This is a genomic window from Bradyrhizobium sp. 18BD (assembly GCF_054185225.1).
In genome coordinates, this window is sequence record NZ_JAVAYL010000031.1 from 1 (window position 1) to 57,295 (window position 57,295).

At 65.7% G+C, this 57,295-nt stretch carries 47 protein-coding genes (1 of these 47 cut by a window edge); 23 read left to right on the forward strand and 24 right to left on the reverse strand.

Annotated elements, in window-relative coordinates:
• Nucleotides 1–347 precede the first annotated feature (347 nt).
• A complete protein-coding gene (locus RAD16_RS37465; RefSeq protein ID WP_458162891.1) occupies nt 348–1,631 on the forward strand; it encodes a cystathionine gamma-synthase family protein in 1,284 nt (427 codons plus the stop codon).
• A 9-nt stretch (nt 1,632–1,640) separates the two neighbouring features.
• Here RAD16_RS37465 and RAD16_RS37470 read toward each other — a convergent pair whose 3' ends face one another.
• A complete protein-coding gene (locus RAD16_RS37470; RefSeq protein WP_458162892.1) occupies nt 1,641–1,952 on the reverse strand; it encodes a VF_A0006 family four-cysteine protein in 312 nt (103 codons plus the stop codon).
• A 340-nt stretch (nt 1,953–2,292) separates the two neighbouring features.
• Nucleotides 2,293–2,709: a CHRD domain-containing protein gene (locus RAD16_RS37475; RefSeq protein WP_458162893.1), complete on the reverse strand. Its 417-nt coding sequence runs from the start codon at nt 2,707–2,709 to the stop codon at nt 2,293–2,295.
• A gap of 154 nt (nt 2,710–2,863) precedes the next feature.
• Here RAD16_RS37475 and RAD16_RS37480 point away from each other — a divergent pair, with 154 nt between their 5' ends.
• Entirely contained in the window at nt 2,864–3,793 is a 930-nt protein-coding gene (locus RAD16_RS37480; RefSeq protein ID WP_458162894.1) for a c-type cytochrome, read from the forward strand.
• A 118-nt stretch (nt 3,794–3,911) separates the two neighbouring features.
• Here the strand turns inward: RAD16_RS37480 and RAD16_RS37485 are convergent, their stop codons facing one another.
• Together RAD16_RS37485 and RAD16_RS37490 are read right to left on the reverse strand one after the other, a co-directional pair.
• Nucleotides 3,912–4,157, reverse strand: a complete 246-nt coding sequence (locus RAD16_RS37485; protein ID WP_061878884.1) for an Lrp/AsnC ligand binding domain-containing protein — start codon at nt 4,155–4,157, stop codon at nt 3,912–3,914.
• Nucleotides 4,158–4,269: 112 nt separating this feature from the next.
• The gene (locus RAD16_RS37490; protein WP_458162895.1) at nt 4,270–6,249 is read right to left on the reverse strand and encodes an ATP-binding protein; all 1,980 of its coding nucleotides are present in this window, start codon (nt 6,247–6,249) and stop codon (nt 4,270–4,272) included.
• A 264-nt stretch (nt 6,250–6,513) separates the two neighbouring features.
• On the opposite strand from RAD16_RS37490, the gene thiD reads away from it, so the two are divergent.
• The 4 genes from thiD to RAD16_RS37510 all read left to right on the forward strand — a co-directional run bounded on the left by thiD (nt 6,514) and on the right by RAD16_RS37510 (nt 10,450).
• Entirely contained in the window at nt 6,514–7,314 is an 801-nt protein-coding gene (thiD, locus tag RAD16_RS37495; RefSeq protein WP_458162896.1) for a bifunctional hydroxymethylpyrimidine kinase/phosphomethylpyrimidine kinase, read from the forward strand.
• 217 nt (nt 7,315–7,531) lie between these two features.
• Nucleotides 7,532–8,344 (forward strand): UDP-2,3-diacylglucosamine diphosphatase, encoded by an 813-nt coding sequence (locus tag RAD16_RS37500; protein WP_326896874.1) that lies wholly within the window; start codon nt 7,532–7,534, stop codon nt 8,342–8,344.
• The gene (locus RAD16_RS37505) at nt 8,344–9,402 is read left to right on the forward strand and encodes a glycosyltransferase family 4 protein (RefSeq protein ID WP_458162897.1); all 1,059 of its coding nucleotides are present in this window, start codon (nt 8,344–8,346) and stop codon (nt 9,400–9,402) included. The genes RAD16_RS37500 and RAD16_RS37505 overlap by 1 nt, the downstream gene beginning before the upstream one ends.
• Before the next feature lie 64 nt (nt 9,403–9,466).
• Nucleotides 9,467–10,450 (forward strand): threonine/serine dehydratase, encoded by a 984-nt coding sequence (locus RAD16_RS37510; protein WP_458162898.1) that lies wholly within the window; start codon nt 9,467–9,469, stop codon nt 10,448–10,450.
• Nucleotides 10,451–10,705: 255 nt separating this feature from the next.
• Here the strand turns inward: RAD16_RS37510 and RAD16_RS37515 are convergent, their stop codons facing one another.
• Complete coding sequence (locus RAD16_RS37515) at nt 10,706–12,562, reverse strand: caspase family protein (RefSeq protein WP_458162899.1); 1,857 nt, start codon at nt 12,560–12,562, stop codon at nt 10,706–10,708.
• A gap of 185 nt (nt 12,563–12,747) precedes the next feature.
• Here RAD16_RS37515 and RAD16_RS37520 point away from each other — a divergent pair, with 185 nt between their 5' ends.
• Nucleotides 12,748–13,188, forward strand: coding sequence for an RbsD/FucU family protein (locus tag RAD16_RS37520; protein WP_458162900.1), 441 nt, complete (start codon nt 12,748–12,750; stop codon nt 13,186–13,188).
• 97 nt (nt 13,189–13,285) lie between these two features.
• Here the strand turns inward: RAD16_RS37520 and RAD16_RS37525 are convergent, their stop codons facing one another.
• On the reverse strand, nt 13,286–14,974 hold the full coding sequence (locus RAD16_RS37525; RefSeq protein WP_458162901.1) for a Na/Pi cotransporter family protein: 1,689 nt from the start codon (nt 14,972–14,974) through the stop codon (nt 13,286–13,288).
• Between the two features lie 124 nt (nt 14,975–15,098).
• Complete coding sequence (locus RAD16_RS37530; protein WP_458162902.1) at nt 15,099–15,482, reverse strand: glyoxalase; 384 nt, start codon at nt 15,480–15,482, stop codon at nt 15,099–15,101.
• A 150-nt stretch (nt 15,483–15,632) separates the two neighbouring features.
• Here RAD16_RS37530 and RAD16_RS37535 point away from each other — a divergent pair, with 150 nt between their 5' ends.
• Together RAD16_RS37535 and RAD16_RS37540 are read left to right on the forward strand one after the other, a co-directional pair.
• The gene (locus RAD16_RS37535) at nt 15,633–15,992 is read left to right on the forward strand and encodes a hypothetical protein (RefSeq protein ID WP_458162903.1); all 360 of its coding nucleotides are present in this window, start codon (nt 15,633–15,635) and stop codon (nt 15,990–15,992) included.
• Nucleotides 15,993–16,125: 133 nt separating this feature from the next.
• Entirely contained in the window at nt 16,126–16,893 is a 768-nt protein-coding gene (locus RAD16_RS37540) for an SDR family NAD(P)-dependent oxidoreductase (protein ID WP_458162904.1), read from the forward strand.
• Nucleotides 16,894–17,173: 280 nt separating this feature from the next.
• On the opposite strand, the gene RAD16_RS37545 is transcribed toward RAD16_RS37540, so the two are convergent.
• On the reverse strand, nt 17,174–18,577 hold the full coding sequence (locus tag RAD16_RS37545) for a hypothetical protein (RefSeq protein WP_458162905.1): 1,404 nt from the start codon (nt 18,575–18,577) through the stop codon (nt 17,174–17,176).
• A 75-nt stretch (nt 18,578–18,652) separates the two neighbouring features.
• Between RAD16_RS37545 and RAD16_RS37550 the strand changes: the two genes are divergently transcribed.
• On the forward strand, nt 18,653–19,849 hold the full coding sequence (locus RAD16_RS37550; RefSeq protein WP_458162906.1) for an MFS transporter: 1,197 nt from the start codon (nt 18,653–18,655) through the stop codon (nt 19,847–19,849).
• Here RAD16_RS37550 and dgcA read toward each other — a convergent pair.
• The gene (gene dgcA / locus RAD16_RS37555) at nt 19,819–20,814 is read right to left on the reverse strand and encodes an N-acetyl-D-Glu racemase DgcA (RefSeq protein WP_458162907.1); all 996 of its coding nucleotides are present in this window, start codon (nt 20,812–20,814) and stop codon (nt 19,819–19,821) included. The two genes, RAD16_RS37550 and dgcA, sit on opposite strands and share 31 nt — an antisense overlap.
• A 134-nt stretch (nt 20,815–20,948) precedes the next feature.
• Between dgcA and RAD16_RS37560 the strand changes: the two genes are divergently transcribed.
• The 3 genes from RAD16_RS37560 to RAD16_RS37570 are packed head-to-tail and all read left to right on the forward strand — an operon-like array spanning nt 20,949 to nt 23,759.
• Nucleotides 20,949–22,082, forward strand: coding sequence for an MlaE family ABC transporter permease (locus tag RAD16_RS37560; protein ID WP_458162908.1), 1,134 nt, complete (start codon nt 20,949–20,951; stop codon nt 22,080–22,082).
• 2 nt (nt 22,083–22,084) lie between these two features.
• Nucleotides 22,085–22,867: an ABC transporter ATP-binding protein gene (locus tag RAD16_RS37565; RefSeq protein WP_458162909.1), complete on the forward strand. Its 783-nt coding sequence runs from the start codon at nt 22,085–22,087 to the stop codon at nt 22,865–22,867.
• 16 nt (nt 22,868–22,883) lie between these two features.
• Nucleotides 22,884–23,759, forward strand: a complete 876-nt coding sequence (locus RAD16_RS37570) for an MlaD family protein (protein ID WP_458162910.1) — start codon at nt 22,884–22,886, stop codon at nt 23,757–23,759.
• A 327-nt stretch (nt 23,760–24,086) separates the two neighbouring features.
• On the opposite strand, the gene RAD16_RS37575 is transcribed toward RAD16_RS37570, so the two are convergent.
• Nucleotides 24,087–29,867, reverse strand: a complete 5,781-nt coding sequence (locus RAD16_RS37575; RefSeq protein ID WP_458162911.1) for an apolipoprotein A-IV repeat region-like domain-containing protein — start codon at nt 29,865–29,867, stop codon at nt 24,087–24,089.
• A 429-nt stretch (nt 29,868–30,296) separates the two neighbouring features.
• Between RAD16_RS37575 and RAD16_RS37580 the strand changes: the two genes are divergently transcribed.
• Together RAD16_RS37580 and RAD16_RS37585 are read left to right on the forward strand one after the other, a co-directional pair.
• On the forward strand, nt 30,297–30,641 hold the full coding sequence (locus RAD16_RS37580; RefSeq protein ID WP_458162912.1) for an Hpt domain-containing protein: 345 nt from the start codon (nt 30,297–30,299) through the stop codon (nt 30,639–30,641).
• A gap of 174 nt (nt 30,642–30,815) precedes the next feature.
• Nucleotides 30,816–31,136: a 2Fe-2S iron-sulfur cluster-binding protein gene (locus tag RAD16_RS37585; RefSeq protein ID WP_008143731.1), complete on the forward strand. Its 321-nt coding sequence runs from the start codon at nt 30,816–30,818 to the stop codon at nt 31,134–31,136.
• A gap of 48 nt (nt 31,137–31,184) precedes the next feature.
• On the opposite strand, the gene RAD16_RS37590 is transcribed toward RAD16_RS37585, so the two are convergent.
• Complete coding sequence (locus RAD16_RS37590; RefSeq protein WP_458162913.1) at nt 31,185–31,655, reverse strand: acyl-CoA thioesterase; 471 nt, start codon at nt 31,653–31,655, stop codon at nt 31,185–31,187.
• A 182-nt stretch (nt 31,656–31,837) separates the two neighbouring features.
• Between RAD16_RS37590 and RAD16_RS37595 the strand changes: the two genes are divergently transcribed.
• On the forward strand, nt 31,838–32,866 hold the full coding sequence (locus tag RAD16_RS37595) for an NAD(P)/FAD-dependent oxidoreductase (RefSeq protein WP_458162914.1): 1,029 nt from the start codon (nt 31,838–31,840) through the stop codon (nt 32,864–32,866).
• Between the two features lie 125 nt (nt 32,867–32,991).
• The gene (locus RAD16_RS37600) at nt 32,992–33,597 is read left to right on the forward strand and encodes a DUF2147 domain-containing protein (protein ID WP_458162915.1); all 606 of its coding nucleotides are present in this window, start codon (nt 32,992–32,994) and stop codon (nt 33,595–33,597) included.
• Nucleotides 33,598–33,942: 345 nt separating this feature from the next.
• Here the strand turns inward: RAD16_RS37600 and RAD16_RS37605 are convergent, their stop codons facing one another.
• Nucleotides 33,943–35,079: a hypothetical protein gene (locus tag RAD16_RS37605; protein WP_458162916.1), complete on the reverse strand. Its 1,137-nt coding sequence runs from the start codon at nt 35,077–35,079 to the stop codon at nt 33,943–33,945.
• 344 nt (nt 35,080–35,423) lie between these two features.
• Between RAD16_RS37605 and RAD16_RS37610 the strand changes: the two genes are divergently transcribed.
• On the forward strand, nt 35,424–35,780 hold the full coding sequence (locus RAD16_RS37610) for a hypothetical protein (RefSeq protein ID WP_458162917.1): 357 nt from the start codon (nt 35,424–35,426) through the stop codon (nt 35,778–35,780).
• Nucleotides 35,781–35,865: 85 nt separating this feature from the next.
• On the opposite strand, the gene RAD16_RS37615 is transcribed toward RAD16_RS37610, so the two are convergent.
• The 3 genes from RAD16_RS37615 to RAD16_RS37625 form a co-directional block, all read right to left on the reverse strand.
• Nucleotides 35,866–36,135: a hypothetical protein gene (locus RAD16_RS37615; RefSeq protein WP_458162918.1), complete on the reverse strand. Its 270-nt coding sequence runs from the start codon at nt 36,133–36,135 to the stop codon at nt 35,866–35,868.
• Between the two features lie 194 nt (nt 36,136–36,329).
• Nucleotides 36,330–37,694: a sensor histidine kinase gene (locus tag RAD16_RS37620; RefSeq protein WP_458162919.1), complete on the reverse strand. Its 1,365-nt coding sequence runs from the start codon at nt 37,692–37,694 to the stop codon at nt 36,330–36,332.
• Entirely contained in the window at nt 37,691–38,371 is a 681-nt protein-coding gene (locus RAD16_RS37625) for a response regulator transcription factor (RefSeq protein ID WP_458162920.1), read from the reverse strand. The genes RAD16_RS37620 and RAD16_RS37625 overlap by 4 nt, the downstream gene beginning before the upstream one ends.
• Nucleotides 38,372–38,710: 339 nt before the next feature.
• On the opposite strand from RAD16_RS37625, the gene RAD16_RS37630 reads away from it, so the two are divergent.
• Both RAD16_RS37630 and RAD16_RS37635 read left to right on the forward strand, forming a co-directional pair.
• Entirely contained in the window at nt 38,711–39,598 is an 888-nt protein-coding gene (locus tag RAD16_RS37630; RefSeq protein ID WP_458162921.1) for a MipA/OmpV family protein, read from the forward strand.
• Between the two features lie 6 nt (nt 39,599–39,604).
• On the forward strand, nt 39,605–40,339 hold the full coding sequence (locus tag RAD16_RS37635) for a hypothetical protein (RefSeq protein ID WP_458162922.1): 735 nt from the start codon (nt 39,605–39,607) through the stop codon (nt 40,337–40,339).
• 12 nt (nt 40,340–40,351) lie between these two features.
• On the opposite strand, the gene garD is transcribed toward RAD16_RS37635, so the two are convergent.
• From garD to RAD16_RS37675, 8 genes are all read right to left on the reverse strand, one after another.
• On the reverse strand, nt 40,352–41,893 hold the full coding sequence (garD, locus tag RAD16_RS37640) for a galactarate dehydratase (RefSeq protein ID WP_458162923.1): 1,542 nt from the start codon (nt 41,891–41,893) through the stop codon (nt 40,352–40,354).
• A 76-nt stretch (nt 41,894–41,969) separates the two neighbouring features.
• Nucleotides 41,970–43,418, reverse strand: coding sequence for an aldehyde dehydrogenase family protein (locus RAD16_RS37645; RefSeq protein ID WP_458162924.1), 1,449 nt, complete (start codon nt 43,416–43,418; stop codon nt 41,970–41,972).
• A gap of 78 nt (nt 43,419–43,496) precedes the next feature.
• The gene (gudD, locus tag RAD16_RS37650) at nt 43,497–44,855 is read right to left on the reverse strand and encodes a glucarate dehydratase (protein WP_458162925.1); all 1,359 of its coding nucleotides are present in this window, start codon (nt 44,853–44,855) and stop codon (nt 43,497–43,499) included.
• A gap of 26 nt (nt 44,856–44,881) precedes the next feature.
• Nucleotides 44,882–45,826: a 5-dehydro-4-deoxyglucarate dehydratase gene (gene kdgD / locus RAD16_RS37655; protein ID WP_458162926.1), complete on the reverse strand. Its 945-nt coding sequence runs from the start codon at nt 45,824–45,826 to the stop codon at nt 44,882–44,884.
• Nucleotides 45,827–45,958: 132 nt separating this feature from the next.
• Nucleotides 45,959–46,864 (reverse strand): LysR substrate-binding domain-containing protein, encoded by a 906-nt coding sequence (locus RAD16_RS37660; protein ID WP_458162927.1) that lies wholly within the window; start codon nt 46,862–46,864, stop codon nt 45,959–45,961.
• Between the two features lie 121 nt (nt 46,865–46,985).
• The gene (locus RAD16_RS37665; RefSeq protein WP_458162928.1) at nt 46,986–48,326 is read right to left on the reverse strand and encodes an MFS transporter; all 1,341 of its coding nucleotides are present in this window, start codon (nt 48,324–48,326) and stop codon (nt 46,986–46,988) included.
• Nucleotides 48,327–48,705: 379 nt separating this feature from the next.
• Complete coding sequence (locus RAD16_RS37670) at nt 48,706–50,661, reverse strand: hypothetical protein (protein WP_458162929.1); 1,956 nt, start codon at nt 50,659–50,661, stop codon at nt 48,706–48,708.
• Between the two features lie 81 nt (nt 50,662–50,742).
• Nucleotides 50,743–51,825 carry a lysylphosphatidylglycerol synthase transmembrane domain-containing protein gene (locus tag RAD16_RS37675; RefSeq protein ID WP_458162930.1) on the reverse strand — a complete coding sequence of 361 codons (1,083 nt, stop codon included), beginning with the start codon at nt 51,823–51,825 and terminating at the stop codon, nt 50,743–50,745.
• A 426-nt stretch (nt 51,826–52,251) separates the two neighbouring features.
• Between RAD16_RS37675 and RAD16_RS37680 the strand changes: the two genes are divergently transcribed.
• The 3 genes from RAD16_RS37680 (at nt 52,252) to RAD16_RS37690 (ending at nt 56,838) form a co-directional block, all read left to right on the forward strand.
• On the forward strand, nt 52,252–52,758 hold the full coding sequence (locus tag RAD16_RS37680; protein ID WP_458162931.1) for a YciE/YciF ferroxidase family protein: 507 nt from the start codon (nt 52,252–52,254) through the stop codon (nt 52,756–52,758).
• Between the two features lie 157 nt (nt 52,759–52,915).
• A complete protein-coding gene (locus RAD16_RS37685) occupies nt 52,916–54,334 on the forward strand; it encodes an MFS transporter (RefSeq protein ID WP_458162932.1) in 1,419 nt (472 codons plus the stop codon).
• A gap of 104 nt (nt 54,335–54,438) precedes the next feature.
• Nucleotides 54,439–56,838, forward strand: a complete 2,400-nt coding sequence (locus tag RAD16_RS37690) for a bifunctional diguanylate cyclase/phosphodiesterase (protein ID WP_458162933.1) — start codon at nt 54,439–54,441, stop codon at nt 56,836–56,838.
• A 62-nt stretch (nt 56,839–56,900) separates the two neighbouring features.
• Here the strand turns inward: RAD16_RS37690 and RAD16_RS37695 are convergent, their stop codons facing one another.
• Nucleotides 56,901–57,295, reverse strand: partial view of a hypothetical protein gene (locus RAD16_RS37695; protein WP_458162934.1) — the 3' portion only. The gene runs 40 nt beyond the window's last position; 395 of the gene's 435 nt are visible here — the last part of the coding sequence; the start codon falls outside the window, past its right edge; its stop codon occupies nt 56,901–56,903.

The window sequence follows — 57,295 nt, forward strand, 5'->3', positions numbered from 1 at the left end:
TACCAGGTTGCGGGGCTGCTGCGCAGCAGCCCCGCAACCCGGCCCTAACCCATCAACCCGCCCTGCCGCCTCAAGCGGCAGGCACCTGTCCCTGATTATCGTGTCTCACTACAGGGGTGCAGTTCACTAAACCTATCCCGGATGTCGCTTCGCTCATCCGGGCTACGGCAAGCCTGAGTCGGACCGCACGAAATTCTGTTTGCAAGGCCTGACGGATCGCAGCCGGAGCCGCTATGTTTGCTTCAGCCGCCGCGGCATCGATGTGAGCTTCTTGCTCCCGATCGCCTCATGACGTCAGGAGCTCGAATGCGCGGCGAGCACCTGAATCAGGAACAGCGAGACAGGCCATGGCAAAACCGTTCCCCTCGAAGACGCATATCGGCAACCATATGCTGCATCCCGAAACCCTGATGCTGACCTATGGCTATGATCCGCAACTGTCGGAAGGTGCCATCAAGCCGCCGGTGTTCCTGACCTCGACCTTCGTGTTCAAGACCGCCGAGGACGGCCAGGACTTTTTCGATTTCGTCGCCGGCCGGCGCGAGCCGCCGGAAGGGATGGGCGCGGGCCTGGTCTATTCGCGCTTCAATCATCCCAACAGCGAGATCGTCGAGGACAGGCTCGCGATCTACGAGCGCACCGAGAGCTGCGCGTTGTTCTCGTCCGGCATGGCGGCGATCTCGACCACGATCCTTGCTTTCGTCCGCCCCGGTGATGTCATTCTGCATTCGCAACCGCTCTACGGCGGGACCGAAACCCTGCTGACGAACACGCTGGCGCGCCTGTCGATCGGCGCGGTCGGCTTTGCCGACGGCGTCGATGAAGCGGTGGTCACACAGGCCGCGGAGGAGGCGATGCGCAAGGGCCGCGTTTCGATGATCCTGATCGAGACCCCCGCGAACCCGACCAACGGCCTCGTCGACATCGCGATGATCCGCCGCATCGCCGATTCCATCGGTAAGCGCCAGGGACACACGCCGATCATCGCCTGCGACAACACGCTGCTCGGACCGGTGTTTCAGCGGCCGATCGAGCACGGCGCGGACGTATCGTTGTACTCGCTCACCAAATATGTCGGCGGCCATTCCGACCTGATCGCGGGCGCCGCACTGGGCGCCAAGGCGGTGGTGAAGGGCATCAAGGCGCTGCGCGGCGCCATCGGCACCCAGCTCGATCCGCATTCCTGCTGGATGATCAACCGCTCGCTCGAGACGCTGAGCCTGCGGATGGAAAAGGCCGATGCCAATGCGCGACTCGTGGCGGCCTATCTGCGCGATCATCCCAAGGTCGCCAAGGTCCACTATCTCGGCCACCACGATGAAGCGTCGCCGGCCGGGCGCGTGTTCGCACGGCAATGCCTCGGCGCCGGATCCACATTCGCCTTCGACATCGTCGGCGGCAAGGACGCGGCCGTGAAATTCCTCAACGCGCTGCAGATCCTCAAGCTGGCGGTGAGCCTCGGCGGAACGGAGTCGCTCGCGAGCCTGCCTGCGACCATGACCCATTCCGGCGTTCCCGCCGACATCCGCCGCAAGATCGGCGTGCTCGATTCCACGATCCGGCTGTCGATCGGGATCGAAAATCCGTCGGATCTGATTGCGGATCTCGCGCAGGCGCTCAACGCAGCCTGAGTGCTGAGGTCAGAACGGATTGGATGTGCGGCAGGCCGAGATGATGGCTGCGGCGGCCTCGTTGGCCTGCGCGCCCGAGAGCTGTCGCACGAGGCAGACATAATAGCCCTTGCTGGACGCATTCAGCAGGGAATCGCCGTTGACGGCGAGCCAGTTGCAGGCGGAGCGGATGTACTGCACGGCAAGGGGCGATCGCGTGTCGCGAATTGCGGAGAGCTCGCATTGCGCTTGCCGTTCCATGTCGGATTGCGCGACTGATGGTGCAGAGAACGAAAGAACCGCGAGGGCTGCAACAGCACCGGTCAGGGACGCGAGCCTCACTGCGGCTCTCCACAAATTTGGCAAGATTGTTGATTGCGGCTCGTTTGAGCAGCGCACGGAAATGTATGGCTGAAATCCCAGGACCGGGCAAGGCGCATCGATCATGTCGAGGCTTCCGACCTTGGCGCGGACTTCCGGCAGATGCCCTGGTGAGATGATCTGTCGCAGAGCGTGGTGATAACGCAGATAGATGGCGTGATGATCGACTGTCTCGGCGCCTGGCGCCTTTTAGCCATCAGGTCGCGGTGTGCAAGCGTCCCGCCTGAGCCGCACGGAATCGAAAAGGCCGGACGCTCCCTCCTTGCGTCCGGCCTTTCCGCAACGAAGCGGCGTTTTCGCCTTACTTCGTCACCTGACCGCGGATCTCGCCGCCCGGATTGGCGGCGGTGTGGATGTTGACGTAGAGCTTGCCGGCGAGCAGGTCGGCCGCCTGCGCGTCGGTCAGCGTCGCCGAGCCCTCGACCGGGCTGTTGGCGGCGCCGGGGATCGGGATCGCGACGCCGGCGTTCTTGCCGGTCTCGGCCGGGCCGTGGAAATGCGCGGCGGTGGCGGGCCCGGACAGGCCGGAATAAGTGAGCTTCCAGGTCAATTTCTTGCTGGCGGCGTCATAGTCCAGATCGGCCGTTCCGGTGCCGCTGCTGGTGGTGGCCGGCACCTCGGCCTTACCGTCGAGCGTTGCTTTCAGCTTTTCGGCGCTGGCCGGGGCTGCAAAAGCCATAGTGCCGAGCGCGAGGATGGCGATCACGGTCTTGTTCATGAACATTCTCCCTGGTGACCTCGTTGGGCTGCCAAACTTCCAACAGTCGCGGTTTCAGTTTATTCCCGTCGCCGCGGGGGACGGGCTAAATTCTTCGTGGCTGGAGCCACGCGGATATCGGTCATAGGCTTACCGCAACGCGTGGATGGATCGAATGTTGCAACGAACAATTGGGGTGGCGCTGCTCGCAGCGATTGTCGGCGCGGGCGCTTATTGGTGGCTCAGCGCGCCGGTGGTGGCCGCCGTGAGCCCGGGACCTGCCCACGTGCCTGACCTCGCCAATGGCGAGGTCATGTTCAATGCCGGCGGCTGCGCGTCCTGCCATGCCGTCCCCGACCAGCCGGACCGCCTCAAGCTCGGTGGCGGCGTTGCGATCAAGTCGCCGTTCGGAACGTTCTATGCCCCGAACATCTCCTCCGATCCGACCTACGGCATCGGCAAATGGACCGACGCCGAATTCGTCAACGCGGTGATGCACGGGGTCTCGCCGGACGGACAGCACTATTTTCCGGCCTTTCCCTATACGTCCTACCAGCACGCCAAACGCACGGACGTTCTCGATCTCTTCGCCTATCTGAAAACGCTGCCGGCCGTTGCAGGCAAAGTGCGTGACCATGACGTGAGCTTTCCGTTCAACATCCGCCGCAATGTCGGCATCTGGAAATTCCTGTTCATGGACGGAAAGCCGTTCGTCGCCGACGGCACCAAATCGCCGCAATGGAATCGCGGCGCCTATCTCGTCAACAGTTTTGGGCATTGCGCCGAATGCCACAGCCCGCGCAATGCGCTGGGCGGCATCATCTCGGGCGAGCGCTTCGCCGGCGGACCCAATCCGGAAGGCGAGGGCTGGGTGCCCAACATCACACAGAAGCGCCTCGGCGAATGGAGCGCGAAGGATATTGCTTATTTCCTCAAGACCGGCGAACTGCCCGACGGCGACAGCGTCGGCGGCGCGATGACGCGCGTGATCAAGAACACGTCGCAATTGCCGGAAGCGGACATTGCGGCGATGGCGGACTATCTGAAGTCGCTGCCGCCGGTGGATGGTCCGCCGCGTCCGAAGCGAAAAGAGAGCGGCACGTAAGGCCGATCCTTTCCCGATTGATTCGCTCGTGTCGCGCCCGCATCCTTTGCCGCCGGCTTGGAATTGGAAGTGCGACAGGCGTCCGGCTTCGCGACCACCATACGGCTGAGGCGGGCAGCTAGCCCGTGCCGAACGCCTTGAACGTGATGATGGTGAGGGTGTCCTGGATGCCCGGCAGCACCTGCACCTTCTCGTTCACGAAATGGCCGATGTCGGTGTCCTTGTCGACGTAGAACTTCACCAACAGGTCGTACTGGCCGGCGGTGGAGTAGATCTCGGAGGCGATCTCGGCTTCGGCAAGCGCGTTGGCGACCACATAGGACTGGCCAAGCTTGCATTTGATCTGGACGAAAAAAGGTACCATTGCAGTCACTCCGAAAGCGCGTTCTTTGCGGCTAATAGGCCAAAACCGGCCGGGCTTGGCAAGCGAACTTGCCGTCGCGCGGGCCGCCAAAAAGCCGCTCCTGAGAGCGCTTCTAGGACGGCAGGGGCGCGCCGGCAAATGCCTCCCGGAGCCGCCGGGCCAACTCGGCGTTGCGATAGGGCTTGGTCAGGACGATCGCCTGCGCGTGGGCGCGGCCCTGCTCGACCGGGGTCTCCAGGGCGTAGCCGGACGAGAACACGACCGGCAGGCCGGGGCGGATGCGCCGGGCCTGGTCGGCAAGCTCCCAGCCGCTCATCGCACCGGGCATCACGATATCGGTGAACAGGAGGTCGATAGCCGGATTGTTGCGAAGCTGCTGCAGGGCCTCCTGGCCGTTGACGGCTTCGATCACGCGGTATCCCAGCGCCTCCACGCGCAGCTTGACGGAGGAGCGGACGAACGGATCGTCCTCGGCGACCAGGACCGTCTCGTGGCCCCTGGGCGCTGCCTCCTCGCGCGCCGTGATGTCGGCGAGCGATTGCTCGCCGCCGGCATGCGGCAGGTAGATCCGGACCGTCGTGCCGAGGCCCGGCTCGCTGTAGATCGAGACATGCCCGCCTGACTGCTTGGCGAAGCCATAGACCATGCTGAGGCCGAGGCCGGAGCCCTTGCCGACCTCCTTGGTCGTGAAGAACGGCTCGAAGACGCGCGCGATGACCTCGGGCGTCATGCCCTCACCGTCATCGGTCACCGAGATCAGGGCGTAGCTGCCGGACTCCACCTCCGGATGCTGCACGCGGTAGTGCTCGTCGATCGCGGTGAGCTCGGTGCTGAGCGTCAGATGCCCGCCTGACGGCATGGCGTCCTGCGCGTTGAGCGCGAGATTGAGCACGGCGGATTCGAGCTGGGCGCGGTCGGCGAAGGCCATGATCGAGCCGGAGCCGAAGGCCGTCTTGATCTCGATGTTCTCGCGCAGGGTGCGCTTGAGCAGCTTGTGCATGGAGGTCAGGAGCTCACGGCACTCAATGGCGCGGGGTTGCAGCAATTGGCGGCGGCTGAATGCCAGCAGCCGCTGTGTCAGCTCGGCGCCACGCTCACCCGACTGGCAGATGTCGTCGGCGAAGCGCTTGAGGTCAGGGCGCGCGTGAAGCTGCTCGCTCAAGAACTCCGCGTTGCCGATGATGACGGTGAGCAGATTGTTGAAGTCGTGGGCGATGCCGCCGGAGAGCTGGCCGACCGTCTCCATCTTCTGCGCCTGCTGAAGCTGCTGCTCGGTCAGCTTGCGCGCGGTGAGGTCGTGGACGATGCCGACATAGATCAGCTCGCCGTCCTCCCAGGCCTGGCCCACCGACAGAGCCATCGGAAAGCGCGATCCGTCCTTGCGCAGGCCGATGGCTTCCCCGGTCGAGAAACCCCGCGGATGGCCTGCGGGGGAGGGCCTCTCCTCGTCGGACATCAGCATGGCGATGTCGTGATTCATGACCTCGCCGGCGCGATAGCCGAACAGCCGTTCGCAGGCGGGATTGAACAGCAGAATGCGGGCCTGCGCGTCGAACAGGATGACGCCGTCGACGGCGGTATCGACGATGGCGGTGAGGCGCGTCATGCTCTCGCGCATCGCGCGCTGGGCGTCGCTGACCTGCCGGAGCAGCAGCGTCGCGTCACGGCTCTTGATTTCCTCTTCTTCGAGCGCGGCCCGGACCCGCAGCAGCTCGAACGGCGAGGGGATCTTCAGAATCTTCGGCAGTAGCGGCCAGAGCGCGACAGCCGTGAAGATCGAAGCCACGGCCGTCATCGCCTTGACGATGCCCTCGATGCCGTAGATCGGGACCCAGAGCGTGTAGATCGACAGCACATGCGTCAGGCCGCACGCCATGATGAAGGTGGCGAAGGCCCAATAGACCCAGCCGAACTGGAGATCGCGTCGCTCGATGACGAAGATCGCAAGCGCAAACGGGATCGAGAAATACGCGGCCGCAATGCTGGCGTCGGAGACGACGTGGAGCCAGATCAGCTCGGGTTCCCACAGCAGGCAGATGCCGTGCGGTGAAAACATCGAGGAGTCGAGAAGGCGTTCGAAGTAGGCCCACATGGCATAATCCCGAGAGGGTGAAGGTCGTGACCGGCCCGCACCAAGGCGTTGCTGACGAATCCGTCAACGTTTCACTCATTCTGACGGATGCGCCAAGGCCGGGCCATGCCGAGGTCACATTTCGGGGGATGTGCACGCCTGCGGGACGACAATGCCGCGTGGCCCTCCCTCCGCCTGATTCGCGGCTTGCTGGCCCTCCGGGCGCGCGCTAGGACAGGCCATGATCTCGCAAAGCTCGGCCTCGATAACCCGGAAAGCCGCCCCATGACGACACCCGTGGCGCTCACCATCGCCGGCTCGGATTCCAGCGGCGGCGCCGGCATCCAGGCGGATCTCAAGACCTTTGCGGCGCTCGGCGTCTACGGCGCCTCCGCGATCACGGCGCTGACGGCACAGAACACGCGCGGCGTCACGGGCATTCACGCGGTGCCGGCCGACTTCGTCACCGCGCAGATCGACGCGGTGTTTTCCGATCTCGATGTCGGCGCGGTGAAGATCGGCATGGTGGCCCAGGCCGCCAGCATCGATGCGATCGCGGCCGCGCTGTCGCGTTTGAAGCCGCGCCATGTGGTGCTCGATCCCGTCATGGTCGCAACCTCGGGCGACCGCCTGCTGGCAACCGAAGCCGTCGAGGCGCTGCGTACGAAATTGATGCCGCTGGCCTCGGTGATCACACCGAACCTGCCGGAGGCCGCGGCGCTGCTCGACGAACAGATTGCGCGGACCGAGGCCGAGATCGAAAGCCAGGGGCGCCGCCTGATGGCGCTCGGCTGCCGCGCCGTGCTGATCAAGGGCGGGCACGGCGAGGGGCCCGAGAGCATCGACTATGTCGTCACACCCGAAACCACGATCGCGCTTGCGGCGCCCCGCGTCGCCACGCGCAACACCCATGGCACCGGTTGCTCGCTGTCCTCGGCGGTCGCCGCCGGTCTCGCCAAGGGCGAGGACCTCGAGCGCGCCGTGCGTAGCGCCAAGGCCTGGATCAGCGCCGCGATCGCGGCTGCCGACAGTTTCAGCATCGGCCACGGCCACGGGCCGATCCATCATTTCCACAAGTATTACTGACGAGAAGCCCCAGCGCTGCGCGAAAGCCGCCGCCGTTAACCAATAGGGCGGCGGCAGCGGGCTTTTGCGGACAATCATTGCGGCCTCATGTCGCCTGATTGTCGCATGCGACTGATATTCGCGGGGAGGGCGAGGCAAGGCGTGATTCGTATCTGAAGGTGCCTCATAGGTTCAATTGGTCATCCCCCTGTCACGGGATATTGTTACAGGCTGGCGCATGGGAAGTTACGATGTGAGTGACGAGAGCCCGGAGCGGCGCTTTCGCACGTTGTTCATCTCCGACGTTCATCTCGGAGCCCGCGGTTCTCAAGCCGACCTTTTGCTGGACTTCCTGCGCTACCATGACGCCGACACGATCTATCTCGTCGGCGATATCGTCGATGGCTGGGCGCTGAAATCGAGCTGGCACTGGCCGCAATCGCATAACGACCTGGTCCAGAAGCTGCTGCGCAAGGCGCGCAAGGGTGCCAAGATCATCTACGTGCCCGGCAATCACGACGAGTTCCTGCGCAATTATTACGGCACGCATTTCGGCGGCATCGATGTCGTCGAGAACACCGTCCACACCGGCGTGGACGGCAAGCGTTATCTCGTGATCCACGGCGACATCTTCGATCTCGTGGTTCAGAATGCGCGCTGGCTCGCCCATCTCGGCGATAAAGCCTACGACTTCGCGATCCAGATGAATCGCTTCGTCAACTTCTTCCGCCGCATGTTCGGCGTGCCCTATTGGTCGCTGTCGCAATGGGCCAAGCAGAAGGTCAAGAACGCCGTCAACTATATCGGCGCGTTCGAGCAGGCGCTCTCCGCCGAAGCGCGACGCCATGACGCTGATGGCGTGATCTGCGGCCACATCCACTACGCCGTGATCCGCGACGAGAACGGCATCCGCTACATGAATTGCGGCGACTGGGTCGAGAGCTGCACCGCGCTGGTCGAGCACGACGACGGCCATTTCGAGATCATCACCTGGGCGGATCATTTGCAGAAGCCGGCGCAAGTTCCGCAGGTGGCAGCAAGGGCAGCCTGATGCGCATCCTGGTCGCGACCGACGCCTGGCACCCGCAAGTCAACGGTGTGGTTCGGACGCTGACCAAGCTCGCTGAGGCCGCCAAGGGGATTCGCGTCGAAGGTGCTGGCGTCGAGTTCACGTTCCTGACGCCGCAATCGTTCCGCACGTTTGCGATGCCGAGCTATCGCGACGTGCGCCTGGCGATGCCCCGCCCGGCACGGATCGCGAAGCTGATCGAGGAAGCGCGGCCCGACAGCATCCACATCGCGACCGAAGGGCCGATCGGCCTGATGGTCCGCCGCTATTGCCGCCAGCGCAAGCTGCCGTTCACGACCAGCTTCCACACCCGCTTTCCCGAATATGTCCGCGCCCGCGTGCCGGTGCCGGGCTCGCTGATCTGGCGGGCGCTGCGCCGCTTCCACAGCGCCAGCAGCGCCGTGCTGGCGGCAACGCCGGCGCTTTCCCGCGAGCTGACCGACCGCGGCTTCGACAATGTCCTGCTGTGGCCGCGCGGCGTCGACACCGGCCTGTTCCATCCCCGCGCCATCGACCTCTGCCTGCCGGCCCCGGTGTTCCTGTCGGTCGGCCGCGTCGCCGTGGAGAAGAATCTCGAGGCGTTCCTCGACCTCGACCTGCCCGGCACCAAGGTGATCGTCGGCGACGGCCCGGCCCGCGCCTCGCTCGAGGAGGCCTATCCGGACGCGATTTTCCTCGGCGAGAAGCACGGCGAGGCGCTGGCGGAGATCTATGCGGCCGCCGACGTGTTCGTCTTCCCCAGCAAGACCGACACGTTCGGCCTGGTCCTGCTGGAGGCGCTCGCCAGCGGCCTGCCGGTTGCGGCCTTCCCGGTGAAGGGTCCCCGCGACGTGATCGGCGATGCGCCGGTCGGCGCTCTCGATCACGACCTGCGCAACGGCTGCTTCGCGGCGCTCGGCATCTCCCGGCAGGACTGCGTCGAATTCGCCGCCAACTACACCTGGGAGGCTTCCGCGAGGGCCTTCGTGGACAGCATTTTAGCGGTCGGCGCGGTGCTATCGGGCAGGAATGGGGCAGCGCCCGTTAGTTTCGTAGCCTGAAAGCCACGGTTCATCGCGCGGAGGTGTCTTGCCGGGCTCGCGGCTGCCGCGATAAAGTTCTGCCATGACCGAACAGCTCCTCCCGATCGGCCCTGCCGATATCGATGCCGCAGCGCGCGTGATCGCGCCCTTCGCCATCCGCACCCCGCTGTTGTCCTTTCCCGTGCTCAACGAGCGCGTCGGTGCCAAAGTGTTCCTGAAGCCGGAGATGCTCCAGCGCACCGGCTCCTTCAAGTTCCGCGGCGCCTTCAACAAGGTGTTCTCGATCCCGCAGGACAAGCGCGCCGGCGGCGTCGTCGCGTTCTCCTCCGGCAACCACGCCCAGGGCGTGGCGGCGGCGGCCAAGATTCTCGACATGCAGGCGACCATCGTGATGCCGGCGGATGCGCCGCTGTCCAAGCGCGAGCGCACCAAATCCTATGGCGCCGAGGTCGTGCTGTATGACCGCTACAATGACGACCGTGAGGCGATCTCCCGCGGCATCGCCGAGAAGCGCGGCGCGACGCTGGTCAAGCCGTATGACGATCCGTTCGTGATTGCGGGGCAGGGCACCGCCGGTCGCGAGATCGCCGAGGACATGGCAACGCTTGGCCTTGCCCCCGACATCGTGGTCGCCCCGGCCTCCGGCGGCGGCCTGATCGCGGGCGTCGCGACCGCGGTGAAGGCACGTTATCCGCAGGCCGAGATCGTCGTGGCCGAGCCCGAGGCGTTCGACGACCACGGCATTTCGCTGACCGCCGGCCATCGCGAGCCGCATCCGCCGGCCGGCCGCACCATCTGCGACGCACTGATGGCGCTGATCCCCGGTGAGATGACCTTTGCGATCAACAGCAAGCTGCTCGCGCGCGGCGTCACCGCCTCGGACAAGGAAGTCGGCGCGGCGGTTTCGTTCGCCTATCACGAGCTGAAGCTCGTGGTCGAGCCGGGCGGCGCGGTCGGCCTTGCCGCACTGCTGGCGGGACGTCTCGACGTTGCCGGCAAGAACGTCGTCATTGTGCTCTCCGGCGGCAATGTCGATGCGGATCTGTTTGCCGAGCTGGTGGCCTGAGAGAGGCTCTCCTGTGGCCCATCCTTCGAGACGCCCGCTTCGCGGGCTCCTCAGGATAAGGATGGAGTGCGTGGCGGCAGTCTCGACCGGCACCGATGCTGATTAGCCTCATCCTGAGGAGACCGCGAAGCGGTCGTCTCGAAGGACGAGGCGTGCGCTCAGGCCGTGCCAAAGGCACCGTGTCCCGTTCCCTCACATGAAGAAGGGGCAGAGCGTTTCCGCTCTGCCCCTTTGTCGTTGTGTCGCCGGCTGCAATCAGCGCATGAAGCCGCCGCGGTGGTTGTTGCCGCCGTTATTGCCCTGCGCCTGGTTCATCGACTGGCGGAAGTTGTTGCTGCTGTTGTTGACGATGCGGTTGGTCGGGTTGAACTGCGGGCGGCTGGTCTGGGGGGTGTTCTGGACCTGCACCTTGTTCACCAGGTTGTTGTTGAGCTTCACGATGCCGGTGTTGCCGTTGTTGACGCGGATCGGGTTGGTCTGCGTCTGGATGACCGGCTTGGTGTCGACAGTCGTGCCGCCCTTGCCGACGTTCACCGGCATGCTCACGATCTTGCCAGGGGTGCCGTTCGTCGCGCCATTCGTAGCACTATTGGTCTTGCCGTTCGTCGTACCGCCAATGTTGTTGCCATTCTGGTTGTTGGTCGCGGGCAGGGTCACGATCTTGCCGATGCCGCCGTTGGTCGTGTTGGTCGGCGCGGGCAGGGTGACGATCTTGCCCGGGGTCTGCGAGGGCGTCCCATTCTGCGGGTTCGGCTGGACGTTGCCCGCCGGCAGGTTGACGATCTGGCCGCCATTGCCGAGCTTGCCGATCAAATTGCTGTCGACCGGCTTCTGCACGACCGGCAGGTTGCCGTTGACTTGCGAACCACCATTACCCTGCTGCATCAGCGGCATGTATTTGGGCTGGCCGAGATTGCCGATCTTGAAGGTCGGGTTGATGGTCTGCGGCGCCAGGAACTTGGTGGCCTGCATCAGGGGGATCAGCTTCGGCTGAGCCTCGAGCTTCAGCGCGGATTGCGCATAGGGGCTGTTGCCGTAGCTGTCGTAGAAGGTCTTGTAGCCGATCGGCGAGTTCGCCAGCACCGCCTTGTGCCAGGCCTGCGAGATCAGCAGGTTGTTGAGCAGCCAGCGGATGTGGTCGCACAGCGGGTCGTGCGGGTACATCTGGATGAACTCCTGATAGTACTCCGGCCGTCCCTCCGACACGACATAGTCATAGGCCTGGCGGGTCGAGCGGCTCGGCAGGTTGGAGGCCATCTGCACCACGGGCGTGTTCACCGGGGCGCGGTTGGCGGCCACAGCGGTGTCGCCGAAGAAGGTGAAGTCCGAGGTCAGCGACGAGCTCTCCCACGGGATCTGCGCGCCGCTGGTGGTCTGGTTGACCTCGAGGCGCACCCGCTTGAACAGCTGCTCGATCGGCACGTTGGGCTCGCGCGCGACGTTCAGGAACGCCTGGGTGTAAGGGCTGTGGCCGTTGGTGCCGTCGAGCGCTTCGGCGCCCGGTGCGGTCGAATAGCCGACGATCGAGCCGTTCGGCGCATCGACGATGGCAAGGCCGCGGCCGGCGTCATTCACGTTCGGGAACGGGTTGTTGCGGCAGGCGTCGAGGATGACGATGCGCATGCGGCTCGGGATCGTCTCCAGCGTCGACATCACGTCGACGAGGCGCACCGAGTTGTTGACGAGCTCGGTCTGGCTCGAAACCTTGGCATCGACGGGAACGAGATAGTTCTCGCCGGCGAGCTGCACGCCGTGACCGGCGTAATAGACCATCGCCACCGTGTTCGGGCCGCGGGCCGAAACCTTCGCGGAAAAGTCCTGCACCACGCGGAGCATGTCGTTCTGGCTCAGATCGGTCGCGGCGACCACCTCGAAGCCGGCCGAGTTCAGGAACTGCGCCATCGACTGCGCGTCGTTGTCGGGGTTTTCGAGCTGCGGCGCGTTCTGGTAGTTCGAATTGCCGATCACCAGCGCCACCCGCTGCTCCGGCCCTTGCAGGGCGGTCGGAGCCGGCGCGACCGGGGCGACTTGCGCGGAAACAGGGCCGCAGGCGAAGCCGAACAGGCTTCCCACGAGGCCCGCCGTCATCAGGAAAGGTTTTAGGCGGAACATGGCGTGCTCCTCTGGCACTGATCTCGATGCGAGATTGGTTGCGAGGGAGCCTGGCCCCGTTCGAGCCGGGGGTCCGTGATCGCGATCACCATGCTACCGTGCGTGATCTGAATCACGCTCGGAACCTGCTATGATGAAGGGCCGGTTTCGCCGGCCAATGACATGCCCAGGGGAAGTGCCGTTACATGCTGAAATCGATCGATCCGATCCTGACGCCCGATCTGCTCTGGCTGCTGGCCTCGATGGGCCACGGCGACGACCTCGTCTTCGTCGATGCCAATCATCCGGCCGCCCGCATCGCGCAGAGCACGACATCGCAGCGCCTGATCCAGCTCCCGGGCATGCCCATGGAGACGGCTATGCGCGCCATCATGTCGGTCTACCCGCTCGACGATTTCGATCCGGATCCGGTGCGCGTGATGGCGCCGGTCGACGATCCCGACCGCGTGCCGGATGTGCAGCGCGCGGTGCTGGCGGAGATCGAACGTGCCGTTGGCGGCGCGGTTACACCCGGCAAGCTCTCGCGGCCGGACTTTTATCGCGCGGCGGCGGCGGGCTTCGGTGTCGTGCAGGTCGGCGACAACAGGGGTTACGGCTGCTTCCTGATCCGCAAGGGCGTGCTCTAAAGCGCGATGAGGTCAGGATGAATCGTCGTCGCGCTTCAGGTTGTTGTTTGAGCATGATCCTCTCGGAAAACCGCTGCGCACTTTTCCGGATCATGCTCTAGCCGCGACCGACGAGATGGGCCGCCGATCGCCAGGCGTGCTGCGACAGGGCTTCGAGGTTTCGCACCGTTTCGACGCGGAGCAGGGCCGCATCGGCGGTGAGGGATCCATTGGCAATCGCGCCAAGCGTCGCGCTGCGATGAGTGCGCAGCACGTCAGCAAGCTGTGTCGTGGCACGCGCGAGCGCTGCAATGGCTTCATCAGGCGGGTCGGCGCGCGGGCCTGCCATGGCGTCGCCTTCGGGCGAGGCGGGTGAGGCGTGCGGCGATGCGCCGGTGGGCGATGGCGCCGCCACGCCGCGCGCGATCGCGGCCGCGCTTCGCATCACGTCTGCGCAAAGGGCGCCGGCGCGGATGTCCTCCGGCGCGGCTGCGACCGAACCGACAGTGTATGCGCCGCTTGCGAGGTCGGCCAGCCGGGACGCATGGTCAAGCGCGTGCAAAGTGCTCGTGAGGCGCCGCTGCTCGTCGTCGGTGTCGGGCGGTCCGGCGACGTCCGACAGGAACACTTGTGCCTGGCGCACGGCATCGGCCGCCTCCTGCACGGTGACGGCGTCCTTTCCGAGACGAACGGAGCCGGCGCGGCCGGCCAGTTGCGCCTCGACCGAGCCGCACACGACCACGAGCACGCGTGCGATCGTCCGCCGTACCGCCTCCACTGCGACGATCGGGGTCTCGAGCGCCGGCGGATCGAGACACCGCGTCAGCGCCGAGCCGCGCTCGGGCAGGATCCGTTCGACCAGCCGCGTGAACCGGTCGATCAGCGGCAGCAGCACCGCGACGCCGACGACATTGAACGCTGTGTGGTAGCCGGCCAGCAGCGTGACGCCGTCGATCGTGTGCGAGGCGCGCAACAGCAAAGGCGTTACGATGGGAAAAGCCACCAGCGCGATGAGCGCGGCAATCAGCTTGAACAGGATGTAAGCAATCGCGAGCCGCTTGGCGGTGGCGCTCGCGCCGATCGCGGCGAGTGCGGAGCTCGTCGCCGTTCCGACGTTCTGGCCGATGATCAGCGCGCAGGCCTGGTCCAGCCCGATCGCGCCTGCGAAATAGCCGGACAGGGTCACGGCGATCGCGGCCGTCGACGATTGCATCAGCGCGGTCATGACCAACCCGGTCACGACCAGTGCCAGCAGGCCGAACAGGCCCGACGACCATGACACGCCGGGACTGCCGAGGACCGCCGGCAGGTCCGCGGGGTGCATGCGTTCCGCCAGCCCACCCATGCCCTGCTGCAGGGTCGTCAGGCCGAACAGCACGAGGCCGAAGCCTGCGAGCGCGGCGCCCGCGCCGGAAATCCGTCCCTTGCCGAGCAGCCTGATCAGCGCGCCGACGAAGATCATCGGCAGTGCTGCCGCGGTGAGCGAGACCCGGACACCGATCAGCGCGACCAGCCAGCCGGTTCCGGTGGTGCCGATATTCGCGCCGAAGACGAGGCTCAGACCTTGCTGGAACGTCAGCAGGCCGGCGCTGACCAGACCAATCGTTGTCATGGTCGTCGCGCTGGAGGATTGCACCAGCAGCGTGACGACGGCTCCCCAGAACGAGCCGAGCAGCGGCGTCGAGGCCGCCTTGCCGAGCACGGCGCGCAGCGCGGAGCCGGCCAGCGTCTTCAGGCCGTCCGTCATCACGGTCATGCCGAGCAGGAACAGGCCGACGCCGCCAAGTGTCGAGATTGCCGTGGACATGCACGCGCTCCTCGCGACAAAGCACCACGAATAGCGAAGCCGACATTACAGCAATGAGGCGCTGATGGGGCGGGTCAAATGTTGCGCAGGATTGCGGGTCTTCCCCCGCTAAGGACGCGCGTGATCAGCCACCGGAATTCGTCAGATCGGAAGGCCATCCGATCCGGACGAGAAGAGCGTCGGGACCGTTGAGGCCCACCTCATACATGCCCCATTCCCGGTGGCGCAGCACGCCACCGGGGCGGATGATCAGATCGTCCACGCGCGCGGCAATGGCATCGACATCGGGTGTGCGAATGAAGACGCCGAAGGGATTGTGCTCGGGCACCCGCCACGGGTCATCGCCGGCTTGCGTGAGATGCACCTCGCATCCCCACCCCCGCATGATGACGTAATTGGCGTCGCCGCCCGCACGCTGAAAACCGAGGCGCTCCCAGAACGGAATCGCAGCGGCAAGGTCGTTGCTCGGAATGATGGCGAATGCGCCGATGAGCGGGGTTTCAGACATTCTCACCTTCCGGAATGTGCAGATTGGCGGCGCTGCTCTCGTGCAGTGTTTTACGAAGATTATCCGGAGGTGCCTTCGAGGCGAAGCGGCGAAACGTCCCGCACTCGAATTTGAATGGCCTTCTCGCACGCGATTCTCTATGGTCGATCCATGTCTCGCCTTATGTGTCTCTTCTTTGCTGTCATCCTGTCGCTGCTGCCCGCCACCGCACCAGCGCAGTCCGTCAAGAAACAGCCCAAACAAGCCTGGCATGGCTACGGCTTCCTGCCGGGCTATCGTCAGCCGCTGAGCAACAGCATTCCGCTCTACAAGCAGAAGGATGCGATGCGACGTCTGGCGCGCAACGACCGGCGTCATTGGTACATCGATCCGGTCCCGCAATATTATGGCTGGGACGGCGAGTGGCGTTATTTCGGCCGGCCCGGTTTCGGCGGCGGCCGCTACAATGGCGGCAGCTTTGGTCCGTGCTGGACGCGGACGCCGATCGGACCGATCTGGAATTGCGGCTGATCGGCCGCGGCTTGCCTCGCGGAAGGCCTCGCTCGACGGATTTCAACCGTAACCGAACCCGGTTCGTCTGAAACCAAACCGTCTTCTCGGTGCCTTAGCTCTCATCCGTACCTTTTCGGATGGAGTTGCCAGCATGCTTTCTCGGTTCAAGGACAAGGTCGTCATCATCACTGGCGCCGGCAGCGGCATCGGCGCGGCGGCAGCCAGGCGCTTTCACGCCGAAGGCGCATTGGTCGTGCTCAACGGACGCCGCGAGTTCAAATTGACCGAGGTCGGCGCAACGCTGGGCTCCGACCGCTGCATGATCCGACCCGACGTCTCGATCGCCACAGATGTCGATGGCCTCGTCGCCGATGTGGTCAGGCAGACGGGCAGGATCGACGTCCTCGTCAATAATGCGGGAACGGGGATCATCGGAGATTTCGTGAATGCGCCGGTCCAGAACTGGCGCGATCAATTCGCGGTCAACGTCGACGGTGTCTTCAACATGATGCGCGCCGCGCTTCCGCACCTGATCAAATGTCGCGGTTCGATCATCAACGTGTCGTCCCTCAGCGGGCTCGGCGGTGATGTGGGCCTCAGTTTCTACAACGCCACCAAGGGCGCCGTCAGCAATCTCACGCGCAGCCTCGCGCGCGAATTCGGCCCGAAAGGCGTGCGCATCAATGCGGTCTGTCCGTCATTGACCCTCACCGACCTGACGATGCCGATCGCCGAGCAATATCCGGAATTGCTCGCAAGATTGGTGGAACGTATCCCCTTGGGGCGCGCAGCCCAGTCCGAGGAAATCGCAAGCGTCATCGCATTTCTCGCCAGCGACGACGCCAGCTTCGTGAATGGAGTGAACCTGCCCGTCGACGGCGGCATGGACGGATCGACCGGGCAGGCCTCGTTCTTGTAGGGGGGCTAGGGATTCCGTCATCCTGAGGTGCGAGGCATGGGACGCAACGCGTCCCATGCGGAGCCTCGAAGGATGAACGGCCCCGATGCAGCCGGGCCGTCGCCCTTCGAGGCTTGCTCAGCGGCGCTATGCGCCGCCGAGCGCGCACCTCAGGGTGACGGGGATGTAGTCCCGTCATTGCGAGGATCGAAGCGACGAAGCAATCCAGAATCTTTCCGCGGGGAGACTCTGGATTGCTTCGCTGCGCTCGCAATGACGATGTCCAGAGAGCGTACGCCCCTTACGAGAAGAATGCGATCTTCTCGGCCTGGGTCATGCGGCGGATCGGGGCGAGCGGGTCGTTCGCGGCGGCGCGGGGCTTTTGCAGCATGCCGCTGGCGAGGATGGTGGCGCCGAGCGAGGGCGCGGGCGCGGATGCGGGCAAAGGCGAGGGCATCGGCAGCGTTGCGGTTGGCGCTGCGCCAAATGTTGCCGTGGCGGCCATGGCCGGGGCGGGCTGTTCCATCACTTCGGCTGCGGCTTCCGCAATGGCGTCGGTGAGGCGCGCCAGCGAGTCCATCGCGATCGGTGCGTCCTCAGCGGGCTCTTCCACGACCCGGGCGACGACGGGCTGCGGCGCAACCGGCCCCAGCTCCGCTGCAGCAATCGGGGAGGCGACCTCGGCGGCCATCTGTTCCGGAGCAGCCGCTGCCATCTCGACCGGCTCGATGATCTCGTCGAACTCCGGATCGGGCGCGGCCATCTCCAGCGCGATGGCATCGAGAATGGCTTCGTCCTCGGCTTCCGCGGCGGCGTCGAGCGAGAATTCGTCGGTCACCTCCGCGAGGGCGACAGGTTCGGTGGCCGGCTCTTCAACGGAGACGTCTTCGCGCGCGCTTTCAGTCGTGGCATTGTCGAGCGCGGCGCTGCTTTCGGCAGCGATCTCGGGCGCGTCGGCTACGTCGATCGCCTGCTCGGCCATCGCGACCGCGTCGGCGGTCTCGACGGCCGCTTCGGGCTCTGGCGCCGGTGCGATGTCCTGCGGCGTCTCCGCAAAAGCCACGGGTGTTTCGCTCGCCATCGCGGGCTCGACGGGCGCAGCTTCCGCGGTGGGAGCTGGTGCTTCCTGAACCGGTGCCGGAGCGGGACGCTCCGCCTGCGGCGTTGCGTCGCCGGCGGTCTGGTCGATCCGATCCTTGAGCAGATCGAATGCGGCCTTGAGCTCGACGCGGGGGTCGATGGTCGAAATCTGTCCGCAGGCGGCCTCGATCGAGGCAAGCTGCGAATCAATCAGGTCGCAGATCCGCCCGTCGGCACCGATCTCGCGCCAGCGCCAGGAGATCTCCTTGATGATGCGCACGCCGCGCGGGATCGGGGCAAGGCTCGCCTCGATCGCCGAAGGATCGAACGCCGCGATCGCGATGGTCTCGGCCTCGCGGATGGCGCGGCGGATCTCGATCAGCGCCTCCGGCAGGCGGTCCTCGACGACGGGTTGTCGCTGTGCCGCAAGGGCTTCTTCGATTTTCGCGACCGCATCGAGCACCATGCTTGTGTCGGCATTGCGGTTGCGCTTGGCATATTCGCCGAGGAACCAGCGGCCGCGCGCGGTCTCCATGAAGGCTTCGCGGATCGCGTCGTAATCCTGCTCGTTCGGCTCGGCCGCGCGGGCAGACATGGGCGAGAGGGCGAATGCTTCGTTGGCCATGACAATCTCGTCGCGCAAATCAGTGCGCGTTACAGTAACGATCACCACGATATCGACCGAATCGCAATTGGTTTGATGAAGACCGAATCACAAATCCCCATCGCGACGTCAGTGAAGCGGCGATTCGCCGTGAGCCTGGCGCTGTTCTATTCGGCGGTGTTCGCGGTGTCGGGCACGCATCTGCCGTTCTTTCCCGTCTGGCTGAAGGCGATCGGCATCGACGCAGGCTGGATCGGCCTCATCAACGCGCTGCCGGCGATCACGCGCTTCACCACGCTGCCGCAGATCACCGCCTTTGCCGAGAAGCGCCATGCCATTCGCGCCGGCATGATGCTATCGGTGCTGGCCACGGCGATCGGGTTCACGGCCGTCGGCCTGCAGCATCAGCCGCTAGCGCTGTTCCTGATCTACGCGCTGACCTGCGTGATGTGGACGCCGACGACGCCGCTGACCGATGCCTATGCGCTGCGCGGTGTTGCGCGCTACGGGCTCGACTACGGCCCGTTGCGGCTGTGGGGCTCGGCGGCCTTCGCCGCGGGCTCGCTCGCCTGCGGCTATCTCGTTGATGTCATCGCGGCGCGCGATCTGATCTGGGTGATCGTCGCCTGGGCCGTGATTGCGGTGCTCGCCAGCCTGCTGCTGCAGCCGCTCGAGGATGTCAGGCGCAAGACCGCCGAGACGCACACCGGCAAGGCGCTGCTGCGCGACGTCGGCTTCTGGGCCGTGATCGCTTCGGCCGCGCTGATCCAGGGCAGCCACGTCGCCTATTACACGTTCTCGGCCATCAACTGGCAGCTCCACGGCCTCGGCGGGCTGACGATCGCGGGGCTGTGGACGCTGGGCGTGATCGCCGAGATCGTCGTGTTCGCGCTGTCGCCGCGCTTTTCGATGCATCCGTCGACGATGATCACGATCGGGGGCTTAAGCGCCGTGGTGCGCTGGATCGTCACCGCCAACGAGCCGCCGCTCGCGCTGCTCGCGATCGTGCAGCTCGGCCATGGCCTCACGTTTGGGATGACCATCGTCGGCACGATGAATCTGCTGGTGCAGCGCGTGCCCTCGCACCAGATCGCACGAGGGCAGGGCTACTACGCCGCCTGCAACGGTCTGCTCGGCGCGGCGACCTCGATCGCCTCAGGCGCGATCTACGCCCGCATCGGCGACAACCTCTATTACGTCATGGCCGCGATGGCCGCCGCCGGTGCGCTTCTCATCTGGTCGGCGCGGCACCGGCTGATCGCTCAGCCCCAGAGCAAGGCGTCCGGCGGATAGACCAGGCTGCCGTCGTAGCGCAGGGCGTGATCGCGATCGCGCGCCAGCAGCAATGGGCCGTCGAGATCGACGAAGCGCGCCTGCGTCGTCACCAGCATCGCGGGCGCCATCGACAGCGAGGTTGCGACCATGCAGCCGATCATGATCTCGAAGTCGAGCGCCCGCGCCGCATCGGCCATTGCGAGCGCCTCGGTGAGGCCGCCGGTCTTGTCCAGCTTGATGTTCACGGCGTCGTAGCGTGCGCGCAGCGGCGCGAGCGAGCCGCGGTCATGCACGCTCTCGTCGGCGCAGACCATCAGCGGCCGCGTGATCCGCGCCAGCGCGTCGTCCTTGCCGGCCGGCAGCGGCTGCTCGACCAGGGTGACGCCGACGGCGTCGCAGGCGGCAAGGTTCTGCTCCAGATTGGCCTCGGTCCAGGACTCGTTGGCGTCCACGATCAGCTCGGACTCGGGGGCGGCCTTGCGGACGGCTGCGATCCGCGCGGCATCGCCGTCGCCGCCGAGCTTGATCTTGAGCAGGGGCCGGTGCGCCGCCTTGGCGGTCGCCGCCGCCATGGTCTCGGGGGTGCCTAACGAGATCGTGTAGGCCGTGGTGCGCTCGCCGGGGATCGGCCGGTCGAGCAGGCTCCAGGCCCGCAGGCCGGCCGCCTTGGCCTCCAGGTCGATCAGAGCGCAATCCAGCGCGTTGCGGGCCGCACCGGGCGGCATGGCGGTTTGCAGGGCCTGCCGGGTGAGACCGCCGGCCACGGCCGCCTGCATCGCCTCGATGGCGGCCAAGGTCGCCTCGGGCGTCTCGCCGTAGCGGGGATAGGGTACGCATTCGCCGCGGCCGATGAGGCCGTTTTGGCTCACTTCGGCCACGACCGTGACCGCCTCGGTCTTGGCGCCCCGGCTGATCGTGAAACTTCCGGCGATGGGAAAGCGCTCGATTCGCGCGGCGAGGGCGGGAACTTTGCTGGAAGTCATTTTGAACTCTGGCGAAATCTGAACCGGCTGGTTACCTCTAACAACTAACATTAACCAGTTGGGGATACCTTTTCCGGGTAAGGGCGCGTGCGCAACTATTTGATTTCCTCCGCCCCGCGACGGGAGCGGACATCTTGAGCGGCGATCCCAAGCTGGAACGGATTGCCAAGGGCAATGCGCTGGCTCTCTGCGCCACCGGAACCTGGACCGCGAGCTTCGCGCCGGCTCTGGAGCGCTTGGTGGCTGACGCCGAGAAGCTCGCCGGCAGCTCGCAAAGCATCTTCATCGACGTTTCCGAGGTCGGAAAGCTCGACACCTTTGGCGCCTGGCTGATCGAGCGGCTGCGCCGCAGCCTGACCCAGGGCGCCGTCGAGGCCCAGATCGCGGGTCTGTCCGCGAACTATTCGAGCCTCGTGGACGAGGTCCGCCGGGTCAAGGCGACGGCCGTGGTCGACAGCAGCACGATCACCATCAGCGGCATGCTGGAGCAGATCGGCCGCGCCGTGGCCGGCATCGCCGGAACCGTTGCGAGCCTCGTCGACATGCTCGGCGCGGTGCTGGCCGCCGGCGGGCGCGTGCTGATCCATCCGCGCTCGTTCCGCCTGACCTCGACCGTGCACCACATGGAGCAGGTCTGCTGGCGCGCGGTGCCGATCATCGTGCTGATCACCTTCCTGATCGGCTGCATCATCGCGCAACAAGGCATCTTCCATTTCCGCCGCTTCGGCGCCGACATCTTCGTCGTCGACATGCTCGGCGTGCTGGTGCTGCGCGAGATCGGCGTGCTCTTGGTCGCGATCATGGTCGCGGGCCGCTCGGGCAGCGCCTATACCGCCGAGCTCGGCTCGATGAAGATGCGCGAGGAGATCGACGCGCTGCGCACCATGGGTTTCGACCCGATCGAGGTGCTGGTGCTGCCGCGCATGCTGGCGCTGGTGCTGGCGCTGCCGATCCTCGCCTTCCTCGGCGCGATGGCGGCGCTCTATGGCGGCGGTCTCGTCGCGTGGCTCTATGGCGGCGTCGATCCCGAAGCGTTTCTGTTGCGCCTGCGCGATGCGATCTCGATCGACCATTTCATCGTCGGCATCGTCAAGGCGCCTGTCATGGCCGCCGTGATCGGCATCGTCGCCTGCGTCGAAGGGCTCGCGGTGCAGGGCAGCGCGGAATCGCTCGGGCAGCACACCACGGCCTCGGTGGTGAAGGGCATCTTCTTCGTCATCGTGATGGACGGCGTGTTCGCCATCTTCTTCGCCTCGATCGGGATGTGACGATGGCGCAGGAAGCTCACAGCGGGATCCAGGACCCCATCATCCGCGTCCGCGACATCACCGTGCAGTTCGGCGCGACGCGCGTGCTCGACGGCCTCAATCTCGACGTCAAGCGCGGCGAGATCCTCGGCTTCGTCGGCCCCTCGGGCGCCGGCAAGTCGGTGCTGACGCGCACCATCATCGGCCTGGTGCCGAAGGTCGCGGGCTCCATCGAGGTGTTCGGCGTCGATCTCGATTCCTCCAACAGCGCCGAGCGCCGCGGCGTCGAGCGCCGCTGGGGCGTGCTGTTCCAGCAGGGCGCGCTGTTCTCCTCGCTGACCGTGCGGCAGAACATCCAGTTTCCGATGCGCGAATATCTTCGCGTGTCGCAGCGGCTGATGGACGAGATCACCATGGCCAAGCTGACCATGGTCGGTCTCAAGCCCGAGGTTGCCGAGCGGTTTCCGTCGGAACTGTCGGGCGGCATGATCAAGCGCGTGGCGCTGGCGCGCGCGCTCTCGCTCGATCCGGACCTGGTATTCCTGGACGAGCCGACCTCGGGCCTCGACCCGATCGGCGCCGGCGATTTCGACGAGCTGGTGCGGACGCTGCAGCGTACTTTGGGGCTGACCGTTTTCATGGTAACCCACGATCTCGACAGCCTTTACACAGCATGTGACCGCATCGCCGTTTTAGGGAACGGTAAGATCATTGCGGCAGGGTCGATCGCCGACATGCAGGCCTCGCAGCATCCCTGGCTGAGGCAATATTTCCATGGCAAGCGCGCTCGCGCGGTGATGGGCTGAGGTGCCGGAGTAACCGATGGAAACGCGGGCAAATTACGTACTGATCGGATCGTTCACGCTGGCGGTGATCGCCGCGGCGATCGGCTTCGTGCTGTGGTTCCAGTCGCTGCACACCACCAAGCAGCGCAGCCCGTTGCGCGTCGTGTTCGAGGGGCCGGCGGCGGGCCTGCGCAATGGCGGCAGCGTCAACTTCAACGGTATCCGGGTGGGTGAGGTGGTCTCGGTGAAGCTCGACAACCCGCGGCGGGTTGTCGCACTAGCCATGATCGAGAACAACGCCCCGATCCGCAAGGACACGCTGGTCGGCCTCGAATTCCAGGGCCTCACCGGCGTTGCCGCGATCTCGCTGAAGGGCGGTGAGGAGGCGGCTCCCGCGCCGCCGCTCGACCAGGACGGCATCCCGACGCTGACGGCCGATCCCAACAAGCTGCAGGACGTCACCGAGGCGATCCGCGGCACGCTGCAGAACATCAACAAGATCGTCGCCGACAATCAGGAGTCGGTGAAGAACTCGCTGAAGAATCTGGAGACCTTCACCAACTCGCTGGCGCGCAACTCCGAGAAGATCGACGGCGTGATGGCCAAGGTCGACGGCGTGATGCTCAAGGCCGACAATCTCATGCTCGGCCTCAACACGCTGGCCGGCGGCAAGGACGGCGGCGAGCTGTTCCAGGCGGTGAAGTCGATCCGCGAGCTCGCCGACGATTTCGACAAGCGCTCCGGTGCGCTGATGGCCGACGGCCGCCGCACGCTCGGCGACATCAGCCGCGCCGTGAACAATTTTGACCGCAATCCGACCCGCGTCCTGTTCGGCGCCAGCAATAGCTCGCAAGCCGCCCCGCCGCCCGAGCCGCCGAGGGCGGCGCCTTCCGCGAGCGGCAGGCGGCAGTAGGCGGCAGCCGGTCTCTCCTCGTCATTGCGAGCCACCGGGTCCGCGCGAAGCGCGGCCCGATGACAGGCTCCGCGAAGCAATCCAGACTGTCTCAGCGGAGGCAGTCTGGATTGCTTCGTCGCTTCGCTCCTCGCAATGACGGTGTGGAGAGCGTGTTCGCTGTCTTCGTAGCCCGGATGGAGCGAAGCGCAATCCGGGATTCTTGGCTTGGCCCCCCGCATTCCGCTGCGCTCCATGCGGGCTACGACCGCGCCTCGCACCGACATCCCCAAAAACAAAACGGAGGCCGTGAGGCCTCCGTTTTCTATTCGTGTTGCGATCCGCGTCTTACCCGAGCCGGCCCGCCGCATGCGCGAGCAGGGTGTAGACCAGACCCGTCTCCGAGGTCAGGTGGCTGCGCAGCTCCTGCGGGCCGCGGCCGTCGCGGGCGACTTCGTCGAGCAGGCGCTCGAACTCGGCGACGTAGCGGTCGACCGTGCCCTTGAAGTTGCGGTCGGCGCGGTACTTGCGGGCGACCTCGTCAAAGGCCTTCTGACCGGCGGGCGTGTAGAGGCGCTTGGTGAAGGCCTTGTTCTCGCCGCGCTGGTAGCGGTCCCACATCTCGGCGGCGAGGTTGCGGTCCATCAGCCGGCCGATGTCGAGCGACAGCGACTCCAGCGGATTGCTGCTGGCCTGCGGGGCCTGCGGCTGCGGCGCGGGGGTCTGGCGGCTACGGGGAGCCTCACGGCCGTTCGGGGCGCCCTGGTTGGCGTCCGTACGGTTCAAGAGGTCCGACAGCCAGCCGTCGCGGCCCTGGTCGTTGCTGCTAGGTGCCACCGACGGCGCTTCGGTGCGGCGCGAGGGCGCGGGCATGCCGAGGTCCGGCGGCGGCAGCGTCGAGGCGCTTCCGGTGTCGCGCATGCGGGTCTCGGTGTTGCGCGCGCCGACGGCCGCCATCATCGGCTCTTCCTGGCGCTGGACGGCGACGGACGCGCGGCCGGTCGTGGAGACGTCGAGGCCACGGCCGTGCTGGGCCACGATGCGATTGAGCTCGGCGAGGGCCTCGATCTGGTCGACGATCACCTTGCGCATCTGCGCAGTGCTCTCGGCGGCCTCCTGCGGCATCTCGAGCACGCCGCGGCGCAGCTCGTTGCGGGTGGATTCGAGCTCGTTGTGCATCTCGAACGCCATCTGCTTCATGCTGGAGACGAGGTTGGTGAACTTCTCCGTCGACTGCTTGAACATCGCATCCGCTTCGTCCGTGGTGGTGCGGTAGATGTCGTGCATGGCTTCGATGGTCTGGCGGTGCTCCTCCTCGGAGGCCGCGCGCACCGCCTCGAACTGGCGGGTGATCGCGGCTGAGCCTGCGCCGGCGGTCTCCGCGACGACGCGGGCGATGTCGCGGGCACGCTCTTCGGCGGCAGCCAGCGATTCATCGAGCAGGCCGGTGAAGCGCGACAGCCGCTGGTCGAGATCGGTGGTGCGCAGGTCGATGGTGGTGACCAGCGATTCCAGCGCCGCCTTGCGCTCGGCGAGGGAGGCGGTGGTGTTCTTGTTGCTCTGCTCGACGACCTGCGCGGCATCGACCAGCGCCTTGCCGTGGGCGTCGAACTGGGTCGACAGCTCGCCGAGATCCTGCAGGGCCCGCGTGGTCTTCGTGTTGAAGACGTTGAGCTGGTCTTCCAGGTTCTGCGTCGCAGCGCCGTTGCGCGAGGTGACGTCGTTCATCGCCGAGACGAAGTCGGCGACGCGGGTCACCAGCGCACGCTCGAGCGAGTTGAGGTTGTCGTGCGCACCGGTCAGCACCTCCTGGAGGAGGATGTTGCCTTCGCGCAGACGCTCGAACAGGGCGACCGTGTCGGTGCGCAGGATCTTGCTGGTCTCCTGCATCTCGGTGACGGCCGCGATCGAGACCTGGCGCGACTGGTCGATCGCCGAGCGCGAGGCCTGCTCGAGGTCCTTGAGCGACTTGTTGACCGCGCCGGTCGCCATCTCGCTCGCCGCATTGATGGTGCGGGCGACTTCGGAGCCGTTACCCATCATGGTCTGCGAGAAGGCATGGCCGCGCGTCTCGATCGACTTCAGTGCGTCGGAAGTGACGCGGTCGATGTCGAGCGTGAGCTGGCTGGTCTTCGCGCCGATCGCATCGACCAACGCGCCGCGCTTGGCGTCGATCATGTTCGACAGACGCTCGGACTGCTGCTGCACATAGGTGACGATCTCGTCGGTCTTGCCGGTCATAGCCTGGCCGAAGCTGGAGCTGGCGGCGAGCACCGAACGCTCGACGTCGGCCGAGCTGGTCTTGACCCGCGAGCTCGCCTCGTTGGAGGCGGAGATCAGCGCGTTCTGGGCGTTGAGCGCGCTGGTCTGGATGTCGTTGGTCGCATTTGCGGTGGCCGAGCTCAGGGCGCGCTCGATCTCGGTCGAGATCGTGCGGATCTGGCTCGCGGCATCGGCCGAGGTCGAGGTCAGCGACGTCTGTGCCTCACGCGCGCTGCTGAGGATGGTCGAGGCGGTGTCGGCGCCGACCGCGGTCAGCGTGCGCTCGATGTCCGTGGTCAGCGACTTGATCTGGCTCGCCGCGTCGGTCGAGGCGGTGATCAGCGTGCCCTGGGCTTCGCGGACGCCGCTGGTGAGCGCCTCGATGGTGGCGCCGCCGGCAGTTGCCAGCGCGCGCTGCATCTCGGCCGCGAGCGAACGGACCTGGCTGGTCTGTTCGGCCGAGACCGCGAGCAGGGTGCTCTGGGCGTCGCGGGCGCTGGTGGTGATCGTCTCGGCAGTGGTCTGGCCGACCTGCGAGAGCGAGCGGTGCACTTCGGCCGCGAGCAACTTGACCTGGCTCGCCGCATCCGAGGACGCGTTGACGAGCGTGCTCTGGGCCTCGCGGGCGCCGGTCATGATGGTCTCGGCGGTCGACGTGCCGGCCATCGAGAGCGAACGCTGCACGTCCGAGGACAGCGCCTTGATCTGGTTGGCGGTCTCGGTCGAGGCCGCGATCAGCGCGCCCTGCGCATCGCGGGCACCGGCGGTGATCGATTCCGCCGTGGTGGTGCCGGCCAGCGACAGCGAGCGCTGCACGTCGGCGGTGAGCGTCTTGACGTGGTTGGCCGCGTCCGAGGACGCCGTGACCAGCGTGGTCTGCACCTCGCGGGCGCCCGCCAGGATCGAGGCGGCGGTCGCCGAACCGGCTGCGGACAGCGTGCGTTCGACGTCGGCCGCGAGCCCCTTGATCTGGTTGGAGGCATCGCCGGAGGCCGCGACCAGCGACGACTGCGCCTCGCGGGCGCTGGTCAGGATCGAGTTCGCGGCACCGGTGCCGACCGCGGTCAGCGCGCGCTCGACCTCGGCGGAGGTCATCTTGAGCTGGGCGTTGACGTCGGAGGAGACCGTCATCAGCGACTGCTGCGCGGTGCGCGCACCGGTCTGGATCGTCTCGCTGGTGTTGACCACGAGGTTGGTGAGCGAGCGCTCGGCGTCCTCGACATGCGAGCGGATCGCGGTCGAGATCATCTCGGCGCGGGACATCATGTCCTCGCTGGCCTGACGCCCGCTGCTCTCGATGCGGCCGGCGACGGCCTCGACGCGCGAGCCGAGCAGGTCCTCGAACTGCGCCACGCGCACGTCGATGTCGTTGGCGACCGAGCCGACCTTGGTCTCGATGGCCTGGTGGATGTCCTGGAAGCGCGCCGTGACCGTGTCGGTGAGGTGCGCGCTGCGGCCGTCGATGAGATCGGCGACGCCGGTGATGCGGCGGTCGACCGCCTCGATCGCCTGCGCGGTGCCGTCGGTGAGCGTCGAGGTCAGCAGCGTCAGGCGGGTATCGATCGACTGCACGGCCTGCTGGGCGCCGTTGGTCACGGCGGTCGACAGGTAGGTGAGGCGGGAGTCGATGGCTTCGAGCGCCTGCGTGGCGCCGCCCGTCAGCGTCGTCGTCAGATAGGTCAGCCGCGTATCGATCGACTGGATCGTCTGCGTGGCGCCGTCGTTCAGCGAGTTCGTGAGATGGTTGAGGCGCCCGTCGATCGTATCGATGGCCTGCGCTGCGCCGTCGGTGAGCGACGTCGTAAGGTGGCTGAGGCGGGACTCGATGGATTCAAGCGCCTGCGTCGCGCCACCCGTCAGCGTCGACGTCAGGTGGGTCAGGCGGGTATCGACCGACTGGATCGCCTGCGCGGCACCGTCGGTGAGCGACGTCGACAGCGAGTTGAGGCGGCCGTCGATGGTCTCCGTCACCGACTTGGCGCGGGTGTCGAACGACTCCTCGAGCGCAGCGATGCGGCCGACGAGCTGGTCGTCGAAGGTCTTGATGTGGCCCTCGATCGTGCTGTCGAGGCCGGCGATCTTGCCGTTCAGCGAGGCGTCGAAGTTGGAGACGCGTTCGCCGATCGTGGTCTCGAACTGAACGAGGCGCTGGTCGAGCACAGCGGTGATCTCGCCGCCGTTGGAGGTGAAGCGGGTGTCGAAATTATCGACATAGGTCTTCAGCGAGTCGTGAATGTCCTGCGTGCGCTGGCCCATGCGCTCGACGATCTCGCCGCCGAACGTCTTCACGGTGCGGTCGAACTCGGAGATGTGGCGGGTGATCAGCGCGCCCAGCGTACCGGAGTCGCGAGCGAACTTCTCGACCAGTTCGCTACCCTGGTTCTTCACCAGTTCGTCGAACGCGCTCATCTGCAGCGACAGCGAGTCATGCGCGGTCTCGGTCTGGGTCACCACCTTGGCGACGAGGGTGTTGACGGTGGCGTCGAGCGCTTCGCTGGCCTTGTCGCCGGAGGTCATGATCTGCGTGGCGAGCCGGTGGCCGGCGTCGTCGATCTTGGCGGAGATGTCGTTGGAGCGCAGCTCGAGCTCGAGCAGCAGCGAGTCCGACGAGTTCTTCAAGGAGTCGTGCACCTGCTCGGTGCGGTCGGAGATGCCGTCGACGATCGCCGAGGAACGCTGCTCGAACTCGCCGGTGATGCGGTCGATGCGCTCGTTCAGCATCTCGTGGACGCGGTCGGCGAGGTCGACGAACTCGTCGTGGACGTGGCCGGTCTTGAAGTTGAGGCTGGTGGTCAGCCGCTCGCTGGCATCGAGCACGGCGCGCGTGGTCTCGTTGCTGGCTTCCTCGAGGCGGTCGAGCAGATCGCCGCCGCGTTCGCCGAGCGCCAGGATCATGTTGTCGCCGGCATTGCTCAGCGCGCTGGTGATGTGGGCGCCGCGCTCTTCGAGAGCGCCGGTGATGGATTTTGCGACCTCGTCGACGCGCGAGGCGATCGCGTCCGAGATCAGCGCGATGTCGTGGCGCAGGTCGATCTGCACGCCGGAGATGGCGCTGCGGACCTGCTCGGCCTGGCCGACCAGGTTGTCGCGCTGATGCGCGATGTCCTGCAGCAGGGCGCGGATGCGCACTTCGTTGTCGCTGTAGGCGCGCTCCAGCGCGGCGACCTCGTTGGCGACCAGCGTCTCGAGTTCGCCGGCGCGCGCAATCGCGCGCTCGATGCCGTCGCCCATCGCCGCGACCTCGCGGCGGATGGCCTGGCCCACGGTGACCATGGAATCGGAAGCCGAGCCTTCCGGCTCGGAGAAGCGGATCGCGACCTGCGCCATGGCTTGCGCGACTGCGCTCATTTGCTGGCCGCGCCAGACGAGGCTCGCCAGGAAAAAGAACAGCATGATCGGGGCGAAGAACATCGTGACGAGGCCGGCAATGGCCAGCACGCCGCCACTCTGGCCCATCGCCGCCTGGATCGAGGGCAGGAAGCCGACCGTCAGCGCGGCGCACGCTGCGAGCCAGATGACGGTGAAGATTGTTGCGCCGGTATAGATGTTGCGGGAGGGGCGGCTCGTCTGCAACGTCTGCAGGAGCTGGCCGATGGTTGCACGGTCGTCGTTGGCGGCGCGGCGCGTCGCGCGCGGCTCCTCGCTCGTATCGAACACGGTGGCGCGCTCATTAGCGGCGGGGCGCGGCTCGAAGTCCGGTTCGTCGAAGATCGGGGGCGCGGGCGGTGCCACCGGGGGCGGCGTTTCGTTGCGCATCGAGGCGTTGCGGCTGGTATCGGCAGCCGTGTCGCTGATGTTGAGGGCTTCCTGGATCGCAGAAAGCGCAACTTCTGTGGGGTCTTTGACCTTTTTGGGAGTGTTGGCCATGATCAGTCCGAGCCCTCGTTACTTGTACGCGTCCCCCCGCGAGCCCTGCGCGCTACTCACGCAAGCCCACAGACCGGAACATGCCGCTTGCGCGGATCTCCGAGCCGTCCCCACCCGGACGGCTTGTCCGCTAATTTCCGCAACATCCTATTGGCAGAGTGTCGCGAATGAAATGCCTGCGATTAAGACAATCTTAATCATCGTTAACAGGATCGCGGCCTAACGCCTTAGCAATAAATGTAATTCTCCACCGAACCCGGCCGATTGCGGCAACTTTTCGTCAATAAACGGGCGGATTTGCGTAAAACGGCCCAAACAATTCGTTAACCATTTCCATGCTTGGGTGGGGGAACCTGACCGCCGGACCGGCGGCCAATGCGCGATGCCGGGGCCTGCGCCATGACGCCTGAAATGCAACGGATGGACTGGATGCCCTCGCCCCCGCTTGCGCCCATCGACAGCCCGCTCGATCTCGACCACCTCTCCCGGATGACGTTCGGCGACGCCGAGCTCGAACAGGAAGTGCTGGCGATGTTCGCCGAGCAGGCCGTCCGCCTGCTCGCGGCGATGACCGCGCTGCCGGCCGAGACCGGCGCGCTCGCGCACAAGCTCAAGGGCTCGGCCCGCGGGATCGGCGCCTTTGCCGTCGCCGATGCGGCCGCCAGCCTCGAGACGGCGATCCGGACCGGCCACAACGGACCGCATGCGCTGGCCGCGCTGAAAGAGGCGGTGGCCGAGGTCCGTGCCGCGATCGCGACTATCCTGAAACACTAGGCCTGCGGACCCCGCGAAAATGCGGGCGCTAGCCGGTTGTTTTGACGCGTTTTCTTCGCGCGAACCCGGGTCCATCTGGCATCAAAACGCTATGGCGCCGGGCGGACCGACCCGTTATAGGACAGCCCAGACCCTCCTTTAGTCCTAACCAGCACCGCGGCAGCACGAGCACACATGGCCAAGATTCACTTTGTCGACCACAAGGGCGAAACCCGCACGGTGGAAATCGAGAACGGCGCAACCGTGATGGAAGCCGCCATCCGCAACAGCATTCCCGGCATCGAAGCCGAATGCGGCGGCGCCTGTGCCTGCGCGACCTGCCACGTGTATGTCGACGAGGCCTGGCGCGAGAAGGTCGGCAGCCCGACGCCGATGGAAGAAGACATGCTCGACTTCGGCTTCGACGTGCGCCCGAACTCGCGCCTGTCCTGCCAGATCAAGGTTTCCGACGAGCTCGACGGTCTCGTCGTGGCGACGCCTGAGCGCCAGGCCTGATCCTCAAAGCCTGATCTTCAAGGCCTGGTCTTCCAGGCCTGATCCATTTTACGATGCGCCCGGCGGCGCGACCTCGATGCCGCGCTTGTGCCAGGGCCTGAATTTCTCGATCACCTCTGCGGTCAGCGGTGCCGGCCGTCGTGTCGCCTCGTCGAGCAAGACGCCGACCGACGTCGCCGAGGCAATGCACGTCCCATTCGAAAACACGACCTGCTCGAACGTCACCGAGGTCCGTCCGAATTTCACCACGCCGAGGCCGAGCTCGATCGTGTTCGGCCAGTGCAGCTCGGCGCGGAAATGCATGTCGAGCCGCACCATGATCCAGGCCAGCCCCGGCGGGGTCAGCCCGTATTCGGGAAGCTTCATCAGCGTAACACGGCCGGTCTCGAAATAGGTGGCGTAGACCGCGTTGTTGACGTGCTGGTTCGGATCGAGATCGCCGAAGCGGACATTGTCGCTGAGGCGAAAAGGGAAGTCCTCAAGGCGCGGCGTCGTGTCGAGGCGGCTTGGTGCGTTCACCGATTGATCTCCGTCATATCTTTTCTCGTTACAGCTCAGTTATCCTGACCCGGCAAGTGGGCGCGGCCGCGGGGCGCTACCGCTTTTATGCCTTCCCTGATCCATCCCCGTTGGCTAGACAGGCAGGGTCACCTCTGCCCACCGGGCGCCGTCCAACCGATAACGATCGATAAAGAGACGACATGAGCGACGTGATCAAAACCGATGTGCTGATTATTGGCGCGGGCCCGTGCGGCCTGTTCGCCGCCTTCGAGCTCGGCCTTCTCGACATGAAGGCGCATTTCGTTGACATCCTCGACAAGGTCGGCGGCCAGTGCGCCGAGCTCTATCCGGAGAAGCCGATCTACGACATTCCCGGCATTCCGCAGGTGTCGGGCCAGGGCCTCACCGACGCGCTGATGGAGCAGATCAAGCCGTTCCATCCGACCTTCCATCTCGGCGAGATGGTGGAGACGGTGGAGAAGATCGGCGATCCCGCGTTCCGCTGCACCACCGATACCGGCAAGGTGTTCGAGTGCAAGGTTGTGGTGATCGCGGCCGGCGGCGGCTCGTTCCAGCCCAAGCGTCCGCCGGTGCCGGGGATCGAAGCCTATGAAGGCACCTCGGTGCACTACGCCGTGCGCAAGATGGAGACGTTCCGCGACAAGAACGTGCTGATCGTCGGCGGCGGCGATTCCGCGCTCGACTGGACGCTCAATCTGCATCCGCTGGCGAAGCGCATCACGCTCTTGCACCGTCGCGACGATTTCCGCGCCGCGCCCCACAGCGTCGAGCAGATGCGCGCGCTGGTCGCCGACGGCAAGATGGATCTGCGGCTCGGCCAGGTCACCGCGCTCGCAGGCGCCGACGGCCAGCTCACCGGCGCCACCGTGAAGGGCAATGACAACAACGTCAGCGACATTGCCTGCGATACCATGCTGCCGTTCTTCGGCCTGACCATGAAGCTCGGCCCGGTCGCGAACTGGGGCATCGCGCTGGAGAACAATCTGGTGCCAGTCGAGACGTCAGCGTTCGAGACCAACGTATCAGGCATCTTCGCCATCGGCGACATCAACACCTATCCGGGCAAGATCAAGCTGATCCTGTGCGGCTTCCACGAGGGCGCGCTGATGTCGCAAAAAGCCCATCGTTACGTCTATCCCGAGAAGCGGCTCGTGTTCCAGTACACGACCTCGTCCTCCAGCCTGCAAAAGAAGCTCGGTGTCAACTGACGGCGAGGGGGCGGCAAGGCGCTGCGCCATGTTTCTGGTGCTGGAACCGTTCGCGAAATCGCCGTAGTCTGCGGCCATTCCAGTTTTGGCTTTGGCAAGGCGATTGGCTTAGCAAGGTGATCATGATGCGGAATCTCATTCGGCTGCTCTCGCTGCTCGCGCTCGCGCTGTCGATCGGTGCGGTGAGCCCGGCTGCGGCGCAAGCCCCGGCTGCGACGTCGGCCCAGCCAACCGCCGCAGGGCTCTGGCAGAAGGTCGAGGACGGCAAGACCGTCGGCTGGTTCCTCTTCATCGACCACAACGGCATCTTCGAGGGCGTGATCGCAAAGACCTTTCCGCGCCCCGGCGACGATCCGAACGAGGTCTGCGCGAAATGCACCGACGATCGCAAGAACCAGCCGGTGCTCGGGCTCTCCTTCATTCGCGACATGAAGCGCGACGGCTTGAAGTATGACGGCGGCAACGTCGTCAATCCGCGCGACGGCAACATCTGGAAGGCCAAGATGACGGTGAGCCCGGATGGCCAGACCCTGACCATGCGCGGCTTCCTCGGCATCTCCCTGTTCGGCAAGGACGAGACCTGGACGCGCCTGCCGGATGCCAACATCGCGCAGGTCGATCCGGCGATCGTGGCGAAGTATCTGCCGCCGCAAGCAACCGCGGCGACCAAGCCGGCGCCCGCGCCCGCGAAGAAGGGCGGCGCGATGATGGCGCCGGCGCCGAAGCAGTAGGCTGCTTTCGCGGTCTCGGCGTCGTCTTGGTGAGCGCCGGAGATGCCGGCGAAGCCTGACCTTCCATCCTCTCTCGCGAAACGTCGTCCCGTCCTCCTGCGGTGCGAGGCCCGCGATGCGAATGCATCGTGGACCGAGCCTCGAAGGATGCAGGGCCCAGATGCAGCCGGGCCGTCGCCCTTCGAGGCTCGCTCAGCGGCGCATCGGCGCCGCTCGCTCGCGCCTCAGGGTGACGGGACGACTTCGATTGCGAGGCCGGCCCGCAAGTGCCCCGCATGAGCGAAGCGATATGCGGGACCGTTGTTTCCGGGTGTCGCTGCGCTCACCCGGGCTACGGAAACGTCACTACGTCTTCGCCTTCCTGCACGGCGCATAGAAAGTGCCGTTGCCGGCGACGACGCGCTCGAGGCATTGCCGGGGATCGGTGATGTCGCCGTCGACCTGGAAATAATAGGCCTGCGATCCCAGGCTCAGGACGTAATGTCCCGGCGGAAGCTCGAGTTCCGAATCTCCGGAATGGAGTTCATACATCTCGGCCTTGCCCGGAATCGGCGAGATCCGGAGCGGGTAGGTGAAGTTGCGGATCACGCCGACATCATCTCCGCCCCCCGTCGCCTTGGCTGCAGCGTCGGTCGAAAATTCCTTGACCTTCGCGACAACGCGAACCTCGACGCGCTCGGGGATCACGTTTGAGATGTCGCGGCGAAACACGATGAACTTGACGCGGCCGTTCGGCAGATGCGGCTTGTCGGGTTTCTTGAACTCCGGCGAGATCGCGATCCGCATGTCCGGCGCCATCACGGCGATCGCAGTCAGCTCCGCCAGCGACTTGTCGTCGATCAGGGCGTAGATGCCGTAGTCGGAGGGAAGCACGCGCGCTGGAGGTGGCGGGACGGATGGCACCATTTCCGGCTTGGCAACCGCGATCGTCGTCTCCGGCCTGGGCGCGACCTGCGCGATATCGGGGGCCTGCGACGCAATCTGCCGGCGCAGCGCAGCGATGTTGTCACGCTGCGAGACGATCAGGATGACGGCGCCGATTGCAAGGAGGATCGCTGCCGTCCGCTTGATGACCGGGAGAAGCGGGCTCGAGATCGTCGGCAGCTTGCCGCGCGGATTCCCGATCGCTGATGGCAAGACGGTCGCATCGCCGGGCACCAGCACACCGCCGGCCTCTTTGGGCGATGCGAGCTGCTGCGTCGGCAAGCGCTCCAGCGGCGCCTGTTCGCGCGAGAATTTCTCGACCTCGTCGATGGCGACCTCGAGGGCGCGCTTCATCTGGTCGATGTTCTTGGCGTCGGCGTAGGTGAACTGCTCCTGGAGCTTGTAGCGGGCAAGGTCATAGACCATCTGCCGCCTGGCCTCCGGGTCTTCCCTCACGGTGTCGAGCATGCGCGAGATCACGAGCGCAAATTGCACCTGGTTTGCGGGCAAGTCGGTCGGATCCTGCTGGCTGGGAAGCAGGTCTTTCGAATCGCTCATCGCGCCGACGGTCCGATGCCAGTCACGCCAACACCCAATTCTTCCATTCGAAACAGTCAGTTAAACGTTGCGGCGCGCGTCCGCGGCAGCTTGGTACACGTCCTGACGCAACAAGGAAAGCCTCCGAAACACGCGGCAAATCGCCGGCACGTCACACATGCGGCACGTTTACCCTGGCGAGGGGCGCCAGTAGTTCCCCGGAATGCACGTTGGCGCCCGATTTGCATAGCTGTCGCAAAGCAGCTGGGGGAACGAGTCGTCGGCGCCGCGCATGTCCCACTGCGCGGAGCGCGGGCGACGTGGTGTGCCCCCGCGATGACCATCTCGATCCGCGGGAAGACGCTATGAGACTTGCAAGACTGTGTGCAGCGACGCTGCTGGGGCTGACGGCGCTGCTGGCGACATCGGCGCTGGCGCGCGACGACGGGCGCTACGCCAACTCGCCGCTAAAACCCTGGTTCGAAAGCCTGCACAGCGAATATGGGCAATGCTGCTCGGACGCCGACGGCTATGTGGTTGCCGATGCCGACTGGGAGTCCGACAAGGGCCATTACCGCGTGCAGATCGACAATGAATGGGTCACCGTGCCCGATGGCGCCGTGATCACCGAGCCGAACAAGATCGGCCGCACCATGGTGTGGAAGCACTATATCGACGGTCACCCGCGCGTGCGCTGCTTCATGCCGGGCAGCATGACCTGAACACGTCGTTCCCTAAGCCAAGACGTGGATGGCCGGGACAAGCCCGGCCATGACGTTGTGATTGTTGTCGAGCGATGAAGGAAGCTTAGCGCGCTTCGCTCTCCGAACCCGCGCTGGCGAGCCGCTTCACGCGCGGCGACAGCACCGAGACTTGCGCGGGCGAGGCGGGCATGCCGGCAACGACCATTGCGGGCGCAGTCGACTGCTCCTCGACTCCGGCGCCGCCGAGCACCTGCACCTGCGTCATCGAGATCGGAAATGGCTTCACTTCGTAAGAGGGCAATTCGCCGGCGAACGCACTGGCCGAGCTCGCAATCATGGCACCGGCGATGGCAATCATTGAAAGAACGCGCATGGGGAAAATCTCCGTTGAATGTCGCAATCGGAGGTTTGGTCGCCGCGATGCCGCGACAGGTTCGCTTGTCTACGAACATTCGCCGGTCGCTCGCGGATATATTTGATTGCGTGAGGCGACCGGACGAAACGCAGAAGAAGCTTTCCGCGCCAATGTTTCCGAACGGTTTCGCGGGAGGGCTCGAAAGCGCCGCGCTAGTGCGTTTGCAGATCGAGCTGCGGTGATTTCGTCGCCGCTGTGGCTTCCGGAAAGCGCAGGCTCATCGTCGTGCCGCGGCTGGGCACGGAGGAGATGACGAGCTCGCCGCCATGCGCGGCCATGATCTCGCGGACGATCGACAGGCCGAGGCCGGCGCCGTCGCCCGCGCTGTTGCCGGTCTGGAAAGGTTCGAGCAGCCTGTGCTCGGCGCCGCCCGGCAGGCCCGCGCCGTCATCGTCAATCGAGATGCTGCCGTGCCTGAGCGTGGCGACGATGCGCCGCGCGCCACGGGCGTGGATGAGTGCGTTACCGACGAGATTGGCGAGCGCGCTGCGGACGGCGGCATCGACGCCCTGCACCAGGAACGGTCCCTCCTGCGCGCTCTCCAGCGCGAGCTCGATGCCGGCGTCCAGCGCTGAGGGGCCGAAATCGGCCAGCACATCCAGCGTGATCTCGGCAAGATCGATCGGCCGCTTCTCGATCGCGTGGTGTTGCAGCCGCGCGAGGTCGAGCATGGCGGAGACGAGCGAGGTGAGGCGGCGGACGTCCCGGACCAGCTCGGCCTTCAGGACCGGCTCGGGCACGTCGTCGATCTTCGCGCGCAGCAGGGTCAGCGGCGTACGGAGCTGATGGGCGGCATTGCCGAGGAAGCGGCGCTGCATCCGGATATAGGCGTCGATCTCGCCGAAGGCGCGGTTCAGCGCCTCGACCAGCGGCTTCAACTCGCGAGGGACTTCGGACAGGGAGATCAGACCTTGCGGTGCCGCGGGGTCGATTGCGAGCGCGCGAAGCGCCACCCGTTCGATACCGCGTGAGACGAAACGCGCGGCCAGCGCTGCGCCGACGGCAACGGTCGCGGCAAAGGCCAGCGCCAGCAGCGTGATCGAAAAGACGCTGCGGATGAGAAAGTTTCTTGCCATCCGGCCGAAACGGACTTGAGGCTCGCCGACCATCATCGCGAGCTGCAACGAACCTCTTTGCATGACGGCGAGGCAGAAGGTGCTCTTCTGGTCGAGCGTGTTGAAGACAGAGGAGCCGATCGGCCCGTGATAGGGAAACGCGAAGGGGAGCGCCGGCCGGCGTTCGCTGCCGTACTCGCTGACCATGTCGCCAGCGGACACGACGTACCAGAGATCAGGGCTATCCGCTTTCAGCTCTTCGAGTCCGGGCGTCGGGCGTACCGTCAGGGTCCGCCCTTCAATGATTGTGGCGCGGTCGAGAACGGCAGCCACAACCCGGCAAGCCCTGAACTCGCGCTCCTCCATCGGATAGCGCCAGATGAAGAGGCCAAGCATGATCAGGAAGATCGTCGTCGCGGCAATGCCGAGCGAGATTGCGAACGTCCGGGCGATTGACGTCATCGCTGGTTTGCCAGGCGCAGGATGTAGCCGATGCCGCGCATGCTACGGATCTCGACGTCGCCGCCGAGCTCGGCCAGCTTCTTCCTCAGGCGCGAGACCTGCGCTTCGAGCGTGTTGGATTCGATCTCGTCGTCGAAGCCGTAGATCTCCTCGATCAGGGCGGCGCGGGTGATGACGCGGTCGCGCCGCATCAGCAGCGCGCCGAGGATCAGCGCCTCGCGCCGCCGCAGCAGCACTTTGGTGTCGGCGACGACCGCCTCGTTGCTGCCGAGATGCAGCTCGACATTGCCGAGCGACAGCACGGACGGCGCGAGCAGCCGGGGCCGCCGCAGCACCGCGCGCACCCGTGCGATCAACTCCTGTGGCTCGAACGGTTTTCCGAGATAGTCGTCGGCGCCGCCGTTGAGGCCGTCGACGACGTCCTCCTTGGCATCCTTGGACGTCAGCATGATGATCGCGGGGCGGTCCGGCGACTGGCTCAGCGCTGCGACCACCTGCAGCGCATCGCCGTCGGGCAGCATGCGGTCGACGATGGCGAGATCATATTTGAAATTATCCAGCGCCAGGCGCGCGTCGGCGATCGAGCCGACCACGTCGACGACGCCGTGCAGTTGTCCGAGCAGGCGGCTGACATAGGCGCCGATCTGCGGTTCGTCTTCGATCACGAGGGAGCGCACGCGGGTCGTCCTTGACTCTGCTGGGGCAATAAAACCCTGACCTTGACGCTCTCTGGCCGAATTCCGGCGGTTCGGTTCGTGCGCGGGTTCCGTTTAAGGCAGCGAGCTTGGCGAATAAAAGGCAGGAACCAGCGGGCTGACCGGCATCGGCGGGCAAAGTTTTGGAGCCTGAGTGCGGCCGGGCAATGTTCGGGCAATGTTGGTCCGGCGGCGCACCTCCCGCGCGGAATGTCGCAGGCAGGCTTGCCCGTTGCAATCTTGGGGCAATTTTGCCGGACCACATGCTGGGCTCCGAACCACACCAATCGACTCGGCCAGCAAGGCCGATGGGGCCCCGTAATGAATGACTTTGACGAAGCCGCTCTCCGCCTCACGGTGCGTGCGCGGCGGACGACCGCTTGCCTTGCCGCACTCGGCGCAATCATGGCGACCGTGCAATCTGCATCGGCGCAGACTGCCTTCACGCTGCCCGCGCCGCCGTTCGAGGTGCCGATGCTGCCGTCTCCTTCCGGCAACTGGACCGTCATGGTCGGCATCGGCGGCGAATACAGGCCTGATTTCGTCGGATCGAAGAACGGAACGGCCGTGCCGGTCCCGATCTTCTCGATCCGCCGCGCCGGATCGGCCGACCAGTTTCGCGGGCCGCGCGACAGCGCGAGCATCGCGCTGCTCGACGTCGGCAATTTTCGCGCCGGGCCTGCGTTCAAATACGTCTCGTCGCGCAAGAGCGACAAGTATGCCGAGCTGACCGGATTGGGCGACGTCAAGGCCGCCTACGAGCTCGGCGGCTTCGTCGAATATTATCCGATCGACTGGCTGCGCCTGCGCAGCGAATTGCGCCAGGGCATGGGTGGCCATACTGGAACGGTCGCCGACGTCTCCGCCGACGTCATCGTGCCGCTGATCCAGAGGCTCACGGTCTCGGCCGGCCCGCGCTTCACCTGGAAGAGCACCAAGGCGACCGCGCCGTATTTCGGCGTCGATGCGGTGCAGGCGGCGGCATCAGGATTGCCGACCTATGACGCCAAGGGCGGCGCGCATTCGGTCGGCTTCGGCAGCCAGATCTCCTATCGCATCAATCCGCAATGGGAAGTCCATGCCTATGTCGAGTACGAGAAGCTGCTTGGCGATGCCGCGGACAGTCCGCTGGTGAAGCTGCGGGGCTCGTCGAACCAGACGAAGGTCGGGGTGGGCGCGTCCTATTCGTTCGACTTCAGGATTCGATAGCTCGCCATGCGCCGCATCCTCATTTCCTGTCTTGTCTGCGCGATCGCTTGCGTCGGCGCTGCCGCGGCGTTCGAGACGCGCGCGAGCCGTCTGCAGGCGATCAAGACTGTCGGCATCGTCTCGGCCATCGGCGAAGAGATGAGCCTGACGCAGGCCGGCCTGACCAGGCTCGGCAACACCGCGCAGAGCGCTTCGATCAGCGCATGGGGCTTGGACGAATTGATCGTCCAGCAGGCGACGAAGCTGCTGAGTGGTCGCTTTCGCGTGCAGCCGGTGACCTACCGGCGTCCCGCGTTCGCTGCGATCAGGGATTCGGCCGTTGCGCCGGTCAATCTGCTGCGCAGCGATCCCTTCAAGGAGTTGGTGCGCAGCGATGTTGCCCCGCAAGGGCTGGACGCTTACATCGTCATCACCCGGGCGCGATCGAAGCTCGGTAACGGGCGCAACGTCGAGGGCGTCGGGCTCGCCGAATACCGCACGCTGCTTGCGGACTACGGCCTGATCCACGCGTTGTATGAAGTCCGCGTCATCGACGGCAAGTCGTTCGACGTGATCGAGAAGCGGATGGCCGCGCCGCTCGACAATACGGGCACGGTGCGGCTCGACGGCCCGAGCGGACCAGTCGGCGAGGGGTTCGACGGTCCGGCCGCGAGCGAGCGGCTCCGCGCGGCGGTTGCGGATCTCATCACGCGCAGCCTGCCGGTCACGCTGGGCGACATGCACGTGATTGAGGGAAGGTGAGGCCTGTCGGCCTCACGTCACCGGCGCCGGATTGAACAGCGTCAGGTCGTTGTGGATGCCCCAACGGTCCGACCACGGCTTGGTCCGGCCAGAGGCGACGTCGAGGATCAGGCGGAACAGGTCCCAACCGCATTCCTCGATGGTCTTCTCGCCGGTGGCGATGCTGCCGGAATCGAAATCGATCAGATCCTTCCAGCGCCGTGCGAGCTCGCTGCGGGTTGCGACCTTGATCACGGGCGCGGCGGCAAGTCCATAGGGCGTGCCGCGGCCGGTGGTGAACACCTGCAGCGTCATGCCGGAGGCGAGCTGCAGCGTCCCGCAGATGAAGTCGGAGGCGGGCGTTGCCGCGAACAGCATGCCCTTCTGCGTCGCCTTCTCGCCGGGCGAGAGCACGCCGGTGATGGCGCTCGAGCCGGACTTCACGATCGAGCCGAGCGACTTCTCGACGATGTTGGCGAGGCCGCCCTTCTTGTTGCCGGGCGTGGTGTTGGCGCTGCGGTCGGCGCCGCCACGCGCTAGATAAGAATCGTACCAGGCCATTTCGCGCACCAGCGCGCGGCCGACGTCCTCGTTGATGGCGCGGCGGGTGAGGAGCTGGATGGCGTCGCGCACCTCGGTCACTTCCGAGAACATCACGGTCGCGCCGGCGCGCACCAGCAGGTCCGCGGCGAATCCGACGGCGGGATTGGCGGTGACGCCGGAGAAGGCATCGCTGCCGCCGCACTGTAGCCCGATAACGAGATCGGCGGCCGGGCAGGTCTCCCGCTTGCGGGTGTTGAGCACCTTCAGCCGCGCCTCGGCCTGGGTCATGATCGCATCGACGATCGCGCCGAAGCCGTCGAAGGCTTCGTCCTGCATGCGCACGATGGCATCGCTGACGCCCTCGGGCACCAGCCGCTCCGGCGCGAGCTTTTCGCAGCCGAGGCCGACGACCAAAATCTCGCCGCCGAAGTTCGGGTTGAGCGCGAGGTTCTGCAGAGTGCGGATCGGCACGACTGCATCGGGCGCGGTGATGGCAACGCCGCAGCCATAGGCATGGGTCAGCGGCACGACGTCGTCGACGTTCGGATATTTCGGCAACAGCTCGGCGCGGATGCGCTTCACCGCGTATTCCATCGTGCCCTTGACGCATTGCACGGAGGAGGAGATGCCGAGGATGTTCTTGGTGCCGACCGATCCATCAGGATTGCGGTAGCCCTCGAACGTAAAGCCTTCGAGCGGCGGCAGCGGTGCGGGGACGGCGGTCGAGATCTCGAGCCTGTCGAGGGCAGGCGCCTCCGGCATGCGGATGCGGGCTTCGTCGACCCATTCGCCGGCCAGGATCGGCGAGAGCGCGAAGCCGATCACCTCGCCGTAGCGAATGATCGGTGCGCCTTCCCCAATATCGACCAGCGCCGTCTTGTGCCCTTGCGGCACGAAGGCGCGCAGCGTCAGCCCGCTGGCAAAGCGGGAGCCGGCGGGAAGCCCGAAATCATTGACCACGATCGCGACATTGTCGCGCTCGTTGAGCTTGATGTAGCGGGGCTGTTCTTTCGCTGCGACGTCCTGGTCCATGCGGTTACCTCAAGAAGGGGAGAGGCCGTAGGGTGGGCAAAGGCGCAACGCGCCGTGCCCACCATGCTTCAGCCTATCAGCCCGGGAAGGTATAGGCCGTCTTCACGGTCGTGTAGAACTCGCGTGCATAGGAGCCCTGCTCGCGGGCGCCGTAGCTCGAGCCCTTACGGCCGCCGAACGGCACGTGATAGTCGACGCCGGCGGTCGGCAGGTTGACCATCACCATGCCGGACTCGCTGTTGCGCTTGTAGTGCGAGGCGTATTTCAGGCTGGTGGTGCAGATACCGGAGGCGAGGCCGAATTCGGTGTCGTTGGAGATCGCCAGCGCTTCCTCGTAGTTCTTGGCGCGGATGACGGTGGCGACGGGGCCAAAGATCTCTTCGCGCGCGATGCGCATGTTGTTGTTGGCTTCAGTGAACAGCGCCGGCTGGAGGTAGTGGCCGGGGTTCTCGCGCTTGAGCAGCTCGCCGCCGAAGGCGAGCTTGGCGCCCTCGTCCTGGCCGATCTTGATGTAGCGGAGGTCCTGGTCGAGCTGGCTCTGGTCGACCACCGGGCCGATATGCACGCCGGGCTTGAGCGCGTCGTCCACCGACAGGCCGTTCAGGCGCTCGGCCATCGCCGCGACGAAGCGGTCATGGATGCCTTCGGTGACGATCAGGCGGGAGGAGGCGGTGCAGCGCTGGCCGGTCGAGAAATAGGCGCCGTTGACGGCGACCTCGACGGCGGTCTTGAGGTCGGCGTCATCCAGCACGACCAGCGGGTTCTTGCCGCCCATCTCGAGCTGGAACTTCTTCATCGGGTTGGAGAGCACGCAGGCCTGCGCGATCTTGCGGCCGGTCTGCACCGAGCCGGTGAACGAGATCGCAGCCACATCCGGGTGATCGAGCAGGGTCTGGCCGACCACCGAGCCGGAGCCGACCACGAGGTTGAACACGCCTGCGGGAATGCCGGAGCGGGTGATGATCTCGGACAGCGCATGCGCCGAGCCCGGCACCAGCTCGGCCGGCTTGAACACGACGGTGTTGCCGTAGCAGAGCGCGGGCGCGATCTTCCAGGCGGGGATCGCGATCGGGAAATTCCAGGGCGTGATCATGCCGACGACGCCGACCGGCTCGCGCGTGAGCTCGACGTCGAGACCGGGACGGACAGAAGCGCCCTTCTCGCCGATCAGGCGCAGGGCCTCGCCTGCAAAGAACGCAAAAATCTGGCCTGCGCGGGCGACCTCGCCGATGCCCTCGGGGAGCGTCTTGCCTTCCTCGCGGGCGAGCAGGCGACCAAGCTCTTCCTTACGGGCGAGGATTTCGAGAGAGATCTTGTTGAGCGCGTCGTAGCGCACCTGCGGCGTCGACTGCGCCCAGGCAGGGAAGGCGGCCTTCGCGGCGGCAATCGCCTTCTCGGTCTGCGCCTTGTCGGCCTTGGCGTATTCGCCGACGAGATCGTTGGTGTTGGAGGGGTTGATGTTCTTGGTGACGCCGGAGCCGTCGACCCATTCGCCGCCGATAAAATTTTTCAGGATCGCAGTCATCGTTTCCTCCTTGACTTAAGAGGCATGATCCTCATCGGAAAACCGGTACCCACTTTTCCGGGATCATGCCTGAGTGTCTTACCGAACGAGGCAGGGACGCTTGTCGTCAAACGTCCAGCCGGGGATCAGATCCTGCATGGCGGTGGCGTCGTCGCGGGCGCCAAGGCCATGCTGCTTGTAGAGCTCATGCGCGGCCTCGATGGCCGCACGGTCGATCTCGATGCCGAGGCCCGGGCGATCCGGGACCGCGATCTTGCCGCCCTTGATCTGGAGCGGCTCTTTGGTGAGCGCCTGGCCGTCCTGCCAGATCCAATGCGTGTCGATCGCCGTGACCTTGCCGGGGGCGGCAGCGCCGACATGGGTAAACATGGCGAGCGAGATGTCAAAATGATTGTTGGAGTGCGAGCCCCAGGTCAGGCCGTTGTCACGGCAGGTCTGGGCGACGCGGACCGAGCCTTGCATCGTCCAGAAATGGGGATCGGCGAGCGGGATGTCCACTGCGCCGAGGCGCAGCGCATGGGAGAGCTGCCGCCAGTCGGTGGCGATCATGTTGGTCGCGGTCGGCAGGCCCGTGGCGCGGCGGAACTCCGCCATGATCTCGCGGCCAGAGAAGCCGGCCTCGGCGCCGCAGGGATCCTCGGCATAGGCGAGGATGCCGTGCATGTTCTTGCAGAGACCGATCGCCTCGTCGAGCGACCAGGCGCCGTTCGGGTCGAGCGTGACACGGGCGTTGGGGAAGCGCTTTGCGATCGCGGTGACGGCCTCGATCTCCTGCTCGCCGCGGAGCACGCCGCCCTTGAGCTTGAAATCGGCGAAGCCGTAATGGTCCTGGGTAGCTTCGGCGAGCCGCACCACCGTCTCCGGCGTCATCGCCTCCTGATGGCGGAGGTTGAACCAGTCCGCCTTGCCGGTCTCGCCGCTGACATAGTCGAGCTTGCTCTTGCGCCGGTCGCCGACGAAGAAGAGGTAGCCGAGCGTCTCGACGCTCTTGCGCTGCTGGCCCTCGCCGAGCAGGGCGGCGACGGGCAGATTGAGATGCTGGCCGAGCAAATCGAGCAGCGCGGATTCGATTGCAGTGACGGCGTGGATCATCACGCGCAGGTCAAACGTCTGCTTGCCGCGGCCGCCGGCGTCACGATCGGCGAAGGTGGTGCGGACGTCGGCGAGGATGTTGTTCATCGCGCCGACGGTCTTGCCGATTACGAGGTCGCGGGCATCCTGGAGCGTCTGCCAGATCTTTTGCCCGCCCGGCACCTCGCCGACCCCGGTGTGGCCGGCATTGTCGGTGAGGATGACGATGTTGCGGGTGAAGAACGGCGCATGCGCGCCGCTCAGATTGAGGAGCATGCTGTCGCGGCCCGCGACCGGGATCACCTGCATCGCTGTAACGACCGGTGCGCCAGCGACTGGCGCGCAGGAAATCTCGGTCTGGGCCATCGCACGCTCCTCCCTGTTGTCTTGTCTTATTCTGCCGCCTGTTGTGCCGATCGTGTGGCGGGCAGATTCTTCACCAGTGCGGTCAGTTCCGCAATCTCCTGCTCGCTGAGATCGGTCAGCGGCGGGCGGACCGGGCCGGAATCCCGGCCGATCACCTTCATGCCGGCCTTGATGATCGAGACCGCATAGCCCTTCTTGCGGTTGCGGATCGCGATCAGCGGCAGGATGAAATCCTTCAGCCCGGCGTGGATCGTGGCGTGGTCGCGCTTGCGCACTGCGGCGTAGAAATTGGTGGCGAATTCCGGCACGAAGTTGAACACGGCCGAGGAATAGGTCGTCACGCCCATGTCGAGATAGGGCAGCGCGAACGTCTCCGCGGTCGGCAGGCCGCCGACGTAGGTCAGGCGATCGCCGAGCTTGGTGTAGACGCGGGTCATCAGCTCGATGTCGCCGATGCCGTCCTTGTAGCCGACGAGGTTCGGGCAGCGCTCGGCGAGGCGGGCGAGCGTGTCGGGCTGCAGGATCGCATTGTCGCGGTTATAGACGATGACGCCGATCTTCACGGCGGCGCAGACCGCCTCGACATGGGCGGCAAGGCCTTCCTGTTCGGAATGGGTGAGGTAGGGCGGCAGTAGCAACAGGCCGTCGGCGCCGGCCTTTTCCGCGCCGATCGCGATCTCGCGGGCGATCGCGGTGCCATAGCCGGTGCCGGCGAGCACGGGCACGCGGCCCTTGGTCTCGTCGACGGCGATCTTGACCACCTGCGGGACCTCGGTCGGGGTCAGCGAGAAGAACTCGCCGGTGCCGCCTGCAGCGAACAGGCCTGCGACATCATAGCCGCACAGCCAATCCATGTTGGCGCGGTAGGTCGCCTCGTCGAAGGAGTAGTCCGCCTTGAACGGCGTGACGGGGAAGGACAGGAGGCCCGATCCGATCTTCTGGGCCATTTCCTGCGGGGTCATCTTGCTCATGGGCGCGGCTCCCTTATTGCGTGTTGTGGAGGACGCGCGGCTTGAAAGCCTGCGCGTCCATGCGCCGTTGTTTAGGCAACCGTTCGATGCGCGTCCAAGCCAAAGCCTATATCGACCGATGCGGATTGAGCATCAATCCTCCGCCTCCTCCGCGGAGGACAATTCGCTGGCGATTTTGACCAGCGCCGAGAGCAGCGGATTCTCGTCGTCGCGGCGCCAGACCATGAACAGCTCGACCGGCACGCGGTTGCGCAGCTTCAGCGGCCGCAGCCGGACGTCAGAGATCTTGAGGCCTGCGGCCGCGGCCGGCACGATGGCGAGGCCGAGGCCGGCGCGGACCATGGCCAGGATCGAGTGGATCTGGCTGAGGTGCTGGACATAGCGCGGCAGCACGTCTGAGCGGGTGAATTGCGCCACCAGGAGATCGTGGAAGTAGCGGCTCTCATAGGGCGAATACATCACGAAGGGCTGGTCGTCGAAATCCTTGATGGTGATGCTCTCGGCATTCGCCAGCGGATGCTTCTTCGGGATCGCGGCGAGCAGGGGCTCGGCGACGACGCGGCGGCTGGTCAGTTCAGGGCGTGCGATCGGCGGCCGCAGCAGGCCGGCATCGATCTGGCCTGATGTGAGCGCCTCGAACTGGTCGCCCGACACCATCTCCTTCAAGGAGAAATCGACCTCGGGCAGCTTTGCGCGGCACGCCGCGATCAGCTCGGGCAGGAAGCCGTAGGCCGCGGCCGCGGTGAAGCCGATCTTCAGCGAGCCGGTCTTGCCGAGGGCGATGCGGCGGGCCACTTGCGAGGCGCTTTCCGCGAGCTTGAGGATGCGCCGGGCTTCGGGCAGGAAGCTGCGCCCCGCAGGGGTCAGGCGCACCGAGCGGCTGGTGCGCTCCAGCAGCGGCGCATCGATGATGTGCTCGAGCACCTGGATCTGCCGGGACAGCGGCGGCTGGGTCATGTTGAGCCGCGCGGCGGCGCGGCCGAAATGCAATTCCTCCGCAACTGTCACGAAACAGCGGAGCTGGTTGAGGTCGAACATCGATACATGCCTTAGATGAATAAGGCGTTTCCCCGGCACTTCTAGCATCGATCACTCCCAAAACAAAGACGGCGGCTGAGAAGCCGCCGTTGAGTTGCCTGGTCAGCTCCCGTGGGAGCCCTCAGGAGGAACGTTTGAGCACCACCCGCTCGATCTTGCCGACGATCACGAGATAGGCGAAGGCGGCCACCAGCGCGTTGAGGCCGACGAACACGAGCGCACCGTTGAACGAGCCGGTCGCGGCCAGGATGTAGCCGATCACGATCGGGGTGGTGATCGAGGAGAGGTTGCCGAAAGTGTTGAACAGGCCGCCGGAGACGCCGCCGGCTTCCTTCGGCGAGGTGTCGGAGACCACGGCCCAGCCGAGCGCGCCGATGCCCTTGCCGAAGAAGGCGAGCGCCATGAAGCCGACCACCAGCGCCTGGCCGTCGACATAGTTGCAGGCGATGATCGACATCGACAGCAGCATGCCGCCGACGATCGGGATCTTGCGCGCCATGGTCAGCGAGCCGGTCCTGCGCAGGATCGCATCCGAGATGATGCCGCCGAGCACGCCGCCGATGAAGCCGCACAGCGCGGGCAGCGTCGCGACGAAGCCGGCTTGCAGGATCGACAGGCCGCGCTCCTTGACGAGATAGACCGGAAACCAGGTCAGGAAGAAATAGGTCAGCGTGTTGATGCAGTACTGGCCGAGATAGACGCCGAGCATCATGCGGTTGGAGAGCAACTGGCGGATGTGGTCCCAGCCGGAGCCGGATTCGGGCGCACGCTCTTCCTTGGGCGCATCGAGATCGACCAGCGCGCCGCCTTCCTTGATGTAGTCGAACTCGGCGTCGTTGATGCCGGGATGCTCCTTCGGGCCGTAGATGGTCTTGATCCAGACGAGGCCCATGATCACGCCGAGCGCGCCCATCACGAAGAACACGTAGCGCCAGCCGTAGTCATGGGCGATCCAGCCCATCAGCGGCGCGAAGATCACGGTCGCGAAATACTGCCCCGAATTGAAGAAGGCCGACGCAGTGCCGCGCTCATTGCCGGGAAACCAGGCCGCGACGATGCGGGCATTGGCGGGGAAGGAGGGCGCTTCCGCGACGCCGACAAGGAGGCGAAGCCCGAACAGCACGGCGACGGCAGCACCGGCGCTGAGAAAGCCGACCCAGCCCTGCATCAACGTGAACAGCGACCAGACGATGATGCTGAAGGCATAGACGAGACGCGAGCCGTAACGGTCGAGCAGCCAGCCGCCCGGCACCTGGGCTACGACATAGGACCAGCCGAACGCCGAGAAGATCCAGCCCATGGCGACAGGATCGAGATGAAGCTCCTTGGAAAGCGCGGGCCCTGCGATCGACAGCGTGGCGCGGTCGGCATAATTCACGGTGGTGACCAGGAACAACATGGTCACGATGAACAGCCTGACGCGAGACCTCCTCACGTCCGTTGCGGACACCACTGCGCTCATCACGCGCCTCCTTAGAACTCGAAATGTTTCCTCACTGCGACTCCTAGAGGCGCACGCGGCAAAGTGTCCAAGTTCAAGGGAGTATCGATTGATGCCGTTTTTGGATTGATGGAACGGCAGGTAGGGGGAACGATGCCGGCACGAAGTGAATGTGCGAGCGATGGTGAGGCGCGAGCTTGCGCTCCAAACTCGTCATTGCGAGGAGCTCTTGCGACGAAGCAATCCAGAGTCCCTCCACGGAAAGATTCTGGATTGCCTCGCTGCGCTCGCAATGACGTCGTGGCGAGGAGTGCGTAGCCCGCATGAGCGAAGCGATATGCGGGGCGCGTGATCCCGGATGTCGCTTGCGCTCATCCGGGCTACGGCACCGTCGTCTTTGCTATTGCTGCGCACCCGGCAGCAGCAGGGGCGCGAGCAGTCCACGCGTGACGCCTGGGGGCGCGGCATCGAGGCCAAGCACGGCGCTCGCAGCCGGCAGCGCGGCGTCCGCCATCGCGGCATGACCTTCCGCGCTCGGATGCACGGCGCCGCCATAAACGGCGGAGAGCACGCCCCAGGTGGCGTCGTGGATGTCGGTCGGCTGGCTCGCCGCCGGCAAGCCTTGCGGATAGGTCATCGCCGCAAAATAGCTGTCATTGGCGTCGCGGATCCAGCGCGCGCGGGGCAGGTAGGCGCGGTACTCGGAGGCGCCGCGGCCGCACAGCATCGGCTGGCTCGCCGCGCTCACGATATCGGGATTGAAGCTCTGGCCGTTCTCGGCAAAGCAGCTGCGGTCGAATTCGGGATCGTTGCCGGCACGCGCGCAAAAGCCGTGATCGGCGAACGCGGCCTGATGCGTATCGACGAAGGTCATGCGGTCGGCTTCGGGATCGCGGCACAACGCGCCGCGCGTGCAGGTGGCGAGCGCCTTGAGCTGCGGCAGGAATTCGGTGTCGACGAAGGTCGAGACGCGCGCGAGCCGCTGCGGATCGGCGTTGAACGACGGGTGAATGTCGAAGCCGCCGCGGCCGCCACGGCAGGGAGCGCCGCCGCTGGAAAGCGCCGGATTGGCGTAGGAGACATAGACCACATGCGAGAGGTCGCCATCGACCAGCGGCTTCAGCGCCTCGCGCAGCTTGACGAAATTCTGCGGCAGTTCGCGCTGGAGCGCATCGCGGGAATCGTCGACGCTCGCCATCACGCCGGAGCGGCGGAACAGTGCGCGCTCGGTCGCGGTCTCGACGATCACGTCGGCGACGAGGCCGGAGAAGTAGACGTCGTTGGCGCCGACCGAGAGCAGCACGAGGTCGAGCGTGCGGTCCGGCTGGCGCTTCTTCGCAGCGGTGAGCGCTTCGCGCAGCTCGGCGACCTGCGCGTTCACGCTGGTGTTGCAGACGCCGGTCTTGCCGGGCGGGCATTCGCGGGCACGCTGCGAGCCGAGCAGCCCGTCGCCGATGCTGGCGCCGGTGCAGGCGAGCGGCAGGAAGGTCACCGCGATGTGGGTGTAGCGCACCGCGAGCGCCAGCGCGGTGCGGGCCTGGTAGCTGTAGAGCGAGCGGTGACAGGGCGAGTTGAACCAGAGCGCGCTGAAATGTTGCCAGTTGGCGAGCGTATCCGGGGCCTCGCAGGCGCGGCCGCCTTTGTAGCCGGCCCGGCTCGGCCGGTAGTATTGCGCACCGGCGGTACCGAGATAGGAGCGGAAGCAGAAGCCTTCGTCCGAGAGCGCCAGCGGCCGGTCCGGATTGCCTTCGCCGGAGGCGATGCTGTCGCCGAGGCCGGCGACGAAGATGTCTCGGACCTGGATCTCGGCCTGGACGCGCTGGGTCGGATCGGAGCCGGAGGAGACGTCGACGGTCGCCACCGTCTGCTTGCCATAGCGGACGCGCAGATTGACCGGCTCGGCGCAGTCGAAGGTCGATTGCTGCGGTCCGTCGCCGTCGTCGAACGACCAGGCGCAAGTGGCCCCGACCGGCACCGCGCCGGTCAGGCGCACGGTGACGGGGTGATCGATCGGCGTGATGTAGTTCTCTTTGACGTTATCGCGGGTGCAGGGCTGGTTGACCCGGCCCTGCAGATCGATGCAGAGCCGGTTGACCATGTTGCGGGCCCAGCCGCGGCCCTCGCTCTGGAGCTCCAGCGACTGTTCGGCGGCGAGGATGCTGCGGTTACGCGCGTTCTCGACATGGAGCAGGAAGTCGCGCTCCTCGCGGAACAGGCGGAAGCGGTTGCGCACCTCCCAATTGATCTGCATGGCGCCGGCGTCCTGCGCGTGTGCGCGCTCGCGCGGCAAGGCAATCAAAATCCCGGCAAGCAGCAGCGTGCCTGCGACAAAGGTGCGAAGAGATGATCGGATCATGGCCCGCGTGTTCAACGGCAAAGTTGAGGCGGAAATAAGAGAGGATTGCGCTCCCGCCTGCAACCGTTTGTCTGACCGTTTTTAGCGCTTGCTAGCCTGACGCAGCGTCCGCTCGCGCTCCATCGCTGCCACCTGCTTGGGCAGATTGGCCTGCGCGCAGGCCTCCGCCAGCCGCCTCCGTTCCTGCCAGGGCTGGACCACGTTCATCCAGAGCTCGCGCGCGCCCATGATCGAGATGGCGAGGCCGAACGGGATCACGAAATAGAGGATGCGGAACACCAGCAGCGTGGCCAGAAGCTGCTCGCGGCCGAACTCCGGCAGCGCCACCAGCATGGCGGCGTCGAACACGCCGATCGAGCCGGGGGCGTGGCTGGCGAAACCGAGCAGCGTGGCCAGGATGAAGACCACTGCGAGCGACAGGAAGTCGATCGGCGGATTGGCCGGCATCAGGAGGTACATTGCGGTGGCGCAGAAGCCGAGATCGACGACGCCGATCAGAATCTGCACCAGCGTCAGTGGCGCCGAGGGGAGCACCACCTTCCAGCCCTTCTGGCCGAGCTCGCGGCGCTTCTCGCCCATGCAGAGCCAGACCAGATAGGCGCCGATCGAGGCGAGCCCACCGAATGCGATCAGCCGGTTAATCGACGACGGCAGCTGATCCATGTAGGAGGCGGCATCGGGATGGATCGCCATGCCGATCGAGAGCACGAAGATGTTACCGAGCCAGAAGGTCAGGCCCGACAGGAAGCAGATCTTCGCGACGTCGATCGCGTTCAGCCCGTAATCCGAATAGATCCGGAAACGGATCGCGCCGCCGGTAAAAACGGTGGCGCCGATGTTGTGCCCGATCGAATAGGACGTGAAGCTGGAGAGTGCTGCGATGCGATAGGGCACATGCTTCTTGCCGATCGTTCGCAGTGCAAAAAAGTCGTAGAAGGTCAGCGTACAGAACGCGAAGAAGACGCAGATCGCCGCCAGCCCGATACTGCCTCGGGGAATCTCGGTTAACGCGGTCAGGATGACACCGGTATCGATGCCCTTGAGGGTGCGAACCAGCGTGGTGATCGCGAAGGCGATGATGAAGACGCTTGCGGCAATTCCGAGCCGTCGCCAGCCGATCCATCTCTTGAAGCCGCGTTTCAGCGCGGGCAGCAGTCCGTGCATTCATCCTCCCGGCGGGGGCAAGACCGATCTGGCCAGACATTGGCCGGTCGGGCGCGATCGCGGCCCAACTGGGCTTCGATCGCTAGGCATGATGTAGCTCATTTAAGGCAAAAACAGCGGCTTGTGCAGCCCTTGACAAGGATAGGTTCTGCATCGGACCCGCTACTTTTGTCATACGCGGTTCACATCGCACGCGCGTTAAGCATATGAGTCGCCGGATCCGTCGGCATCGCGCGTTCGCATGATGACATGGTCGCAGATCCCAGCCGCGGCGGCATTGTTCCAGCGCAAGCGGTGCGGGCTTTTTTGGAACGTCGATGCCATGGGCCCGTTAGCGCCCCATCAGCAACCGGACATGGCGGAATAGAGCGGCTTTTCGTGCAGGCCGGCGCCTCCGTGTTCCCGAAACCGATAAGGACCGGAACGATGGGACTGTTTACAAAAGACATCAAGACCATGAACGACCTGTTCGTGCATCAGCTCCAGGACATCTATTACGCCGAGCAGCAGCTCACCAAGGCGCTGCCGAAAATGGCAGATAAGGCCACCGATCCGCAGCTGAAGCAGGGCTTTTTGACGCACCTCGAAGAAACCAGGCAGCACGTCAAACGGCTCGAGGAAGTGTTCAAGATGCATGGCGCCCAGGTGAAGGCGGTCGACTGCCCGGCGATCGACGGCATCATCGAGGAAGCCGACGAGACCGCCGGCGAAGTCGTCGACAAGGCGGTGCTGGATGCCGCGCTGATCAACGCGGCACAGGCGGCCGAGCATTACGAGATCGCGCGCTATGGCAGCCTGATCGCCTGGGCCAAGCAGCTCGGCCGCACCGATTGCGCCAGCGTGCTCGCCAAGACCCTCGAGGAGGAGAAGGCGACGGACAAGAAGCTGACGGTGCTTGCCGAGAGCAAGGTGAATCTGCGCGCGGCGAGTTGATGCGAGGATACGAGCTGATGCGAGGATAGACGTGAAGAGCGCCGCGCAGTGATGTGCGCGGCGCTCGCACGCTGTACATCCATCATTCGGTCATTGTCGAAACATGATGGCCGACGAGAAGCGTATGTTTCGCATGGGGCTGCAATCGAGGTGCAGCATGCGAGCCAATACCATCAAGTATCAATCCTTCCGCGACAACGCCGCTTCGCCGCGCGCCTCATCGCAGCTTGCGACCTCTCTGACGCTTGCTGCGATGAGCCTCGGCTATGGCGTCGTGCAGCTCGACGTCACGATCGTCAACACCGCCCTCGATGCGATCGGCAAAACGCTCGGCGGCGGCGTTGCCGAACTGCAATGGGTCGTCAGCGCCTACACCATCGCCTTTGCCGCCTTCATCCTCACGGCCGGTGCGCTCGGCGACCGGATCGGCGCCAAGCGCATCTTCATGGCGGGTTTTGCGATCTTCACCGGGGCCTCGCTCGCCTGCGCACTATCCCCCAATGCCGTCGTGTTGATCGCGGCAAGGCTGGTCCAGGGGCTGGCCGCGGCAATCCTGGTGCCGAATTCGCTCGCATTGCTCAATCATGCCTACCCGGATGACCGCGCGCGCGGCCGCGCCGTTGCGGTCTGGGCTGCGGGGGCGAGCCTTGCGCTTACCGCCGGCCCTTTCGTCGGCGGCGCGCTGATCACGCTGGTCGGCTGGCGTGCGATCTTCCTGGTCAATCTGCCGATTGGGCTCGCCGGTCTGTGGCTGAGCTGGCGCTACGCCAGCGAAACCACGCGGGCGCCCTCGCGCGAGATCGATTTGCCCGGACAGTTCGCGGCAATCGGCGCGCTGGGGGCGCTCGCCGGTGCCATCATCGAAGGCGGCGCGCTTGGCTGGGAGCATCCGGCCGTGCTCGCGGCCTTCGCCGGAGCCTTCGTTCTTGCCGTGCTGTTCGTTTGGCGCGAGAGCCGCGCGGCGCAGCCGATGTTGCCCTTGTCCCTGTTCAGTCACCGGCTGTTTACCCTGACGACGATCGTCGGCCTGCTCGTGAACATCGCGATCTACGGCCTGATCTTCGTGCTCAGCCTGTACTTCCAGCGGATCAACGGGCTGTCGGCGTGGTGGACGGGTCTCGCCTTCGTGCCGATGATGGGAGCGGTGCTGCCGGTCAATCTGCTGGCGCCGCGCCTTGCCGAGCGGATCGGTCCGTGCCCGACCATCATCGTCGGCGCTTGCGTGTCCGCGCTCGGTTGTCTCGGCCTGCTCTGGATCGAGGCCGACACGGGCTATTGGGCGATCTGCGCGCAGATGATTGCGATCAGCGGCGGACTTGGGCTGCTGGTGCCGCCGCTGACCTCGACCTTGCTGGGCAGCGTCGAGAAGGCGCGCTCCGGCATCGCCGCAGGAGTCCTGAATGCGACGCGTCAGACCGGCAGCGTGCTCGGCGTTGCGTTGTTCGGCTCGCTGGTGGCGTCGGACAGTGCGTTCATGTCGGGACTTCACCAGGCGCTAATCATATCGTCGGCGGTCCTGCTGCTCGCGGCCGGCGTGATCGGCCTTGGTGCAAAGGCACAGACGCGCACAACATGAGCGACCGCACACATTCTCTGTTCACCATTTCCGGAGCCATCACATAGCCGGTTACCGACTGTCCATCTCTGCCCGCTCTAGTGCAGATGGAATAGGGGCCGGCAATGTATCAAGTTCTCTACTGTCTCACGGACCAGCACGATTGGCGTCTGGTTGCACTCGGCGGCGCGGTGTGCCTGCTCGCGAGCGCTGCCGCGATCAGCCTGTTTCACCGCGCCCGTGCCGCGAGCGGGGGAGCTCGGGTCTCGTGGATCGCGCTTGATGCCGTCGTCGCCGGCTGCGGCATCTGGGCAACCCATTTCATCGCGATGCAGGCCTACGGGCCCGGTGCGGGCGGCGCCTACAACATTCCGGTGACGGTGCTGTCGCTGATCTTTGCGATCGCGGTCACCTTCGTCGGGCTCAGCATCTCGGTGTCGGCGAGGCGTCAGACCTTGGCCGCGCTCGGCGGCGCCGCCGTCGGCGGCGGCGTCGCCGCCATGCACTACACCGGCATGATGGCGCTCGAGATTCCCGCGCGCATCGGCTGGGCGACCGGCACCGTGACGGTCTCGATCGTCCTCGGCATCGTCTTTGGATCGCTTGCGCTGCTCGTCGCGGGGCGACGTGACAGCCTGGCGAATGCGCTCGGCGCGACGGTCCTGCTGACCGTCGCCATCGTCTCACATCATTTCACCGCCATGGGCGCCGTGGAGCTGACGCCGGATCCGGCGATCGTCATCAGCGGTCTGTCGATCCCGCCGGCGTCCTTGTCCATTCTGACCGCCAGCGCTGCAGCGGCGATCATCGCGATCGCGCTCGCGGCGGCCGTGCTCGACCGTCGCGCCAAGGGCGAACTGGGACGTCAGCAAGTCGTGCTGGACAGCGCGCTCGAGAACATGTCGCAGGGCCTGTGCATGTTCGATGCGGACGGCAAGATCATCCTGTTCAACGACCGCTACGCGGCCATGCTTCGTCGCACCGACATCGCGCTCACCGGCCGCCTGCTGGTCGACGTGCTGAAGGAGGAGGAAAGCAAGGGCCAGTGGAGCGGCAATCCCGATGAATTCTTCGCTCGCCTCGTCGACGACGCGCGCGAGGGCCGCACCACGACCGACGTCGTCAACCGGTTCGGCCGCTCTATCCGCGTCGTCAACCAGCCGATGCAGGGCGGCGGCTGGGTTGCGACCTTCGAGGACATCACCGAATGGCTTGAGGCGCAGGCGAAGATCTCGCACATGGCGCGCCATGACGCGCTGACCGGCCTGCCGAACCGCGTGCTGTTCCACGAGCAGCTCGAACAGGGACTGCGCCTTGCCGGCTCGAACGACCAGCTCGCGGTACTCTGCCTCGATCTCGATCACTTCAAGGACATCAACGACTCGCTCGGCCATCCCGTCGGCGATGCGCTGCTCAAGGAGGTCGGCCGCAGGCTGAAGGCGACCGTCGGCGAGAACGACACCGTGGCGCGGCTCGGCGGCGACGAGTTCGCGGTGGTCCAGATCGGACGTTCGGAGGAAACCGCTTCGCGATCGCTCGCCGGCCGCCTCGTCGAGGTGATCTCGGCGCCTTACGAGATCGACGATCATCAGATCGTCATCGGGGTTTCGATCGGCATCTCGTTGTCGCCGCAGGACGGCAGCAATTCGGACGAGCTGCTGAAAAACGCGGACCTCGCGCTGTACCGCGCCAAGGCGGACGGCCGCGGCACCTATCGCTTCTTCGAGACCGGCATGGATGCGCGCGCGCAGGCGCGGCGCCTGCTCGAAATGGACCTGCGCGCGGCGCTGCAACGGAACGAATTCCAAGTCTACTACCAGCCGATCCGCGACGTCGCCAGCGACCGCGTCGTCGCCTTCGAGGCGCTGCTGCGCTGGAACCATCCGCACCGCGGCCTGATCGCGCCCATCAACTTCATCCCGCTGGCCGAGGAGACCGGCCTCATCGTCCAGCTCGGCGAGTTCGTGCTGCAAAGCGCCTGCGCGGACGCGGTCACCTGGCCCGACGACATCGACGTCGCCGTCAATCTGTCGCCGGTGCAGTTCAAGAGTCCGAACCTGATTGCATCCGTGACCGGCGCGCTGGCCGCATCGGGACTGAATGCGCGCCGTCTCGAGCTGGAGATCACCGAATCCGTGTTGCTCCAGAACAGCGAGGCGACGCTGACCACCCTGCACGAGCTGCGCGGCATGGGCGTGCGGATCTCGCTCGACGATTTCGGCACCGGCTATTCGTCGCTGAGCTATCTGCGCAGCTTCCCGTTCGACAAGATCAAGATCGACCGCTCCTTCGTGTCGGAGCTGGCGACGCGCGAGGATTCGATGGCGATCATCCGCGCCGTGACCGGCCTTGGCCGCAGCCTCGGCATCGTCACCACCGCGGAGGGCGTCGAGAACGACGCGCAGCTCGAGCTGCTCCGGCGCGAAGGCTGCACCCAGGCGCAGGGCTATCTGTTCAGCAAGCCCCGTCCTGCGTCGGACGTGGCGTTGATGCTGGAACGTCCGCGCCTGCGCGCGTCGGCTTGAGAACGTTGTGTTTTGAGCATGATCTTCTCGGAAGACCGCTTCGCACTTTTCCGGATCATGCTCTAGCCGCGGCGCAGCGCGAAATGCGCGCCGCAGAACGCCATCACGGCGCCGAGGCACAATGCGGCGAGGGCTGCCAGCACGCCGGAGATGGTCGGGACCGCGCTCGGCGCCGAGGCCGCCTGGCCTGCGCCTGCAAGCAGCAGCACGCCGACCGCGATCAGGAACTGGCGCATGCGATGCGGGATCTGGCCGTTGACGGCGCTCTGCATCAACGTCGCCGTGAAATAGCCGCCGGAGAATCCGACCGTCGCGATCAGCCACCAGGCGATCGCAGCGCCCGCCGGCATGAACTCGTGCGTGTCGGAGCGCCAGAGCCCGCCGAGATCGAGCCCGTAGCGCGCGCCCAGCATGTGCACCGCGAGCGCGAGCAGCACGCCGGAGATCACGGCGGCAC

Coding starts and splice junctions, on each gene's coding strand:
- RAD16_RS37465 (WP_458162891.1), top strand. CDS start 348: ATGGCAAAACCGTTCCCCTCGAAGACGCATATCGGCAACCATATGCTG.
- RAD16_RS37475 (WP_458162893.1), bottom strand. CDS start 2,709: ATGAACAAGACCGTGATCGCCATCCTCGCGCTCGGCACTATGGCTTTT.
- RAD16_RS37480 (WP_458162894.1), top strand. CDS start 2,864: ATGTTGCAACGAACAATTGGGGTGGCGCTGCTCGCAGCGATTGTCGGC.
- RAD16_RS37485 (WP_061878884.1), bottom strand. CDS start 4,157: ATGGTACCTTTTTTCGTCCAGATCAAATGCAAGCTTGGCCAGTCCTAT.
- RAD16_RS37490 (WP_458162895.1), bottom strand. CDS start 6,249: ATGTGGGCCTACTTCGAACGCCTTCTCGACTCCTCGATGTTTTCACCG.
- thiD (WP_458162896.1), top strand. CDS start 6,514: ATGACGACACCCGTGGCGCTCACCATCGCCGGCTCGGATTCCAGCGGC.
- RAD16_RS37500 (WP_326896874.1), top strand. CDS start 7,532: ATGGGAAGTTACGATGTGAGTGACGAGAGCCCGGAGCGGCGCTTTCGC.
- RAD16_RS37505 (WP_458162897.1), top strand. CDS start 8,344: ATGCGCATCCTGGTCGCGACCGACGCCTGGCACCCGCAAGTCAACGGT.
- RAD16_RS37510 (WP_458162898.1), top strand. CDS start 9,467: ATGACCGAACAGCTCCTCCCGATCGGCCCTGCCGATATCGATGCCGCA.
- RAD16_RS37515 (WP_458162899.1), bottom strand. CDS start 12,562: ATGTTCCGCCTAAAACCTTTCCTGATGACGGCGGGCCTCGTGGGAAGC.
- RAD16_RS37520 (WP_458162900.1), top strand. CDS start 12,748: ATGCTGAAATCGATCGATCCGATCCTGACGCCCGATCTGCTCTGGCTG.
- RAD16_RS37525 (WP_458162901.1), bottom strand. CDS start 14,974: ATGTCCACGGCAATCTCGACACTTGGCGGCGTCGGCCTGTTCCTGCTC.
- RAD16_RS37530 (WP_458162902.1), bottom strand. CDS start 15,482: ATGTCTGAAACCCCGCTCATCGGCGCATTCGCCATCATTCCGAGCAAC.
- RAD16_RS37535 (WP_458162903.1), top strand. CDS start 15,633: ATGTCTCGCCTTATGTGTCTCTTCTTTGCTGTCATCCTGTCGCTGCTG.
- RAD16_RS37540 (WP_458162904.1), top strand. CDS start 16,126: ATGCTTTCTCGGTTCAAGGACAAGGTCGTCATCATCACTGGCGCCGGC.
- RAD16_RS37545 (WP_458162905.1), bottom strand. CDS start 18,577: ATGGCCAACGAAGCATTCGCCCTCTCGCCCATGTCTGCCCGCGCGGCC.
- RAD16_RS37550 (WP_458162906.1), top strand. CDS start 18,653: ATGAAGACCGAATCACAAATCCCCATCGCGACGTCAGTGAAGCGGCGA.
- dgcA (WP_458162907.1), bottom strand. CDS start 20,814: ATGACTTCCAGCAAAGTTCCCGCCCTCGCCGCGCGAATCGAGCGCTTT.
- RAD16_RS37565 (WP_458162909.1), top strand. CDS start 22,085: ATGGCGCAGGAAGCTCACAGCGGGATCCAGGACCCCATCATCCGCGTC.
- RAD16_RS37570 (WP_458162910.1), top strand. CDS start 22,884: ATGGAAACGCGGGCAAATTACGTACTGATCGGATCGTTCACGCTGGCG.
- RAD16_RS37575 (WP_458162911.1), bottom strand. CDS start 29,867: ATGGCCAACACTCCCAAAAAGGTCAAAGACCCCACAGAAGTTGCGCTT.
- RAD16_RS37580 (WP_458162912.1), top strand. CDS start 30,297: ATGCCCTCGCCCCCGCTTGCGCCCATCGACAGCCCGCTCGATCTCGAC.
- RAD16_RS37585 (WP_008143731.1), top strand. CDS start 30,816: ATGGCCAAGATTCACTTTGTCGACCACAAGGGCGAAACCCGCACGGTG.
- RAD16_RS37595 (WP_458162914.1), top strand. CDS start 31,838: ATGAGCGACGTGATCAAAACCGATGTGCTGATTATTGGCGCGGGCCCG.
- RAD16_RS37600 (WP_458162915.1), top strand. CDS start 32,992: ATGCGGAATCTCATTCGGCTGCTCTCGCTGCTCGCGCTCGCGCTGTCG.
- RAD16_RS37605 (WP_458162916.1), bottom strand. CDS start 35,079: ATGAGCGATTCGAAAGACCTGCTTCCCAGCCAGCAGGATCCGACCGAC.
- RAD16_RS37610 (WP_458162917.1), top strand. CDS start 35,424: ATGAGACTTGCAAGACTGTGTGCAGCGACGCTGCTGGGGCTGACGGCG.
- RAD16_RS37615 (WP_458162918.1), bottom strand. CDS start 36,135: ATGCGCGTTCTTTCAATGATTGCCATCGCCGGTGCCATGATTGCGAGC.
- RAD16_RS37620 (WP_458162919.1), bottom strand. CDS start 37,694: ATGACGTCAATCGCCCGGACGTTCGCAATCTCGCTCGGCATTGCCGCG.
- RAD16_RS37630 (WP_458162921.1), top strand. CDS start 38,711: ATGAATGACTTTGACGAAGCCGCTCTCCGCCTCACGGTGCGTGCGCGG.
- RAD16_RS37635 (WP_458162922.1), top strand. CDS start 39,605: ATGCGCCGCATCCTCATTTCCTGTCTTGTCTGCGCGATCGCTTGCGTC.
- garD (WP_458162923.1), bottom strand. CDS start 41,893: ATGGACCAGGACGTCGCAGCGAAAGAACAGCCCCGCTACATCAAGCTC.
- RAD16_RS37645 (WP_458162924.1), bottom strand. CDS start 43,418: ATGACTGCGATCCTGAAAAATTTTATCGGCGGCGAATGGGTCGACGGC.
- gudD (WP_458162925.1), bottom strand. CDS start 44,855: ATGGCCCAGACCGAGATTTCCTGCGCGCCAGTCGCTGGCGCACCGGTC.
- kdgD (WP_458162926.1), bottom strand. CDS start 45,826: ATGAGCAAGATGACCCCGCAGGAAATGGCCCAGAAGATCGGATCGGGC.
- RAD16_RS37660 (WP_458162927.1), bottom strand. CDS start 46,864: ATGTTCGACCTCAACCAGCTCCGCTGTTTCGTGACAGTTGCGGAGGAA.
- RAD16_RS37665 (WP_458162928.1), bottom strand. CDS start 48,326: ATGAGCGCAGTGGTGTCCGCAACGGACGTGAGGAGGTCTCGCGTCAGG.
- RAD16_RS37670 (WP_458162929.1), bottom strand. CDS start 50,661: ATGATCCGATCATCTCTTCGCACCTTTGTCGCAGGCACGCTGCTGCTT.
- RAD16_RS37675 (WP_458162930.1), bottom strand. CDS start 51,825: ATGCACGGACTGCTGCCCGCGCTGAAACGCGGCTTCAAGAGATGGATC.
- RAD16_RS37680 (WP_458162931.1), top strand. CDS start 52,252: ATGGGACTGTTTACAAAAGACATCAAGACCATGAACGACCTGTTCGTG.
- RAD16_RS37685 (WP_458162932.1), top strand. CDS start 52,916: ATGCGAGCCAATACCATCAAGTATCAATCCTTCCGCGACAACGCCGCT.
- RAD16_RS37690 (WP_458162933.1), top strand. CDS start 54,439: ATGTATCAAGTTCTCTACTGTCTCACGGACCAGCACGATTGGCGTCTG.